We start from the raw sequence: 57671 nt of genomic DNA on the forward strand, positions 1-57671 counted from the left end.
TCTAATTATCGGGTAGTAATACTTATAACCGCTGTATTCATAAGTATCCAAATAACCAAGTTTGTTCAATAAGTACAGTAAACGTGTCACTTTAGATTTATCTTCATCCAAGTTTAGAGACGCAAGTGCTAGCTCTATCTCAGTCAACAATATAGGGTAAGAGAGTCGAACTACTTCTAAGATCAACAGAGCAACATGCCCTGAGTTGTCAGGAGAATATTTAGGGTGTTTAGGAATATTATCTCGCTTTTCTAGTAGAGAAGCGCACAAATCTTGTAGATGTATATCTGGGTATTCAAGTACTGCTGTGGATGGCCAAGGATATATAGCAACTGACGATGGTTCTTTGCTTCGGATGTGATAAAGAGGACCGAGATAAATGAAAGAATCTTCTTCTTCCGTCTCTTTTCTTGGGGCAATGATAAGTAATTTTTTATAAAAATTTGGTTTGGTACAGAACATACCGAGTTCAACTAGAGACCCTGGGCTTTCAAGAAAAATAACAACGACAGAAGCCACTTGTGCTATGTCATCTTCAAAAGTCAATAAATCACGATATGCGTGTTCTTTAAAATAATCCTTAAATGATTCCGCAAGAATAATTTCGCTTTCAATATGTGGGTGTTTTACAGCAAGATCGCTGATGAAACGCTGACGGAAGCTAAGTGGTATGGTTTCTCTGATGTCAATTTGTCCACCACAAACAAAAATTCGATGGTCTGGATAATTAATTTTAAAATTATTTACATCAAATGACTCAAATGCATCAATTACCGCATTTTCAAATTTTTTGCTCACAGTAGTCCTGTTTTATCAAAAAAGATAGACGGTTCCAAATGAAGAACCGTCTATTGCTTTTAACTCTTTACTCAGAGGCTAGCGTTAGAACTTTTCTGACGCTCCTGAGGCACGAAGGATCGTTAGAAAAGTTCTAACGCAACCCTAAATGCACTCAATAAGTTAGTGTCTGGCGAATCGCCCGACAAGGTGTGATATTTATCAACCCAAACGCTAAAGAGTGATTCGATTGTATGTGACCTGATTACTTATAGCAAGAACTAACAATGGGTTAAGAGAAGCAAGGAACAACATCATGGGATGAATTCAGATAATTCTAGCAATAAAAATCTCATTAGTAGCGTGTGAATGAGTATTTTCCATAGCTGATAAATAGGGTAAAACTATTGTAATTTACCTTGCTTCAACTAATTCATATTTTGAATCACAACGTAAACGATGTCGTTTAATCTGATATTATCGAATATTGTTCTTAATACGCTATGCATATACACGTGCAATTCTTGCGTCAAACCATGAGAGCCGTTAACGAAATGAATAAACACCTCAACCTTTTTAGAACCTACGCAAAGAAAGAACGTACCTACCAATTAGAGAACGACTTAACCCGGGCTCTGGCAATTTGTCTTCAAGAAGATGCTTTATTTCTTCATGAAGTTCTCCAGTTTATTTTTGATGGGGATGCACGCTACAACAAACTTTTTCAAGACATAAATAAACAGCCAGAACTTAATATCTCAATTCAAAAAAATGCCCAAAGTATTGAGGGCTATAAGCACATCTATGCAGTTAGTTTGAGTCAAGCGGAGATGGTTAATTTCTGGGATCAATCGCGAGTGGATGAATATGATCCAATATGTGATTTAGTACTTACTATTAACGATGTTTGTATAGTAGTTGAAGCCAAAAGAGACGGTATTGATTGTACGGCTCAGCTGTATAACCAAATCTTTAATATCCTCCGTAAGGACAATTTATCTCTAACTGAATGCAAAGATATGGTTACAGACAGGGATCTAAATTGGAAGAGGTTAATGACAATTGCTGTGAAAGTATCTAGCTTTGAAAAAATGAGTGGCAACAAAAACCGTTTCTTAGCTGATTTTATTCAATTGGTGCGAGATCATAACCCTGAGTGGCTTCCTGCAACGCCAATTGCTTCTCTAAGCCCTAAAAGTTGTAATGCGATATATAGACGAATTCGTATTGCTGTAGAGGATTTTGAAGCAGCTAGGGGGAACTTGAAGCTCTTAACCTACAATGACCGCCTTGGGACAAACTTTTCTAAGGGATGGGCAGATGAAGTACTTTATGAGGCTTGTCCAGAAACAGGTGATTTGGTGGCCTCAATCTATCCTGGAAATACTAAAACACAGGGATGGCATATCTTTCACAAAGATCCCGAATTTAGCACAGATATACTTTTAAATGGTCAATCTTACCCTCTATCTATTGGCTATCACGTTAAATTTTCAGGGCAGGCTTATGTAAGCGGCCTATGGTTTGATGATCGTAAGATGAAAAAGAACCTATACACTCATGAAATTTTCAAAAACAAGACTGGTCGGTACATGAAAGAAATTTGGTCTGATATTGAAGAATTGCTTGATGAGCATTTATCTTACGATTGGAGAAAGCAATGTGAGTGGCAGACGAAGATTCTAGACTCAAATCGCACGGTTATAAATATGGCGATTGGCTACGTAATTACATTAACAATACCTAAAGAAGCTTTGGATAAGCTCGATACACAAATTCATGATACAACGCAGTTAACAAAGATTGTTGGCGATATCTATGATGCCTTTGAAAATGATTTGATAAAAGACTAGTAGATTATTTCGGCAGTATATGACCAGCTTTCAGGTGTGGATAAATACTGCCGAGTATCAGACGATAAAGATGAAAGTATCGTTTTGACTCTTTGAGTAATGCGTCTAACTTTATTACATGGTAGAAAACGCCGAAATAACCCTCTGCCTAAAAGCTCCAAGCCGAAGCTCATCAAACGTCCCTAGAGTCCCATAAAGAGTGCTTGTACTGCCTGTACCACTTCCCCAAGATACTTTTGAACCAGTATGACTTTGAGGCTCAAACAAAGGCTTTTTATCATTCAAGCTATTTCGTTTATTGGGGAGTTCGGTTTCGATTGGTTTTCCCATATACGCATAAAGACATGACTCAGGAATATCGTGTTCAATTCGTTCTGCAAACTGGATAAGGTTTTGCTCCGCAAACGTAAATAACCATGCGTGTTGAGCCGTGGAAGAGTCGACTCGCAAAATACGCCCTAGCACTTGCCTGAAATACAATTCCGTCTTTACAGAGCTCATATGGCAACACACTTGAAGTCTAGGGATGTCTGTCCCTTCACTTATCATACCTACGCTAACGATCCATTGAGCGTCGCTTTGTCGATAACGATCTATTTCTGCAAGCGGTTCTTCATGTCGATAAGTAACAATCGAAACGGTTTGGCCAAACTTTTGAGAGAGTACTTCTTTGATAGCTTGTGCATGCTGAACTGATGCAGCGACAACGAGTCCACCGGCATTTGGAGAGTCTAAGCGCACTCTTGCTAGTCGCTCACACCCTAAACTTAGTAGATATTCCATCGCTTCTTGGTTGTGAATTACACTCTGGTAAGATGCTTTTGTCTGCTTAAGCATCTCTAATATTGATGAAAAAGATTCCACTTTTTCGCTACTACTAACAGACAAGTGTTCATTATCAATTAACACGATTTTAGGCGATCTACAGACACCATCAGTAATCGCTTGTTTAAGAGTATATTGGTAATCGACAAGAAGCTGTCCGTCTGGATCGCTGTATTCACCCATCACAATAGGTAAAGAGTCTGAGCGCCATGGTGTTCCTGAAAGTGCAAGTGTAAAAGTAGCAAGCCCTTGAATCTTAGTTAGAACTTGCTGCCCCCAAATGTTCGCATTTTCAACCTCAGAGCCAGAGCAGTGGTGTATTTCATCAAAAACAACAAAGACTCTGTGATTGCGTAATGTTTGCCAAAACTCATCATTGAGGAACTGGATAGATTGGTAGGTTAAAGATTGCCCGATAGCTCCCATCCCACCATTAAATGTGCAATTAAGGAATGATGAAAAGGTTCTTTTAATACCATCAGAAACCGTCAACGATGGTGAAAAACACAATACAAGATCCACCATGTCGTTTTGTAGCAGTCTTGATGCAATATTAGCAGCAAGTACCGTCTTTCCAGCCCCAGGTGTAGCTTGGCAAAAAAAATGGGAGCAGTTAGATTGGTATTTCCCCAACGCTCTGTCAGAACATTCACTTTGCCACTCTCTTAACATGCTTCATTTCCTTCATAAAGAGTGTTAAGAACCTTTGTTAAAACGTTCACTTTACCGAGTAATAAAGCTGCGCGCTCCTTAGTCTGCTGATGCAAAGGGGCCAGTTTATTTTCTAGCTCAGGAAATCGGGATATGATCGACTGATACTCGTCAACCTCCCCAAGCACTATCTCTAGTTCGCCCTTGTATTCATTGCGCTCATTGTTCAAAACAGAATAGTCTTGAACGAGTACTTGAGATTTTTTAATCACTTGATTATTCGTGGTTACATTTTCATGTAACTCTTTAAATTGATCAGTTTGAAAGTAACGTTTTGCCCGTCCAGAGCCCTCCGTTCGCAACCAACTTTTCTTTTCAAAGTGAAAAATTGCTCGATATACTTTTTTACGAGCTTCAGTAGAACTGGAGTTTACGTTATTAAGTGATAGCCACAAATCCCTAGCTTCTAGTACGGTGAACCCATTTAACCCATTTTCTATTAATAACTTGTGCATCACCGCACCAATTCTTCGAGATTGTTTCATTTTCAAAATCACACCAACTAAAAACTAAGTATTGCTTAGTATACAAGAATCAATAAAACTAAGACAATCTTAGTTATTAGAGTCTACCAAAATGAAATTTAAGTGTTATTTATTAATCCAATCCCAGAGCGACTCAAACAAGCTCGTAAAAAAGCGAAACTCTCTCAAAAAGCATTGGGAGTGTGCATAGGTATGGATGAAAGTTCAGCAAGCCCTCGAATGAATCAATACGAGAAAGGCAAGCACACCCCTGATGTTCAAACCTTAAAACTCATCGCTGATGAACTAGGTGTGCCGCTTAATTATTTCTTTTGTGAAGATGAAAGCGCAGCCGAGTTAGCGTGCTTAATTTCTCAAATGACTAAGAGCGAAAGAAAAAAACTTATTGCATCACTAAATCAAAGTAAAGACTAAAGAAAAAGGGTATATTCCCCCTAATTTCATAATTCAATTTGCTATGGGTTTCTCTGGAGAATATTAAGCCTCCTTCCCATAACTTAGCCGCTATCAGGACATTCAAAACATGTTTGAACAAGTATTCAAGAACGTTGATGACATCTTCCATAAAGATGCAGGTTGCTCTTCTGAGCTAGATTACACAGAACAATCCTCATGGATGCTGTTTTTAAAATACCTTGACGATCTTGAGTTCACCAAATCCCAAGAAGCGGAAATGATGATGGAGACTTATGAGTACATCATCGAAGAGCAATTCCGTTGGAGCAATTGGGCTGCGCCTAAAGATGCTGATGGTAAGTTTGATCACAACAACGCTTTAACGGGTGATGACCTGATGGATTTCGTTGATGGTCAGCTTTTCCCATACCTAAAAGGCTTTAAGCAACGTGCTGATAGCGCAAACACCATTGAGTACAAAATTGGTGAGATTTTTAGCGAGATAAAAAACAAGATTCAAAGTGGTTATTCACTGCGTGATGCACTTGAAAAGATTGACTCATTACGTTTTCGCTCACAGCAAGAAAAACACGAATTAAGTCATTTATATGAAGCTAAAATTAAAAACATGGGTAACGCCGGTCGTAACGGTGGTGAATACTACACTCCGCGTCCATTAATCCGAGCGATGATCGATGTTGTTCAGCCTAAAATCGGTGAAACCATTTACGATGGCGCAGCAGGCTCGGCGGGGTTCTTGTGTGAAGCCTTTGATTATCTACGTCAAGGTGGTCGCGAAAAAGTGAAGCTTAGCACCACTGATTTAACGACACTGCAAAACGATACGTTTTATGCCAAAGAGAAAAAATCTCTGGCGTATGTTATCGCTATCATGAACATGATTTTGCACGGCATTGAAGCGCCTAACGTATTACACACCAATACACTTTCTGAAAAGCTACAAGATATTCAACCAAGCAGCCAACACAGCATCATCCTAGCTAACCCACCGTTTGGTGGTAAAGAACGTAAAGAGGTTCAAGAGAACTTCCCTATCCAAACGGGTGAAACAGCATTTTTGTTCTTGCAACACTTTATCAAAATGCTCAAACCCGGTGGTCGTGCAGCGGTTGTTATTAAAAATACCTTCCTAAGTAATACTGATAAGGCGGCAATTGCACTTCGTAAGGAACTGCTTGAAAACTGTAATTTACACACCGTGCTTGATTGCCCAGGTGGTACGTTCTTAGGTGCGGGTGTAAAAACGGTCGTGCTCTTCTTTACTAAAGGCGAACCAACGCTTAACACTTGGTTCTATGAGCTAAATGTCGGTCGTAATATGGGCAAAACAAACCCACTAAACGACAAAGATTTAGAAGACTTTGTTAAGCTGCAAAAAGCCGCGATGGGTGATTTGAAAAAAGGGGTTTCAGATAAATCATGGTCATTAGCCATTAGTGATATTGATGAAGCCACTTATGACCTATCGGTTAAAAACCCGAATGTTGAAGAAGCGGCACCACTGCGTGAGCCTAAAGTAATTATTGAGGACATTATTAAACTCGACAAAGAATCTGAAGCAATTTTGGCTAAGATTCAGGAGTTGTTGTAATGATTGAAGCTGTTAACGAGTTATCAAATGGCTGGTTGGAGTCTACTTTAGGGGATGTTGGTAAAGTATCGATGTGCAAGAGGATTTTAAAAAAACAAACCTCTGCTACTGGTGATATTCCATTTTTTAAAATAGGTACGTTTGGTAAAGAGGCAAATGCCTTTATTACTGATGAGATCTACCAAGACTTTAAAGAAAAATATTCATTTCCTAAGAAAGGCGATATCTTAATTTCAGCTTCAGGAACGATTGGACGCAGAGTTATTTATGATGGGAAGCCTGCTTATTTTCAAGATTCAAATATCGTTTGGATCGATAATAATGAAAAAGTAGTATTAAACGAATATTTATATATGTTTTATGGCGCTTGCGACTGGAATCCGTCAAAAGGAGCAACTATTGCAAGGTTGTACAATGATGATTTGCGACGGATTAAAATACAATTTCCTGAAAGCCTAGAAGAACAAAAACGCATTGTGGCATTACTCGACACTATATTTGCCGACTTAGAACAAACACGCGCTAAAACCGAACAAAACCTAAAAAATGCCCGTGAGTTGTTTGAAAGCAAAAAGCTTAATTTGTTTGAAAGTCTTGGTGAATCTTCGAATTTAAGTTCTTTACCATTAGTTTGCGATGATATATTTGCAGGTGGCGACGCCCCTAAAAAAGGTTTATTTTCAAAGGAGCAAACCAAAGAATTTAATATCCCTATCTACGCCAATGCAGTGAAGAATAATGGCCTCTATGGATTTACTGATTACTCTAGAGCCGATGAACCGTCAATAACTATTGCAGCCAGGGGAAGTGGTACTGGTCATATCGAATTGAGAAAAGAACCATTTTTTCCAATTGTGCGACTAATTGTATTAACACCAAATAAAGAAATTATTGGTTTAGAGTATTTGAAGCATGCCCTACAAACACTAGATATTTTAAGAAGTGGGTCGGCTATTCCTCAATTAACAGTGCCTATGATCAAAGAATATTCGGTCCCCGTACCAGATATGATTACTCAGGAAAAGATAGTCAGCGAACTACAAAGTTTGAAGCGATATATTGACAAGATAGAGGTTATTTACCGTAAGAAAATCTTAAAGATAGACGAACTTAAAAAATCCATCTTACAAAAAGCCTTTAGCGGCGAGTTAACGCACGACTAATAGTCGGCCTAAACAGTATACACAAGGTAAGTGTCATGAGTAGAAATGAATCTGAAACCCGTGCTGAGTTAATCTCGCCTAAATTAACGGTAGATGGTTGGGGTAAAGCTGATCACAGCATTATTCGCCGTGAGGTGAGTATTACTGCTGGACGTATTTTAGGTGGCGGTAAACGTGGCTCAAAACTCAGTGCAGATTACGTTTTAGAGTTTCAAGGCCGTAAACTTGCTGCCGTTGAAGCTAAACGTGAAAGCCTAAGTTACACCGAAGGTGTGCGCCAAGCCAAAGACTACGCTCAACGTTTACAGTGCCGTTTTGCTTATGCCACAAATGGTCATGACATTTACCAAATAGACATGCTGACGGGTGAAGAACAACTCGTTGAACGCTATTTAAGCCCTGAAGAGATGTGGGCGATTGCCTTTAACGGTGATGATGGTAAAGCCGAGCCAGCATTTACGAGCACTTGGCGTGAAAACTTTGCAAAAATTCCGTTTGAATGTAAAGGCGATTGGCAACCACGTTATTACCAAGAAAACGCCATTAACCAAGCGTTAGAGGCAATAGCAAAAGGCAAAGACCGTATTCTACTCACACTTGCAACAGGCACGGGTAAAACCTGCATTGCCTTTCAACTGTCATGGAAGCTGTTTAAAAGTCGTTGGAGTTTACAAGCAGCTAAGAATCCAAGTAACGCTAAAAAACGCCCACGTATTCTATTTTTAGCCGACCGAAATGTATTAACCAAGCAAGCCTTTAATGATTTTGGCGCTTTTGGTGAAGATGCCGTCGTGCGTATTACCCCAAGTGAAATCAAAAAAGCTAAGGGTGTGCCTAAAAACGCCAGTATATTTATGGCAATTTTCCAAACGCTAATGACCGATTCTGCAAATAAACACAGCTTAAATGCAGAAGAAGTTGAAGATGAAGAGTTTGAACAAGCGGTAATAACAGATACAAGCAACTGTAACTTCAGACAATACCCAGAAGACTTTTTCGATTTTATCATTATTGATGAGTGTCACCGAGGCGGTGCGAATGATGAGAGTTCATGGCGAGATATTCTGGATTATTTCTCTCCTGCGGTGCAGTTAGGTTTAACAGCAACACCAAAACGTACTGACAATGCTGATAGTTATAAATACTTTGGTGAGCCAGTTTACAGCTATACCTTGAAACAAGGCATTAACGATGGTTTTTTAACGCCATTTAAGGTGTATCCGATAGTCGGCACCATGGATGAGTATATCTATACACCGGGCGATGCTGTTACGTTTAAAGGCAAACCAGAAGTAGGCAAAGTTTACAAAGAAGGTGACTTTAACCGCATCATTGTAATGCCGCAGCGTGAGCAAAAGCGTGTGCAGTATTGGATGGACCATATCAATCCACGTGAGAAAACCATCGTGTTTTGTGCCACACAAGAACACGCAGGCATGGTACGTGACTTAATCAATCAATACGCGGTTAAAAAAGGGTGGACGACTAACCCAAGCTATTGTGTGCGTATTACTGCAAATGATGGTGCAGCAGGCGAAAACGATCTTCGTACATTCTGTGATAATGAAAAAACCATTCCGACCATATTAACTACTTCACGCAAGTTATCGACAGGTGTAGATGCCCGTAATGTGCGAAACATTGTGTTAATGCGTGAATGTAAAAACATGATTGAGTTTAAGCAGATCATTGGCCGTGGTACGCGGATGTACGATGGAAAGTCATTCTTCACGGTGTATGATTTTGTCAAAGCGCATCATAACTTTTCTGATCCTGAATGGGACGGAGAGCCGTTACCGCCAGACGAAAAACCAGAGCAAGAGCCATGTGATATCTGTAATAACAATCCATGTAGTTGCGTATGCGAAACCTGTGGATTTAACCCATGTAACTGTGTCATAGAAGATCCTGACGTGCTTTGTGGCAAATGTTTTCACTCTCCTTGTCAATGTGTTGTAGAGCCTTGTAATAACTGCGGAGACTCGCCGTGTAGTTGTCCTATAGGTGATAATGAAGACGATACGGGTAAACCAGAGAAGATATTCATTACGTTAACCGATGGGAAAGTGCGTCAAATACAGCACATGAAAAGTGTGTTGTTTATGGGAGCCGATGGCGCAATGCTGACAGCCAAACAGTTCGTAGAGCAATTGTTTGGGGACTTACCAAGGTTTTTTGCTAATGAAGATCAGTTACGTGAGATATGGAGTAATCCAAATACCCGTGAAAAACTATTAGCTGATTTATATGAAGCTGGGTACGACGATGAAAAACTCGATAGTATGAAAAATATTATCGATGCCAAAGACAGTGACGTATACGACTTATTATCTTTTGTGGCTTACGCTAGAGATACGCATACACGTAAAGAGCGTGTCGCAATTGCAAAACCTGCTATTTCAAGTCATTTTGACGATCACCAAGTCGCGTTTATAGAGTTCATTCTAGATAAGTATGTTGACGAAGGGGTTCAAGAACTAGCCGCACAGAAAATGCTTCCCTTAGTCGAACTTAAATACAACACGATAAGTGATGCAGCAGAAGTGCTTGGATCACCAATGGCGATACGAGATACGTTTATTGGATTTCAACAGTATTTATATGAGTAGGAGCAATTCTGCCCCTATTCAGTATTGAACTTAATACTAGCTATTTAACCGTTGACTCAATGTCTCGTAAGGTCTTATTGAGAATAGTCATAACATTGGAGTCACTTTGTCCTATATGGGCGATTTTCTGGATAAAGGCCTGTAGATATCCGATCTCATCCTTGACGACTTTTTTGAAAATAGTAATCCGAAGGGGACTAGCTACGGAGCCAGCGAAAGGGCACTGGCTCTATTTGACTTTTAAATACTATTTGTTGTTGAGGTAATCTAGAACAACTTCATGATGGTCTTTGGTTTTGAACTTATTAAATACATGCTCAAGATTCCCAGATTCATCGATAAGGAAGCTTGTACGAACCACGCCCATATTCTCACGCCCCATGAACTTCTTAAGTTGCCAAACACCGTACCTCTCACAAACTTCGTGTTCTTCATCGGCTAACAATGTGAAGTTAAGTTCTTGCTTATTGATAAAGTTAGTCAGTTTTTTTGGTGTGTCAGGGCTCAAACCTAGTACAACGACGTTATGAGCCTCTAGTTCCGCTTTTGTGTCACGAAGCCCTTGAGCTTGGACTGTACAGCCAGGCGTTGAAGCGCGTGGGTAGAAATAGAGTAGTACTTTTTTTCCTTTCAGCTCAGAGAGGGTTACTGGGTTGTTGTCTTGGTCGTTTAATGTGAAATCTGGAGCGATTTGTCCTGCTTCGATAGCCATAGGTTATCCTTACTTTCTTTAATTTACTCTGAATCGAGCTTTCTTATTATTTCAGTGTGTAGTTTTATCTATGCTTGGTGGTGTTGTCTAGTGGTAATTCTAAACTAGGTCTAGTTACTTTCTGAAGTAGCCTTCAACGATGTTATCGGGCCTAGTGTTAACGACTTTATCCATGGCTTTCTCACGCTCACTTTCAGGTAGCATTTCTATTAGTTCTTGAATCATCTTGATGTGATTAGCTGCTTGGGTAGCTAATGCTTGCTCATGACTGCGAGCTAGGTCGAGATAGTTTTTTTTCTTTTTAGTTGCTTGAGTCTTCTCTTGCTTTAATTGCTTAACCTCGGCTTGTAATACATTAATAGGTGACTGGCTTAAATCATCTTGTGCGGCACGAAATTCCAGTGACTTATTCTTCACCATATCCTGAACATCTTTATGTCTGCGCAATGCACCAACAGAAAGCCCCGCTTCTTTCTCGACGCTAAGGTTATTGATTTTTAACTTATTTTCTCGGGCTTTTTTCCTTAGCTCTCGATTTTCTGGCTTACCATCTAACAGTCGCTCTAGGGCTTTTACTAGCTTGCTTTTAGTCGCTTGTGTCATTACGCAGTTACTCCGCAAGGTATCAGCAGCTCTTTAACTTCTTGTGGTAGCTCAATAGGCTCATAGCTGATACCTAAGTCATTCATAATACGCTCAGCAGCTGTTATTTTGATATACGCTTCTGACGCTGTTTGAGGTGTCAATTCATCATGCTCAATATCCCACAGCATATTGATCTCAGCTTCTTTGCGTTTAGCCTCTGCAAAAACGGTATCGACAATGTAGTCGTTCTTACAGTCCACACATTCTAAAAGATTGACTTGTGTGCGCAAGCTACAACCTGTTGAAGTACAGTAAATCCCAGGTGCGACGACATGAATATGGCGCTTTTGATCGCGAACTTGTTTTTTCCAGTAATTGAGCGATAGCATGTCGTAGTCGACTTTATCTTTGAACAAGTTGCGCTTAGCCTTCATCATTTTTTTAGCGAACTCTTTACCCTTACCGCCAGCGACACGCTCTTTATTCGCCAGTTTCTTATAGATGTTTAGGTAGATTTGCGCTTTTTGATCAATTCTTTCTTCATCAATGGCGTGAAGCAAGTTTTGTTTTTGCTTTCTGATTTTCTGGAATTTACTGGCATTCTTGGCGTAATGCCTTGTCATCGCCATCGATACATGGCTGAACTGCTGTTTGAGTTGTGGATACGCGCAAAGTTCAAAGCCGATAAGGTAGTAAGCAAACGATCGCCGAAGTTGATGTCCTGAGAATTTATAGTCATCACCCACATTAAACGAAAGGTTAGGGTCGGAAAGCTTCAAATCAATCACATCGTCATTGGTTAGTGCAAGCATATCAATCATCGTGTTTTCGAACCAAGCGGTAGAATGTTTACCTAGTCCTGCCTTCTGAAGAGCACCACAACCCCATTTTACTCTGTGGAAAAACGCTCGGCTGTCAGGGTGACGTTTTCTTAGTGGTTCATGTAAGGCCTGTAGTATTTCGTAAGCCTTTTTTCCAACCTCTGTTGTGACAAATTCATCTTGCTTTGACTGAGATCCTCTTGTTGTCTTTGAGAGGTCAGCATGAATAACAAAGATTGTTTGTTTAGATATGGTTTCTTCTGCCCATCCATTCGCGGTATGAAGGTGAAATATTTCATCAGCACGCATACCTGTTCGAGACATTAATCCCCAGAGACAACCACCGTTAAGTTCTTTAAAAAGTGATTGAGCCTCTACAAGACCCGTCACATTCCTATTTCCTACTCTTAATGCTCTATCGATGTGGAAATTGTTGATATACTCATTCATAATTTCTGGGTTGTGTTTGTTTAGTAGCTCAATGATTTCAACTTCTGTTGGTGATTTTAGTATTAGATAACCTTTTTTAAAGGCGGTAACTTTTTCTCTTCCCTCTTTAGTTCCTTTAGCTAAATACCACTTAATATTACCATTCTTAAGTTTTGACTTAGCACTAACTAGATATTTAGCATACCCTTGATAAGTATTATCACGGTAGGTTGCAATGTAATTTGATAGTTGAATTAATTCATCACGTATAGGGTACAGTTGGTTAATTAACTCCTCTGATTTTTGTAGCCCAAGATAATACAATCGCTGTGGGATAACCGTATATTGCTTGGCTTCCTTTAGGGATAACCCAAAGTCTGATGCGGTTATTTTTTTCGAAAAGGCAACCTTAAAAGGCAGCCCTTTTGCTTCTGTATATAACTTATTGAGTGCTGTGTAAATATACCCTCTTTCAAACTCTAGTTCAGTGATGCCTGTGAGAACCCAAGTCTCAAGAAGATCAAAACTAAGAGACTCAAGACTGTTGTAGCCTTTATTTAAAAGAGGCGTAATGCATTTTTTTAACTCATTGATAGTGATGTAAATGGTTGAAAAAGAGTGGTCTCTAGGCGATAGCCACATCATTTTCAAAATTAGGGATTTTATTTGATTTCTGAGATTGCGCTCAATCACTTTCCCATCAAGCGTGAAGTCTATTGTATTTGCACAGGTAGCGTTTGGCTCAAAGAAATATTGAAGATTTCGCCAAGCATTATTGTCACCAATTTTACCTAATGACTCCCCTGTGACGGTAAAGCCAATATCTAGTGTTTCAAGCACATCCCAATCTCCCGATTCAATCGCAGGCCTTAATACGTCGCTCAGGTAATTTGTGCAGCCGGCAACGTTATTTTGCGCATTTATGATGGCACTTTGTCGGTCAAGGTCATGCTTAGGTAGCTTTATCATGTCAGACTCCTAATTAACGATATAAAGTCAAAATGGCATGGTCAGTGGATACCCGTGGGTGGCGACCGTCTTTGTCAAACAACGCCAAGGCATCGTCGTACACATCTTGACTTGCCCCGTCCAGGGTAAATTCAAAAGCGACGATCTTTTCATGGACTTCCTCTTTTGCATTGGGGTAGTGGTCTAATGCTTCTTTCAGCACATCAATGAAAGAGATAAGTTTATAGATGGCTTGAACGTCATTAATGACCTGAGCTGACTGGCACTTGTGACACATATCATATTCAGCACAAGGTAGTTTCAAGCCCAATGCATTGTTGGTCTCACGTTGAGTACTTTTACCGCTTTTAATGCGCTGTTGCCCGTTACAAATAATGCCATTTGGGTTAGTTTTGGCGTTTTTTTCCTTATGTTTCTTTTGCCACTCATCATGTGTCAGTATTGGAATACCATGTTCTGCAGCAATCGTTTCTTTCGCTTGTTCTAAGCTTGTATCTTCATCTAGTTGTTCCATCACTTGTATTGCTTCTGAGATGATAATTTTATTGAGTCGAGGATCGCCACAGGCATAATGCTTATCAATGGTTTCAAACAGGTTTTGAAGAATGCTTTGAACACCACTTTTACCAGAAGCTGAATACACTTGGTTGCTGGTTGTCTCTCTCCAACGACTTGATTGGAGTGAAATAAAGTAGTCATTTGGATCAATTGACCAAGTTCTCATTTGATTGGATGTTATAGGGATAATCCCTTCCCAATCTTTTGGAGCTTGCTTTGCATAACCTCTTTTGAGCAGCAACCGTTCGTACGTATTAGATATTTGCTTATCCGCTAGTTTTGTGGCGAATTGTTCAATATCTTGAATTATTTCCTTATCCATAGCAGGGATAGAAAAGCAATGGCTAGCACCATTTCGGTATTTGAACGAAACACTGATGTTTCCACTTGAGTCTTTTTCCGAATACGAAAGTGGAAGTAGAATGCCTTTTAGTGGTAAGTCTGTGTAACAAGATAAAATGCAGTAGGCGGCATTGGTTGCACCTTGTGTAGCTTTAGTTTTAGAGCTTGATCGAGCCACTTTGCTTACAAATACTCTACCAAGTCTATTAGTCTTTGTTTTTAATTCGATAACTTGTTGGTTAAGATAGCTATAAAATAACTCTTTTAACCAAGGAATAGTGGATGCTCGATTTGGTGAAATAAGGTTTAACTTTGTGGTTAGGTTCTTGTTTATTTCCATCAAATTGAAGCTCTCATTTTCCTCGCTTTTATTGTTTAGAGTGAATAATAAGGGTGAGCCTTTCTCGTTACTCCCGTACAGCTTTGAGAGTTCTTCAAGCATTTTGATGAACTTCACGCCATCACGCTTATCAACATCAAATTTCTCGTAGTTTTCATTGGTGAGAACTGCATCTATCTTTTTGTCAGCTCGTGCTTTATAGCTCGATACTTTTACAATTTTTAAGCTTTTATCACGCTCATCAGTATGAATTGTGATGGGGTGAGCGGTACCTTTAATATTACTATCATTTAGTGAGGTGAAAAAACACATCAGGTGGTAAGCAGCTCCCATCGCCATGTTAAAAGCAGCGCTGGTTTTAACATGAGTACCATTCTTGCTTCTACTATACGTTTTGGCTTTAAGAGAAGTTTGAATCGGAATGACTTCTTGGTATCTACCCAGCTCAATAGAAACAGGTAATGTCTCGGGTAGTATTAAGCTTTCTTTTTTTGCAGTAATAAGCAGTGGGGCTAATGTAAAAAATAACTCGCTTAAACGAGTGACAAGAAGTTTTTCCTCGGCATCAGAATAGAGTTTGAACTGCGTTGGCTCGTGACTAAAGCCTCGATGCTGGGCAGCCCATGAACCAATAGGTAATCCAGACCATATGAGAGCGGTTCGAAGCATTGAAGCTATATTGGAAGCAGTTGATTCCTTGATGCCTAGCTCATCCTTATGTTGCCTTTCCCATAATCGTTTTGATGGGTCATACTGTTTTATACGATGTCTTAACTCACCATCATTACCCGTGTATTTTAAATAGCCTTTTTCGGGAAAAGGGGAGAACTTTCGCAGAATCGCAAAATATAATGAAAGCTCGTAAGTTGTCATAGATACTCACTACGGTACGTGCTGAGTTGCCGTTATCAACGTACTGCTTAGTTTTTTTACAGAAGCTAAGCAGGTAAGGTGTACGGCTTTTAATTTTATCGTTGTTTTTATTAGCACCGAGGTGCAACAAATGCGAGACATCAAACTCTGTGATCGTTCTGTCTCCATGTCCTTTGTATGGAATAGTCAAGCGTAGTGGAACTACATTTTTACTATTTCTAACATGCTTAACAGTCTTTGAGTTTTTAGCTAGTGGGCTTTTTGCCATGCTACCACCCCCCATTTATTTTGTTGTTTTTACTTATTGCGACTCTCAATTGGTCATCAAGTTTATTTATGAACTTAATGTACTTTTCAGTAATAGAAGTACTTGAGTGCCCCATCAGCTCTTTTAACTCATCCATCAGAAAGTCATAGGCAACCTGTCGCTTTTGAGATTCACTCCAAAGCCAATGAGTGGCAAAAGTTGAACGCAAATCGTGGATGCGGTAGTACCAACCAGGTTCTATTGCTCTGATGCGCTTTTTCAGTACACCAAAATGCACTTCCAGAGTATTTTCTGTGTAAGGTCGTCCTTTGTTGGAAACAAAAAGGTAATCAGTGGTGTCTAGTTCTTCTTGAGAATCAATCTGCTCTTTTCGTCGAGTTAGGTTCTTTTGTCGCTGATTACATTCCTTGTATACCTCTAACTCTTCATAAAGTGCGATAGGGATTTCAACAGTGCGAGGTTTGCTCCCTTTGGTGTGTGTAATGTGAACAGGTACCACGTCTAGCTCACTACAATCAGAGTGACCAATATTGTGTGCAGGGAAGTGCGTAGATTCATCAATTCTAAGCCCAGACTCTTCACATAGTCTAAGCATTAAGCAAACAGCCTTAGGTAATGTCTTTATGTGCCGATAAAATAACTCTTTATGATCGAACGTCATCGGTTTCAGCTTTTGATAAGCAGGCGTTTGATCGTTTTTGGGAAACATCTTCATGATGTTTGATATTTCATAGACTCGCTTTCCGCCACCCTTGGTGTGGGCAAGCATGTCGTGCTGATTAGTGTAGTCTACGTAAGCTTCTACCTTGCTGAAGTGTGTCAATACATGTTCATCATCATTTTTGAGATAGCCGTACTTTTGCATCCACTTATAAAAACCAATCACAGCTCCCATGTAACTTCTAACGGTAGCAAGAGAATAGGCCTCTTCACCTGTTGCATTACCTTTACTTCGGCAATTAGCCAAGAGGCACTCTGCAAACTGCCAAGGTGCACCTTCTTCCTCATATTTTGTTAAAGACTTATAGGTTAAGTGTTGTGGTGGTATTTCGTTACCGTCATTGTCCAGTTGAGAGATGTGAGTTGAATCTAAGAAGCGAGTAAAGGCCAACAAACCCTTTGCAATTGAGTCGGTGTCTTTAACAAATCCTTCGCCACGAAGTTTGGAGACTAGGTAAAATGATTGTGGGTAAACAACAAGTCCATCGGGTGCAATGATAATATTGGTTTTCTTTAGGCGTGACTTTAGATGGGATGGGGAAAGGTAGGGTGAGTAGGTCACCTCGTCAGAGTCAGCATCGTTGATCTCTGATATTTTCAGTTTTGCTAATGTATCTACCTCTACGGAAAGCAATCGGTAGTCATCATAAATATCAGAATGTTTTTCTTCATGCGTTTCTCTCACAAAACAACCCTCAATATGTTACCCATATATCAAAGATAGATTGTCATAAAAATTTATCAAGTTATTTTGTCATTAAAAATAGTCAAGGGTGACGAGTACCAATACTTAAACTCCATTTACTGTTATCTACTTTTCCACTTATCACTAAACTTGGAAAATGATGTTGTAATGCATAGCTTATTACTTCTATAGAATCAATAAACCCAAAAAGCTGTCCTGACTTTACTTTTTCTAAGCCATCCTTCAGTGAATCTACAAATACAAATTCAATTGATGGATGTGCAGATGGGACCATTGTGCTTAATGAATAGCCTCGAATTATCCCAATTTTAACATCTCGTAAATTATTAAAATTAGGGATGAAGCGTTGTTCTGCTGAAGTAGTAATGACAATATCACTTATAAGAAAAGGACGACTAAAATTGAGAGTTGTTAAACGTTCAAGATCAGCTTCAATTGGTGCAATAATATCGCATTCTCTATTATTAATTTTGAATAATGCATTTCTCCAACCTGTGGTCGCGACTAATTCAAATGGAATATTAAGCTTTTGCTGTAATAACTGCATGAAATCACCGGTGATCCCTGTCGCTTTACCATTTTTAATCCCACTAATTGGCATCCAATCAGGATAAGTACAAAATTTTAGGTTATCTTTAGTGAGCAAATATTCAGCTTCGGCCTGGGTGTATTGCAATTCAGTTTGAGACCAATCTGGAATTTGATTGGTTAACCATTTATTTTCTAGTTCAGAAAACTCTTCAGGTGAAATTACAGAGATACCTTTATCAATAATGTTTATTAAAATAGGATTATTACTGCTTACTCCTAAAAAATTTGGTGTATTATTGAAAAAATCTTGTGAGACTAAGCTTCGAGTTTCCAGAGAAGAGAAAAAATACTTTGAAATATAATAGTGGAAGACAGCAGACGATCCTATTGCTGCATCTGCCTTGCCATTTAAAACCAACTCAATTGATTCAAGCGAATCAGAGGCTAAAAGAATATTAATACCAGGATAGTGTTGTGCAAGGATCTCCTGATGAGAATAGCCTTCAACAACAGCAATTACGCGTCCATTTAAATAGTCCTTGAAATCTAACCCAGCATAAGTACTTTTAAATAAAATTGCATCTCGAGTGTTAGATATTGAGCGTTCACTAAAGCTAATATATTTTTCTCGCTGAGCTGTTTTTCGTAAATTTGAGATAATGTCGATTTTATTTTCTTGTAGTTTCGCTAATGATTGTGCCCAAGATAGCCCTACTTCAAATTTAACATCTACCCCAATTTTTGTAGCTAGTAATCGAATAAAATCGTTACTGTAGCCCTTGCCCTCACCATATTCGATATAGTTATATGGAGGCCAATGAGACTCAGTATTGATTACTAGAGTTGGATTATTTGATAAATATTCAAGTTCTTCTTCATTAAATTGGATATTTGACTTTGCTTTAGATGGCAAAGAACAAAATAAGAAGAATAAGAGGAGAAATCGTATTAAAACCATGTCAGAACCTTACTTGAGTGAAGTATAAGTATAGTTCCTTTTGATAACACTGTATATAATTACCGTCACTTGTTCTGTTTGTTTTTAACAAGAAAGATTCCAGTCTCATTTTCATCCTTGAGTTTTCAGTATCACCCTAAAAACAACCAAGCAGCGACACCAATCATTAAACTACCAGAAATTCGATTCATTATTTTAACATTATTAGAATGACCTAATACACGCTTAAGACCTTTACCGCCAACAGCATAAAGTGTCATACATAGAAATTCACAAACTAAAATAATTGAAACTAAGGCGATGAGTTGTGGTGCTATGGCATGGCCTCCATCAATAAAAGGGGGAAGCAAAGACACCATAAAAGCCCAACCTTTAGGATTTGCAATAGCGGTAACAAAGCCTTGTACAACTAAATCCCAATCTTTTCCCTGAGGCATATCCGCTTGATCTGCATTCATGGCCAGCTTACCTTTTGAACGCCACATTTGAATACCTATGTAAGCAAGGTAACTGGCTCCAATGGCTTTAAATATCGTAAATAACCATGGATAGTTTAGCATGATGGCAGCAACCCCTAATACCGCAGCGACAGCCACTAGAGCAACGCCAACTAATTCCCCGATCATCATCCAAAGCGTACGCTTATAGCCAATGCTCATCCCTAGGCTTAGTGCTAATGTCATACACATTCCAGGAGTCACTGAAACAAAGAAAAAGGTAGGAATAAACGCCCATAAAATTGCAGTATTCATAATTAGATATCTAAATTCAAGAACAGAAGAAAAGTAGAGTACGAATATTTAGTTTAAAATCAATATAATTTCGTATTTGTAATGAGAAAATTGTTATTAGTGTTATGTTTGTCAACTTAGTTTACTTTTTAAATATTTAATAAATAGTTGAGTTCGAGTATGTTCGTAATCTAGAGTGGGGTAATAGGCGTTAACAGAGGTGTGGTCGGCTGTTAATTCAGGTAAAACAGCAACTAGATTACCTGAATCAATATCATCAATCAGCATCTGTTTACTGGCTAATAATATCCCCATTCCACGCTTAGCTGCATGAAAGAGAGCTTCAGGGTTCGTAGTTGAAAAATTACCCCGTAAAGTAACTCGTTTATTGTTTTTTAACTTAATCTCCCTAATAGGTCTTTCACCCCAAATAAGCATATTGTGACGCTTTAAATCCTCTAGATCCGTCGGCATTCCATGTTTTTCTATGTATTCTTTGGAAGCAAAAAAACCAGAATGATGTTCAAAAAGAGGCGTTGATTTATAGCTAAAAGTATTAAGCTGTTCTAACTCTCGGCTAATAAAAACATCAATATTATTTTCGGGTACTTGCCCAGGAAGAGTAGTGATAAGTTGAACTTTAATCTTTGGATAAGTAGCTAAAAATTCATCTAAATACTTAATGATAAATTTTGAACCGACCGCTAAGGTTGCACCTATTTTCAAGAGGCCGGTTGGTGTTTGGTTAATTGCACGGGTTTCATCAACTAAATGTTGCCATTGATCTAATTGTAGTCGAGCTCGTTGATAAAAAAGAATACCAGCTTCTGTTTGGTGTACAGAACGAGTTGTTCGTGTGAGTAGTTGAACGCCAACACGATCTTCAAGCCAACTAATACGCTTACTTATGGCTGAGCCTGATGTGTTTAACTGGAAAGCAGCGGCGTTAAAGCTGCCTTCTTCAACAACTTTAATATAGCTTCGAACGCACTCAATCCAATCCATAATTAATTCCTACTGGGATGCAATGTGATTCCTGTAATGGTTATTATCAATAATATTGATTGAATGTAAACTAAAGTCATGAATAAAATTAAAACACAAGATCAACCATCAGGCCGTCTAAACAAAACACCATTATTACTCGCAATGATGATCATAGCAACGGGACAAGTAGGTGTGAGTATTTACTTACCATCTCTACCTTTAATTAGCCAAGATCTGAGTGTTTCTGCCGCGGATGTTCAATTACTAGTGACACTTTTTCTCGTAGGATTCGGTGGTTCTCAGCTTTTTTATGGACCATTATCTGATGCTGTAGGTAGGCGACCTATTTTCATTTTAGGACAAGGGATCTATCTACTAGGCACAGTGTTATGTGTTGTAATGACAGATAATTTTACTGCGTTAGTGTTAGGGCGTCTTCTTCAAGGCTTAGGTGCGGGCAGTGCATCAGTATTAGGGCGAAGTGTATTAAGAGATAGTTACAGTGGACGCAATTTAACCAAAGCCATGTCTTACATCTCTATCACGGCATCAATTTTACCAATATTAGCCCCAGTTATTGGTGGTTGGATTGCTTGGAACTTCAGTTGGGAGTGGGTGTTTGGTTTTGTACTTATTTACTTAATGTGTATCTTAACCATTGGTTATTTGATCTTGCCTGAAACGCTACCTTATGAACCACAAAAATTTAGTTTTAAGCAAACTTTAGCTGACTATGGTTCGCTGTTTTGTAATGCTCAGGTAATCTCTAGTGCTAGTTTAAATTGGGTCAGTTATTTAGGGAGTTTGGTTTCTGTTTCTTTACTCCCATTTTTACTTCAAGATGGATTAGGGCTTACAACCGCAGAGTATGGTGAAGTAATGATTATTCCCTCAGCAGGTTTAATGATCGGTAGCTTTATTCTCAATAGTTTGAATAAACGGTTATCAGTAAATCAATTAATGAGTTTGGCCTTGGTGATCATGACAATATCTGGTATTTGCTTGATTAGTTTTGATACATCACTTTTTTCATTAATATTTTCTTTTACTCTGTTGGCTGTTGCTCAAGGTATATCATTTCCATTATCTATTAATTTATTACTTGCACCTCATACTAAAAAAGTAGGAACTATTTCTGCTTTATCGGGCTCAGTTCAGATGTGTTTAGCTGGTTTATTAGGCGGATATTTAGTGAGGGATTGGGTAATAAATCAACATACATTGGGTTTGTTTTACCTAACAATAACAATAATTATGTTACTTGTTTTGTTATGGAATAAAAAAGCAATCAATTAATATTTATTAAAAATCAGATGGTTACCTTGGTTTTAGTGAAGAACTCTGATTTCGTATTATACAACAAAAGCCAAATGGTTTTTAATTCTATTATTTTATATTATATCGAATTTATATTTCAAACTTTTAAAAGTGTGCGAATGAAACTACTGTTTGATTTGATTTATTAGCATTTCTGCGTAAATAATAATATGTAACTCAAATGTTAACGAGGTATAGGGTTAATATATTTTTGATTAGTATTATGCAGGAGGCTATATGATTCATTCACACGATACAACATTACAGTTAACGCAACTAAGTCACGATGCGGTTCATCAACTTGCACCTTCTTTTTCCGGTTTACCTAAAACTACTCACGCTGATGGAAGCTATCGATTACGACGATATTCGGTTATTAATATGATGAATGAAGAGGTTGTTGAGACGAGTAAGCATAATTTTGTACAGAGTGAAAATATTAATCACTTTCAAGGTGATGTTGTTCGTCAGTTTGAAGGAATAGAGAAATCTATTTTACATAGTGAAGGAATGGCTGAAATGTGTCAGATTTTTATGGATCTTAATCATTTACCCAATGGACAAGAAATTGAGATTCATCAGATGCGTATTGCCGCTATTTATGAAGAGACTCAAATTGCACCAGAAGGTGTTCATCAAGATGGGTTTGATCATATTGCTCTTATTGGGATCGACCGTTCAAATATTGAAGGTGGAGAGCTTCTTGTTTATAAAAATGAAAACGAAGAACCTTTCTTTAGAAAAATTTTAGAAGATGGTGAAGTTGCGATGCTTGATGATGGAAAGCTATGGCATAACGGTAAACCAATTCGATTGATTGATCATGATCATGAAGGGCACATGGATGTATTTGTATTAACGGCAAAGGATAAAGCTAATGATCTTCACTCCTGATAAAGTTCGTCCACAATTTTCAGCATTAGCACAAACAATTAATCATCAACCAGTTCTATTTCTAGATGGCCCAGGAGGTTCTCAAGTTCCAAACTCTGTATTAATAGCCATGACTGATTACCTTGGTTATTCAAATGCGAATCTAGGAGGACACTTTTTCTCAAGTCAGAAAACTAATCTAGTGATGGATAATGCTCGCTCTTCTTGTGCTGCGTTATTAAATGCACCAAGCAGTAATAACATTGTGTTTGGGGCCAATATGACCTCCCTGACGTTTCAATTAAGCCGAGCGATTAGTCGAGATTGGAAAGCGGGTGACGAGATCATCGTTACTGCATTGGATCATTATTCGAACGTATCGAGTTGGAAGCAGGCAGCTGAAGATAAAGGTGTGATTGTCCATCAAGTTAGAGTGAATACTGACGACTGTACGTTAGATATGGAGCATTTTTATTCATTGTTATCAACTAAAACAAAGTTAGTAGCAACAACTTATGCTTCCAATACCACAGGATCTTTAGTTGATGTTCAATCAATTATTAGAGCATCTCATGAAATAGGTGCGATGGTTTATGTTGATGCTGTTCATTATGCTCCGCATCATTTAATTGATGTACAGACACTTGATTGTGATTTTTTAGTTTGTTCTGCATATAAATTTTTTGGTCCACATGTTGGTATTGCTTATATTTCTCCAAAATACCTTCAATCTCTTTCTCCATATAAAGTTGAACCCGCTACAAATATAGGCCCAGGTCGATTTGAAACAGGAACTCAAAGTTTTGAGGGGCTAGCTGGGGTTATTGCAGCTATTGAATATTTGGCTCAATGGGGAGCGAAAGAGGGAAGTTTAAGAGAGCGGCTGGTAAGTAGTTTTACTCAATATCAACAGCACGAACTTGCATTGACGCATTACTTTTTGAATAAGATAGAAAGACGTCCTTGGATTTCTTTATTCGGGATTAATGAGCCGAATAATTGTGGTAATAGGACGCCTACCTTTGCTATTCGTCTTCAAGGGCATACTCCTGAAGAGGTAGCGAAAGAGTTAGGAAGAAATAATGTTTGCGTGTGGAGTGGGCACTTTTATGCGCTTGGGTTGATTAGGCAACTTGGACTAGAAGAAGATGGTGGTGTAGTTCGCATCGGATTAATGCATTACAACAGCATAGATGAAATTGACTATTTATTTTCACTATTAGATGCATTGGCATAAGAAGCCGGAATATCTTTTAAATCTTAGCCATTGATTCGCTGTAGCTGGGCCTTCATTATTTGTGCAAGAGGGCCCGTTTATTTATCATATTGATACAATTTTATCGAAGAACATTTACTAATAGCTACTTTACTATTATTAAATGTTCTTATTACATATATCGATAATTTAGTTGGAGGAATAGTATAATTACAACACACATAAAAAGATGATTTAATAGCTTTATTTCTTTTATGTTTACGCGTTAGATCGCAATTTACAGAAAGTTATTATTTTGTAAAAAACAAGTGATTATTTACGGCGTATGGTTTAATATACTAAGATATACGGTTTATTATTCTGGAAGGAAGAATCATGTTTAGTTACATAATGAAGCAGTTACCGGCAAACCGGTATATAGCAGGGGTTAGTAATGTCTTTATTATGCTATTACCTGTTTCATTGATCTCTTCATTTTGCCTTTTGATATCAAACGGTGCAAGTTTACTTGAGTTAACGGAAATGAGTAACAAGTTATCTCAGACGAGTACACTAATTGCTCAATTGTTCCCTGTATTGTTAGTTGTCTTTTTTTCCCAATATTTAGCTTCTTTAAGAAAACAAGCTGAAATCGCGGTTGTATCAACCTCTGTCATTGTTTATTTTGTGATTTGTTTTCAGTGGGGATTTGTACGAGCGAATACCTTCATACCAATCAACTTTCCATTAGCGATTATTATTCCAATAAGTGTGAGTTTTTTAACTCATTATTTTAAGTTTTGGTCTGTATTAACTGATGCCGATGTGCCAAACATTGTCGAGCGCTCTATTAATCTTGTTGTATCAGTTTGTATTGTTAGTATCGTACTTGTCTGTATTAGTTTGCCAATTAAAGTGTTCATTTCTTATGGAATAGGTTTAACACAATTAATGCCAAGTTTGGATCCTGCTTCGCTGCTTGATGGTGTTATTTATGAAACCATTCGTGGCTTTCTTTGGTCTATAGGGATTAATGGCCATGTAATTCTAGCTTCTTATAAAACAGAGTTATACCGTTTAACTATTGAAAATATGGCTCTTTATGAGCAAGGCTTAGCAGCGATGCCAATCTTAACCAGTAATTTCTATGACTTCTATACTGGAATGGGAGGCGCTGGAAATACCATTAGTTTGGTTATTTGTATTTTAATTTTTGCTAAAAATAAAGGCTATCGTTCATTAGCAAAAGCGGCATTAATATTAAGTATTTTTAATATTAATGAGCCAATTATTTATGGCTTACCGATTATGTTCAATCCAATTATGATTATCCCTTTCTTGTTGGCGCCTATAGCTGGTTTATTAATTGCTTTTTTTGCAACCTCAACAGGTGTGGTTCCACCGTTAACAGAGGTTATAAGTTGGATGACACCGCCGATTATAGGTGGATATATAGGTACTGGTGGATCCATACGTGCAGCAATCCTACAAGGACTAATTATCGTTATAGGGATAGCGATTTATTATCCTTTCTTTAAACGAATGGATACGTTTAGTTTAGGGAAAACGACCATGGATTCTTTATCTGAACGTTTTTTTAGTTCAGAAAAAATTGATACGACGAAAGCGCTCGGTAGTTATATTCCACATCTATCCACTAATATAGCTGCTCAAAAAGAGGTAGAGAGATTACATAAAACAGGCGAATTTATTCTTTTTTATCAGCCTCAATATGATATAGAAACAAAAAGTGTCAGTTCTTTAGAGGTATTGATTCGTCATCGCTCATACAATGGGGATATTACTCCACCTTATTTTATTGAATCATTTTCTCAACTTGGCTTAATGCCAGAGTTAGATTTTTGGGTCATTGAAAAGGCCATTGCATCAGCGAGTACTTATGCTCATGATCCTGAGTTTAAAGTCTCTATAAATGTGTCTCCAGAGACGGTACTTGTACCAAATTTCCTCTCTACTGTTGCTCGCTTAGTAACAAGCAGTGCATTGAGCTTCTCTCAATTAGAATTAGAAATTACAGAAGAATTACTGATTAAAGATGAACTTAAGACTAAGACAACTCTAAATAAATTAAGGGGGCTAGGTGTCACTATTGCCCTTGATGATTTTGGTTCAGGTTATTCATCTATTGCTTATTTATCTCGCTTTGATTTTGATAAAGTGAAATTAGATCGCTCTTTATTGTTAAATATAGAAACAGACAGAGGGCGGAAATTATTTTCTTTAGCCGTTGATTTAGGTCGAATTACAGGGGCTTCGATTGTTGTCGAAGGTGTTGAGACGCAAGATGAAATTGATTTTGTCAAATCACTTGGTATCAATTGCATACAGGGCTTTTTCTTTTACAAACCAATGCCTATTGAAGATATTATTGAACTAGGAATAGTTACTTGTCCTGAGGTCAGCTAGTGTAATCCTTCTTTCCTTCTCCTTAATTGTATGCAAAGGCCATTCGTTATTTCGAGTGGCCTTTTATCTTTTATTAGTATTAATTGGTATAGTAATTAATATCGATGTAATAATGATCCTTTTCTTATCTCTCTTCGTATTAGTTATAAACTATCTCGGAGGTGACTATGCAAAATCAGCACATAGAGGTTGGTAATAGAATGAACTCAACGTATAAGTTAGTGCAGAGTGAAGAAGAGATTGCACAGTTGGATCTCTGGCTGAATTTAGTCTCTGAAAGTCAAGATAAGCAAGCGTTTTCAGAGCTATTTACCTGGTTTGCACCTAAAATTCGTGCCTATGGATTAAAGAAATTCAATGATCCAACGTTAGCAATGGATTTAGTCCAAGAGACGATGACGCTTGTTTGGCGAAAAGCGACGTTATTCAATCAAAGCAAAGGTAATGCGTCTGGTTGGATATTTACGGTAATGCGTAATCATAGCTTTGATATGTTACGCAAAATGCAATCAAATAGAGAAGATACGGTCAGTGACGAGTTGTGGCCATTATTTGATAAGCAAGTAGAGGCCGTAGAGCTAGATTGGTTGGAAACGAAAAAATTGAAGAAGGCAGTGAGCATATTACCTAATAACCAACGAGTGGTTGTGGAAGGGATTTATGAACAAGGCTTGACTCAACAAGAGCTCTCAGAACAATTAAGTGAACCAATAGGAACGATTAAATCACGGCTGCGTTTAGCATTAACCAAATTAAGACAGGAGTATGAGCATGAATAAAATTACCCACCATCCTAGCGATGCATTATTACGTTCTCATGTCGACGGTGATTTACCTGAATCTCTTGCTGTTGGTATGACGCTGCATTGTGATTTGTGTGAACATTGTAAGCGAAAGTCTGAACAATTAACTCAAGAATTTGCAGCAAAAGCGTGGAAAGAGCCAGCAGAAGCTGAGTCGGTTGATTTTTCTCAAATGCTTAACGGTATATTAAATACCGAGGTTGAAACTAGCTATTTGGAAGAGCCATCGGTAGAACATATTTTTATTGATTCTTTTCATTATGAATTACCTCGTGTACTGACTCGTTATGTCGATATGAAATGGAATCAAATGGGAGCGGTAAGTCGTGCTCGTTTGATAGAAGAAGGGGTGACACGGTCTAACTTATTGTATATCAATGCCGGTGGCGTGATCCCTACACATACTCATAAAGGTTTTGAGTTAACCTTATTGTTAGATGGCAGCTTTGAAGATGAATCAGGACATTATCATAAAGGTGATTTTATTTGGTTAGACTCTTCGCATGCACATAGCCCTAAAACCACTGATGGATGTTTATGTTACACTGTACAAAATGCGCCACTGCATTTTACTCAGGGAATAAGCAAATTATTTAATCCGATAGGTAACTTATTGTACTAATATATAAATATAAGTAAGCAAGCTGAGTTAAAGCTAATTTTCTTTTATTAAAAAGATCACAGGATGTGATCTTTTTTGAATGCTGCCACGTAGTATTTCATAAGTTTAATAAGGACATATCATCATGAAGCACTCTAATTTTGTTACTACATTTATATCACTTTATGGTGAATTAGATCGCTCAACTCTTCATCGTCTTCCTGAAATCTATTCCAATGATATTCAATTTATTGATGCCGTACATCAAATAGATGGGCTTCCTATGCTTGCCGAATATTTTCAACACTTATACGAAAATATTTTGAATTGTCAGTTTCATATCCATCATGTTATTGAGAATGATGGTGAAGCCAGCCTTTTTTGGACTATGGAATACAGCCATCCTAAAATAGGTAAAGGGAAATGTATTTCTGTTGATGGCACCTCACATATTAAATTCAATGAAAGAGTGTATTACCACAGAGATTACTTAGACATGGGGCAGATGCTGTATGAGCATTTACCAGTTCTTGGTTCAGCGGTAAAGCTGATTAAAAAGAGAATGCAGTCATGAAAACAATATTAATCACAGGTGCAACGTCGGGCATAGGCCTCTCTTTAACAAACAAATACCTTAAACAAGGTTATCGGGTTTATGCGTGTGGTCGTAATTTTTCTGGATATGTTGATTCAGATTATTTAACGACCGCAAAAGGCAACGGTAGTTTAATTGAGATCGTTTTTGACCTTGATGACAGTCATTCAATTCTTGAAGCACTTTCTAGTATTGAAATGCTAGATACCGTAATTCTTAATGCGGGAACGTGTGAATACATCGATGACGCGACTCAGTTTGATGCTGCATTATTTGAGCGAGTGATCACAACCAACGTCATTTCAATTGGGTATTGTTTACAAGCACTAATACCAAAAATGAAGCGGGGTGGTCACTTAGCGTTAATGGGTTCAAGTGCTTCCTACGTACCATTTCAACGGGCAGAAGCGTATGGCTCAAGTAAAGCGGCAATTCATTATTTGGCAAAATCGCTTCAATTAGATATACCACCGGAACAATTTACTATTAGTGTGATTGCCCCTGGGTTTGTTAAAACGCCGCTTACAAATAAAAATGATTTTCCTATGCCAATGTTAATCGACGTTGATAAAGCAGCAGAGCATATAATTGAAGGTATAGATAAAAATAAAAAACACATTCATTTTCCATTTCCATTTACGAGTTTTTTAATTTTAATGGGAAGTCTCCCAGATCGTATATGGCACTGGCTCGCTTTAAGGATGAAACGATAATGAAAAAAATTGCAGTGGTTGGGACAGGTATTTCAGGATTGGTATGTGCGCATTTATTATCACGAGAGCACGATGTGACAGTATTTGAAGCTAATGATTATATTGGTGGGCATACCGCAACAAAACGAGTAAAAGCAGAAGGAAAAGAGTGGGATATTGATACTGGTTTTATTGTGTTTAATGATCGAACCTATCCAAACTTTATTGAATTATTAACTCAACTTGGTTTATCAGGACAAGAAACAGAAATGAGTTTTAGTGTAAAAAATGTCATTTCTGGTCTTGAGTATAATGGCCATAATTTAAATACACTTTTTGCTCAACGCGCAAACTTATTTAATACTAAGTTTTTATCTTTAATTAGTGAGATTTTACGCTTTAACAAACAGTGTAAAGAGCTGTGGAGTGTAGAGCACAGTGATGATCATATCGATCTTGATATTGATGGAACACTAGGTGATTTCTTATACAGTAATGAATACAGCAGCTATTTTTCTGAGCACTATATTTTACCGATGGGTGCGGCTATTTGGTCATCCAGCTTACAAGATATGAAAGCGTTTCCGTTGCATTTCTTTATTCGCTTTTTCCATAATCATGGCTTGTTAGATATTGCTAATAGACCTCAATGGTATGTGGTTCCTAATGGTTCTCATTCATACATAAAGCCTCTTATTGCGACGTTTAAAGATAAAATACATTTAAATAGCCCAGTAACCAGTGTGACTCGAAACCCTAGAGGAGTAACGTTAGAGATAAATGGAGAGGATAAGCATGACTTTGATGAAGTGGTATTGGCTTGTCATAGCGACCAGTCATTAGCAATGTTAAGTGATATTACAACAGCAGAAAAGATGGTGCTTAGCAAACTCACTTATCAAGAGAATGAAGTTGTTATGCATACTGATGAGAGCTTATTACCAATACAAAAACGTGCATGGGCGGCTTGGAATTATCATCTGGATACGGGAAATAAAAATAATCCATCCAGTGTTACTTATAATATGAATATTCTCCAAGGATTAGAAACCAAAGAAACAACGTTTTGTGTCACTTTAAACAATTCGCCATTGATTCATAAAGATAAAATATTAGGCTCATATAAATACGATCATCCTGTATTTAATACAGACACTATAGAAGCACAAGCTCGTCGAGAAGAAATTTGTGGTCGACACCATACCCATTTTGCAGGTGCTTATTGGTATAACGGATTCCATGAAGATGGCGTGAAAAGTGCTCTTGATGTGTGCCAACGTTTTGGAATTAGCCTATGATCAATTCCTGCCTCTATCACGGTGACGTAAGGCACAGACGATTTCAAACTAAGACGCATAGTTTTAGTTATCAGATGTTCTTTGTCGCCTTAGATTTGGATGAATTAGAAAAAACCGAACAGGTGGGGTGGTTCAAAAAAGGACGTTTTGCTCCTCTAAGTTTTCGACGTTCTGATTATCTTGGCAATCAAGAAGAGCCTCTAAAGCAATCTGTTTGGAATAAAGTGAGTGAGTTGGGTGGAAATAACAACCAAGGTCGAGTGCTCTTTGTTGGGCAGGTTCGTTGTTTTGGGATCTATTTTAGCCCGATTAATCTTTATTATTGTTATAACCAACAAGGTGAATTGACAGATTTATTGGCAGAAGTGAGTAATACGCCATGGAATCAAACTCACTATTACTTAATAAAAATTGGTTCTGAGCAAATCATAGATAAAACCTTTCATGTATCGCCTTTTTTGGATCTGAATATGAAATATCATTGGTTTATTAAAGCGCCAAGCAAGCGATTATCGTTACATTTAGAAAACCGTGGCTTAGATGAAGAGCAAGAAAAAATCTTTGATGCAACGATAGCCATGACACGAAAAGAATTTAATTCAAAAAATATACGTGAACAAGTGATCTCTATTCCCATGATGACCGTAAAAATAGTATGGGGCATTTATTGGCAAGCATTGAAATTATTCATAAAACGAATCCCGTTTGTGCCACACCCAGAGCAATAAGGAGAGAGCAATGGCTAGTAATCAAATAGAGAGAACAGTATTGAAAGAGTCAGTATTAAGCAATGATAAAAACAATAAGCCAATGAGTTGGATTGATGGGATGGCACGTAAAGTGTTGTTGGATTATTTAGGTAAGATGACTCAAGCCTCACTGACGATAAATGACGAATCAGGACAAGTTGTTTTAGGAGATCCATTAGCCTCTTTGCAAGCAGTGGTAGAGATCAATAACACAGAAGCGTATCGAAAAATTTTATTCGGTGGTGGCATTGGTGCGAGTGAGGCGTATGTCGCTGGTTGGTGGACAAGTCCGAACTTAACGAAGGTTATTCAAGTGCTAGGCCGTGAAGAAGGTGTGCTTGACAGAGTAGAAAATAGCTTTAGTAAACTGGTTCAATTTTTTGATTTAATCAACCACAAGCGCAATAAAAATACCAAAGAAGGGTCTAAAAAGAATATTTTAGCGCACTATGACCTAGGCAATGAAATGTACAAAATGTTTCTGGATAAAGAAATGTTGTATTCAAGTGCTATCTATCCTAATGCCGATGCAAATTTGGAAGAAGCTCAGTTATTTAAATTACACACTATCTGTGAGCGACTTGAGCTAAAAGAAGGTGAAACTTTACTTGAAATAGGCACGGGCTGGGGAGCGTTAGCTATTTATGCAGCACAACATTATGGTGTAAATGTTACCACAACGACGATTTCTGATGCTCAATATGACTTTGCAGAGCAGCGAGTTAACGCATTAGGGCTGCAAGATAAAATTACGCTTCTAAAGCAAGATTATCGAACGCTTGAAGGTCAGTATGACAAATTAGTTTCGATTGAAATGATAGAAGCAGTAGGACACGAATATCTAAGCACTTTTTTTGATGTGTGTAGTCGACACCTTAAACCTGAAGGTAAAATGTTAATTCAAGCAATTACCATTGCAGACCAACGTTATGACCAATACCGTAAAAGCGTCGATTTTATTCAGCGTTATATATTCCCTGGGGGTTGTTTACCATCAGTTAGTGTCATGGCAAATAAAGTGGCACAAAACACAGATATGGTGATTACTTCACTACATGACATAGGCTTAGATTACGCCAAAACATTACGTCATTGGTATGAACGTTTTGATGATGCTAACAGTGATTTAAAGCAAATGGGTTATGGCGATGACTTTATTCGTTTATGGCAGTTCTATCTTTGTTACTGCGAAGGTGGCTTTTTAGAACGCAAGATAAGTACTGTGCATTTAGTGGCTGCTAAACCACAACATGGGGTGTGTTAGTTGAGCATTACTTATATTTATGCCAATCTGGATAAGTAACCTAGTAACAAATTTATTTAGATTGGTAGTGTAGGAGGCTCCAATGTTACGTTATTTTCCTATAATCAATGCGATCTGGTTTCAATTGGTTTGGTTTGCTGTGATCCTTTATCAACAGCAAGCTATTCCTTTCTTACTTGTTTCAATATTGCTTCATCTTTTAGTATCACCAACTCGAAAAGTAGACTTTTATTTACTCATTTTTATTTCGATGTTAGGTGTTCTTGGGGATGTGTTACTGTCATTTACCGGCGTATATCAATTCCCTAATGATGTACTGATACCTGTGTGGCTTATTTTACTATGGTGTCATTTCGGTTTTGCAATTAACCATAGTTTAGGCTGGTTATCCCGTTTCAATCTTGGATTAATTGCCTTACTTGGTGCGATTGCTGGGCCACTAAACTATTTAGCTGGTCATCGATTAGGTGCTGTTGATTTCTCATATTCATATCAAATCACTTTATTTTCAATTGGAGTGATCTGGGCGGTAAATCTCCCCGTATTTATTATTATTCAAAAGCGTTTAAGAGCAAGAATAAATAATGAGGGGAAGGGTCATGAAAAGATTGATGAATATATTTGCCATAGTAATAAGCCTATTAACAATAAATAGTGCTGCCGCGGCTCCATTAAAAGGTCTACAAAGCAGCGGAAAATCAGAGCTGTCATGGTTCTTAATCTGCAGTGTATGAAGCGCAACTATTTACCACATCAGGTCAGTTTGTATATGGCCAATACCCACAAGCACTTGAGATTGAATATTATCGTAATATAACAAAAGAAAACTTAATTAAAGCGACCAAAGAACAATGGGAAGAGCAATCAATTAAGCATCCTGATTTAGATTTTTGGCTAGTTGAGTTAGAACAAGTATTTCCTGATGTTAAGCCTGAAGACAAGCTAGTTTTTAGTATTGATGAGATAGGGAATAATCAGTTTTTTCTAAATGATAAACCCATTGGAAAAATCGCAAGTAAAGACTTCTCTCAGCTTTTCCTCGATATTTGGGTATCGGAAAAAACGACTTACCCAGATCTACGTCTTGAATTAATAGGGGAATAATAATGGAAAAGATAATCCTATTCGTTTTCAGCATTCTATTAATAGGTTGTTCTTCTCAAGATATTAATGATTATGCAGGTACAACCCCTGAATTCTCAATGAAAGCTTTTTTTCAAGATGATTTAAAAGCAGAAGGGATAGTAAAGGACTTTAATGGCACTGTGATAAGAACATTCACTGTCGATCTTCAAGCCCAGTGGAGCGGAGATATATTAACATTAGACGAACAATTTCTATTTAATGACGGTGAAGAACAAGAGCGAACTTGGGTTATTCAAGATTTAGGTGATAGTTCATACACAGGAGTCGCCAGTGATATTCTTGATACGGCTTATGGAAAAAGCGTAGGGAATGCTCTTAATTGGAAATACTCAATGATACTAAAGGTAGATGATTCACACTATGAAGTCGAGTTTGATGATTGGATTTATCAAGTCTCAGATAGCGTTGTTATTAACCAAACTGAAATTTATAAATGGGGTGTACAAGTAGGTGAAGTTGTACTTGTTATCCGAAAATAAACCAAAACCACTCACTTTATTCCCTCGTCGAAGTGAGTGGTTTTTTATTTCTTATTAGTTAATCATTTACATACAAGATCATTGTTACGGTTTTTAATCTCTTTGTATGCTTTCATCATGTTCTCTTGTTTAACAAAGCGTTTTGGTGGCGTTAAAACCTCTAACTGATAGTCAGAGCCTTCATTAGAGGCTTTTTCTAGTGGAGAGATAACCACGACATTAAGATTTGGGTTTAATTTTACTATCTGTGCTGCTGTCCCTAGGCCATTTTCAATATGAAACTTTCCTGCAATATGCATTACTTGCGCTTTAGGGTGTAGCGCTAAGTAATTAACAATGCTTTCTGCCATCGTGGCATCCCACGTCATTTGAGCTGCAAATTGTTTCTGAGTTTGTTCTTCATCGCCGTGGTGCATAGAAGATAAGAACTTTGACTTATAAGGTGAGTCAGAAAGATCGATGTGTTTAGCCAACCATGATTTTTCATCAATATCGAGTTTATCTAAATAACTAATGCCTTGTTGACCAATACATTTTACGATTGGTTTTGGGGCATTTGCAGCGATAACATCACGTTCTTCTGCTTTTGCAAGTTCAATTAATGGACGATAGTTACTTTCATAATTAGGCCAAGCGTTAGCGTCAGACATTAATGTTTTCTCACCAATTTTACCGGTTAAGTACTCATCGATAATCATCTGTTTATCACGACTGAACTGCTCCATAGATAGAGCTAATTCAGGGTTTGTCGCAGAGAGCTGTTTAAATAAGTCGGTTTGAAAACGGTGAACTGCTGCGTGAGTGTGCCATTCACCAATCAGAATAACATCAGCGTCAATTATCTCTTGAGGTAAAGCAGTAAGAGATAAAGTAGAGCCTGTTGGTGATAGTAATTGGTAATCATAGAAACTAGTGATAGCTTGAGAAGCTGTTGATGTTGATTTAATTTGTTGGCTGCAACCTGATAACAAAAGAACAGCAGTAAGAGAAAATAAAAACGTGGATTTCATAATAGAGATTCAGTAGAGAACAGTTCTATAGAGTAGGATAAAACGAGAGAAAATTCAATCTTAATAATAATCATTACCATTTGTGGTGGTGCGATTTGAATAGGATTTTGTATCTCTGTCACAGTATTGCAATTTAAGAGTCGTATAATCGGGCTCTTGGAACTCACATAAGGATATTAATATGAGTGCAAACTACCTTGAGAAAACTAGGTGCCATGAAGAAGTGGAATTAGAGTGGCTAGACGCAATTGAAGCGGGCCTATACTTCCATAATTCAATAGAGGTTGAGAGCGGTTCTGACACCACCCTCAACGATTAATGTTTTCAATTCTCACTATTTTTAATAGTACAAAGTGATTTAATCACTTGATTTAGGCAAGAAGGAAATAGATTCTCCTTCCGCGGTTAAAATCGAAATCTGTTCCGGCTTGCCTTTTTCATCCAACCTTAATTCCCCAATTGAACTTTTATTAATTAACTTATCGTTATTTGTGACCGATGGATCTCGTTTGGTGACTAATAAATTCTTACGCTTTGTAAACCAGTTTAACGGAGAGTGTGGGCTATAGAGCACCCTGTCCATAAAATCACAACAACGAAGTAAGACATTAGGAAACTCGTTTTTAAACCCACTACAAGTAATTTGGTAGATATCAGGGCTTGATTTACTGTGACGCAATTTAATGTCATAGGCGAAAGAGTAATGCACATCACCAGATAGAATGACAAAGTTTTGTGGTGTTTTAGGGTGAGTAAGAATACTCAATAGTGTATTTGCCGAGCCTGGGTGAGCCATCCAGTTTTCTGCATCAATAACTAAAGGTTGACCTAGTAGCGTCATTGTTTTTTGCAGGGCTTCAATAAATTTAACCCCAAAAATAGGCGCAGCAGAGATAATGATAATGGCCTCTTGTCCAATAAGCTCATGCTGAAAATCAAGCATTGCCTCCCAATCCATCAAACCTGAAGGCTTATTAGTATTGGATTCAGAACGCCAACGACGAGTTCGAGTGTCTAATACCACAACTTTAGGCGTTGTATGGATAGAGTAATGCCATTGCTCGAATCGAGTTAACTGTCTGATAAGTTGTGTATGCTGCTCATGCTTATAATGGCGAAAGAGTTGACGGAAACTCTCTAAAAATTCGTCATCAAATTGTTCAGGGTTATTTCCCCAACCTTGACACAGAAAGTAGCCCATTAAGCCATTACCAATCACTTGCGTTGCTAGCGGATGCCCATTAACGGCATTTTCCCATCCAATAGTTAAGTTCCAATCATCAGTGATGTCATGATCATCAAAGATCATGTAAGTCGGTATATGAGCAAACAGTTGCTGGACGTCATTGAGTCCTTGCACAAATTGTTCAATAACGGCTTTTTCTGTTTTCCAGCAAGCGTGCCATTTCTTATCCAATTTACCTTCTGGATCAGGAAGAGAGGCGGGCAGATCTACACATTCCCACAAGGTTGGTGACCAAACTAATAGATACATGACGAAGAATTCGGCACAGGTCATTAGATGGTTCTCATGCTCACTGGAGCTAAAAATAGGGCGTGATTTATAGACATTCCATCGAGAAAGGAAATTAGTATTATCAATGTAGTGTGGCAAAATTTTATCGCGCAGGTAAAGATTATGTTGATGGGTATAGAGCGCGCTGCTTGTTGGGATCTCGGTATCAGGAAGCGACTCTTCAAATAATCCTAGTTGAGGAATTATTTGCTGAATTGCCATTAGCATTGGTCCTGCGACATCATCTGCATAGATCTGATCACCGCTCATCATCAATAAAGAGGCCCTGTCTTTCAGTGCTTGCGTTTTCAATTGTTGATTAGCAATAACTAGGCTGTCTTTACTTGGATAGTGAGGATTACGGCATGAACCATGTAAGACATAATCGGCTTTGTCTTTAATTATGAATGAGAATAGAGACTCATTAGGATAAAGTGCATTAGGCAATAAAGTAGATAATGCGCCATGTTGAGTCATGATATCGTATTCGAGAGCTTGATTTGCCGGAAAGTCCGCTTGGCATCGCAGTAGATAAACCCAGGCATGGTGACCGATTTGGATGCATTGCTGCTCGGTTATCATAAACTCAAGTGCATTATCTGCCCATTGAATTAGAGTACGACCTTCGAGGCGTTCTGAAGTCGTTAACCATAAGTTGACTTCAGTCGCACTCGATTTTCTAATAATAGGCCCAGCAAGAACTAACGGTAGTGATTTAAACATCAATTAATACAACTCTTAATAACAGATGAGACCATCATAATACTTGCTATGGTTAATTAGCAACATCCTGAGCTTTGGCGTGCTTATAGATATCTAATGTCTTTAATCGTTGTACTGCATGCTCAATAATAGGATCTACGTAATTATCCGGTTTCAATAGGGGGTTGCTATCGGGTTGATGCAGTAGCTTTCCTGTTAGTTCCGATAAATCTGGTAGCCAATGTTTAATAAAAACACCATTACTATCAAATCGTTCGCTTTGTGTTGTGGGATTAAAAACACGGAAATAAGGCGTACTGTCACAGCCCACTGATGCACACCATTGCCATCCTCCATTATTCGATGCAAAGTCACCATCAATAAGTTTTGACATAAAGTACTGCTCGCCCCAGCGCCAATCAATGTGCAAGTCTTTGACTAAAAAACTGGCAGTGATCATTCGTAACCGATTATGCATCCAACCGATATTGTTGAGTTGCTTCATTGCGGCATCAACAATAGGAAACCCTGTTTCACCTTTACACCATTGCTCAAATTTATCTCTGTCGTTATTCCATTGAATGTACTTATCAAAACTCAAAAATGCGTGGTTTTTAGATAGCAATGGATAAAAGTGAAGGAGATGAGTGTAGAACTCTCGCCATATTAATTCATCAAGCCAGATCTCTTGTCCCTGAGTTAATTGGTTATTTGCTTCCAAATGCAAACGTAAAATGCACTGTTTTGCTGAAATCGCACCAATAGCCAAATAAGGAGAGAGTTGACTGGTCCCCTCTATGGCTGGGTAATCTCGTTGGTCATGATATTGTTGCGATTTTTCACGACAAAACTTACGCATAGCATTAACTATCGTTTTATTTGAAACTGACCACGCCTTGCTTTCATTACTGATAGAGCCAGTAAATGTATGGTTATGATAGCGTTGAAGTGAGTTTAACTGCGTTGCCGATAACTCAACTGAAGCGGTCACTTTTTCAATGGTTGGAAAGTGTTGATAAAAGTACTCTCTCCACGCTTTTTTAAAGGGTGTAAAAACCTTATAGGGCTGGTGGGTTTTATTCAGCACTTTTCCAACTTCTACGGCACATTTGGCATCATAAAAAGCACAATGAACATCAGACAGTTGTGCAGCAACATTAGCATCTCTGCGTAATTCATCTGCCTCATATTCTTTATTGGCAAATAGATGTGATATACCAAGATCGTTACACAATGTGTGAAGCTGTAGTGGTACATCTTTAAACCAAGGACAGGATAACACCAGTAGTGGAATATTTAGTGCGTGCAGCTCTTTTTTAAGTTCAAGCAAACGCCTCTTTATCAGATCGATTTGAATTGACGCTTTATTGTGTTGTTGCCATTGAGATTCACTGGCAACAAAGATGGCGACAGTAGGCGCTTGATTAGCAAGAGCTGCGGATAACGCTGGGTTATCCGCCAATCTTAAATCAGTACGAAACCAAACGCATTGCATGGTTGGTTTATAATCCATAGCGTAATCTCAATTCTTGAGGGTATGGATTAAGGAAAGATTGTTTTGCTAAATATTCATTAGAATGAATGCCTAAATGATGTTTAATTAAGGTAATAGGCGACAATAAAGGCAGTAAACCTTGATTGTAGTCTTGGATGATTTGAGCTAATTCTATCTTTTGTTGAGATTCTAGTTCTTTCTTGAAATAGCCTTGAAGATGCATCAACACATTCGTATTGTTCTTACGAGAAGCGCGGATCGCCATTGTCTGCATTAACTGTGTACGATAAATAGCAAAGAACTCATTTATGTCATATTCCGCTACTTTCGCAACCAATTTACCTAAGTTTTTGTATCCAACGGTGGAGTGTGACATCAGGGTGTATTTGTAGCGAGAGTGGAAAGCAATGATTTTACCTGACGTTGGCTCTCCATCCATTGATTTGTACAGGTCATGTAAACAGAAAACACGAGTAATGAAGTTTTCTTTAAGTACAGGATCACTCAATCGGCCGTCTTCTTCTACTGGCAACCAAGGCATCTCTTTCATTAGGATTTGAGTGTAAAGCCCAACCCCATTTTTTGTCGCACTGTTTTTGCTGTATACCTTAACTCGTTCCATGCCACAGCTTGGTGAATTCGCACAAACAATATAGCCGCACATTTCTGTTTCTTTCAGTCTATCAACCGTTTTTTGAGAAAACTCTACCATTGAATCGGTGTAGTCCAAAGACGCATCTTTTGAGTCAACTAGTGCTATTCTTTCTTCGTTTGTAATTAAACGTATTGTAGGTCTTGGTACCGACATACCACTGCCAACCTCTGGACAAATAGGTACATAAGTAAAGTAGGGTGCAAGTACTTTAGAGGCAAATTTATTGCTTTTGTGTCCACCGTCAAAACGAACACTTTCACCATTAACGCATGAACTAATACCAACTTTAATATCCATGATTGACACTCCATTGCTTATTTTTATTATCAGTAGCTAATTAAACGAATTAACTCTCTATTTAGATCACTTCAGCTTGACTCTTTTTTTGTACTCGCGCAAACTGCCTGTAAACATATTGTGACAGTTATCTTAGTTAAGGAAACTTTTGTGCGTCTTGAAGTGCAATGTAAAGATCGATTAGGGTTAACCCGTGAATTACTTGATATTTTAGCTTCTCAAAACATCGATTTGAGAGATATTGAGATTGAAAAAACAGGGTTAATCTATCTTAATTTTCCAGAAGTAGAATTTGATGAATTTAGTCAATTAATGGCTAGAATTCGTCGAATTGAGGGAGTGATAGATGTTCGTAAAATTCCATTCCTACCAAGTGAACGTCGCAATACCGAGTTATTAGCGGTCTTAAGTACACTTCCTGATCCTGTTTTCTCTATTAGCTTGAAAGGTAAGATCGACAATGTAAATCAGGCGGTGGCCTCGTTATTTAATGTAGATAAAGAAACGCTTATTGGCCAGTTTGCAAGTGTATTACTGCCTGATTTCAATATCACTCATTGGTTAGAAGAGTCTCGTATTCGTCAGCGAGAATCAATGGAAATCGAGGGGATAAATTATGTCATGGAAATCATGCCTGTTTATATTACCGATGATGATAACGCCTCTATTTTAGCCAGTGCAGTCGTCATTATTAAGCCTTCGATTGATGCTCAACAAGCTCGTCCATTCTTACCTGAATCGTCTAATCTTGGATTTGAGCATTTTGTTGGGTCATCCGCTAAATATAAAAAACTGATCTCTCAAGCAAAGAAACTGTCAGATATTGATCAGTCTTTACTTATCCAAGGTGAAACTGGCACAGGCAAAGAAATGCTAGCTCGCGCGTGTCATAATGCCTCTATTCGTTCTGGCAAAGCCTTTATGGTGGTCAATTGTGCGGCGATGCCAGACGATGTCGCTGAAACGGAATTATTCGGTTATGCCCCAGGTGCATTTCCTAATATGCCAGAAGGTAAAAGAGGGATCATTGAACAAGCAGACGGCGGAACGGTTTTCTTTGATGAAATCAGTGAAATGAGCCCGTTGCTACAAATTAAATTATTGCGCTTTATTCAAGATGGTAACTTCCGCCGTGTGGGTGAAGAGAAAGAGATCCATGTGGATGTTGGGATTATTGGCGCAAGTAAAAAGGAACTACTAGAATTAGTGGAGCAAGGCGTATTCCGAGAGGATCTTTATTACCGTTTAAACGTATTATTTTTAGAAATTCCACCACTGCGTGAACGTGCATCAGATGTAGCGACGTTATTTGAGTTTTTTGTTGCTCAACTATGTAAAGAGTTAAGTATCGTAAAGCCGTCGATTTCTGAAGATGTGTATGATTATTTGTGCAGTTATTCGTGGCCGGGTAATGTACGTCAGCTTAGAAGTGCGACGTTAAAAGCATTGACACAGATGGACAGGAACCAATTAAGTACTTCTCATTTTATGCTGCCAATTACTGATAACAATACGAATGTTATTAATATTAATGTTGATGGCTCATTAGATGAGATCATGAAGTCGTATGAGTCGAGCATTTTATCTGGACTATATAGTGAATTTCCTTCAAGCCGTAAATTAGCTAAGCGTTTAGGGGTTTCACATACCGCCATTGCGAATAAATTGCGCGATTACGGTATTGGTAAGAAGTAAGGAGAAACAACATGGATGTACATTTTGATTTTGATCACTACCAGGTTCGCTTAATTAAAAGCGCCGATGCTGTGATGATCGCTAATTATTTCATGCGCAATCGTCACCATTTAGCACCTTGGGAACCAAAGCGTGCTAATGCTTTCTTTACTGCTGATGGTTGGAAGCAGCGCTTGTTGCAGCTTGTTGAGTTACATAAGCATAATCTAGCTTTTTATTTTGTGGTGATAGATACTTTAGAGAAAAAAATAATAGGCACGGTTAGTTATAGTAATATTACTCGTTTTCCTTTTTATGCTAGTCATCTTGGCTATTCACTGGATGAGTATTATCAAGGTAATGGGATAATGCAGCGCTCAGTGAAAAATACAGTCAATTGGATGTTTTCCATTCAAAATATGCATCGAATTATGGCAGCGTATATTCCTCATAACTTAAAAAGTGGGAAAGTGTTGGAAGCTCTTGGTTTTGTTAAAGAGGGGCTAGCAAAAGACTACCTCTATATTAATGGTGCTTGGGAAGATCATATATTAACTTCAAAGCTAAATGACAAGTGGATACCAGAATAGCTCTTATTTTCATTCTAAAATTAAGAAAAATAAGTAAATTTGACTAGTTAGTCATAGAGATGAACTCAATTTGGTGTACTCTATACAGGTTGATTTCAATTAATTTTAAGATAGTTATAAATAAGAAAGAAGGGATTTGAATGCTGAAGTTCATTAAGTTTTTACAGTTGTTTATTTTAGTTGCGGTTGGCGGTTTGATTATTCAATCAACCGTTCTTCACGGTATTGGTATTTTTAGTGAGCGCTACGTGATCATGAGCTTGGTGCTGACGGCATTCTTAGAGCTGGCTATTTTTATTATTTATAAGTTAGTAGAAGATGATTTTACTAATGAACCGAAAGTAAAAAAATAATACGTATTTAGCAAATAGTTAATGAAAAAAACCGATACACTCTTTCAAAGGTATCGGTTTTTTTGTGCCTATTATTGAACAATTAGGTTGGGTTAGAAGAGCTCACTTAACGCACTATCAATGGCATTAACCAATTTAGTAATGTGTTCAGGCTGTGAAATAAACGGCGGCATCATATAAATCAACTTACCAAATGGACGTATCCAAACCCCTTGTTCAACGAAGTGCGCTTGGATCTTTTCCATTTCTACTGGAGTAGTTAGTTCTACTACACCTATCGCTCCAAGCCATCGAACATCTGCAACTACATCGTGTTTTTTTAGTGCCGGTAATAATTCTGAAAAGCAGGTTTCAATTTGCTTAGTTTGGGTCTGCCAATGATTTTGTTGGATCAATTCTAAGCTAGCATTAGCGACAGCGCAGGCCAATGGATTTCCCATAAAGGTTGGGCCGTGCATGAAGCATCCAGCGTCTCCACCGCAAACGGTATCGGCAACAACTTTACTAGTGAGGGTTGCAGATAACGTCATGTAACCGCCAGTGAGCGCTTTACCAATACACATTATATCAGGCTCAATATCGGCATGTTCACAGGCAAACAGTTTTCCTGTTCGACCAAAACCTGTCGCAATCTCATCTAGAATTAGCAGTAAGCCGTATTGATCACATAGACGACGAACCTCTTTTAAATATTGAGGGTGATAAAGACGCATCCCACCAGCGCCTTGAACAATAGGCTCAAGGATCATTGCTGCAATTTCTTCGTGGCGCTCTGCTAGCATCTTTTCTAAAGGAAGAATATCTTTAGGGTTCCATTCACCACCAAATTTACTAGTCGGAGATTCAACAAACAGGTGCTCCGGTAAAAACCCCTTATATAAACCGTGCATGGAATTATCAGGGTCAGTCACTGACATTGCAGCAAAGGTATCACCATGGTAACCGTGACGAGCAGTAATGAACTTTGATCGAGGTTGGCCTTTGGCGTGCCAATATTGCAGCGCCATTTTCAAGCTTACTTCAACGGCTACTGAGCCTGAATCAGCTAAAAAGACTTGCTCTAATCGTGAGGGACTAAGTTCTACCAGTTTTTTACAAAGATCGACCGCAGGTTGATGAGTAATACCACCAAACATCACATGTGCCATTTTATCGGTTTGATCTTTAAGCGCTTGATTAAGGTGAGGGTGACAGTAACCATGAATGGTTGACCACCAAGAAGACATACCATCCACCAACTCTTGGCCATCTTCTAAATAGAGATGTACGCCATTAGCATGGGTAACAGGGTAGCAAGAAAGTGGGTTTATAGTAGAAGTATAGGGATGCCAAATGTGCTGACGGTCAAAATCCAAATCGACGTTATTGTTCATTAATTCACCAGTTGTAAACTTAATCTTTCCTTTAAGGTTGACAGTGTATCGTTTAACCGTAGACTAGCCAAGTATAAATATAAGCCAAAAACCACAAAAAAGAGTGGTCGGATCTTAGTAATAGCAATGGTTATAGCAAGTTAACGAAAGGAATTTACACGTGGAAGTGAGACATAACTGGACAGTCGCAGAAGTACAAGAATTGATGGATAAGCCATTCATGGATTTAGTTTTTGAAGCACAATTAGTGCATCGAAAATACCAACAAGCGAATTACGTACAAGTAAGTACTTTGCTATCAATTAAAACAGGCGCTTGCCCTGAAGATTGCAAATACTGCCCTCAAAGTGCTCATTACCGTACTGATGTTGATCGTGAACGCTTGATGGAAGTAGAAAGCGTATTAGATGCAGCAAAAAAAGCGAAAAACTCAGGTTCAACTCGTTTCTGTATGGGCGCCGCTTGGAAAAATCCAAAAGAGCGTGATATGCCTTATCTTCTTGATATGATCAAAGGCGTGAAAGAGATGGGCCTTGAGACGTGCATGACGCTAGGCATGATCACCTCAGATCAAGCGGATGAATTATCCGGCGCAGGTTTAGATTATTACAACCATAACTTAGATACTTCACCAGAGTTTTACGGCAATATTATTACTACTCGAACGTATCAAGATCGTCTAGACACGCTATCTCATGTGCGTGATGCAGGAATGAAAATTTGTTCTGGCGGTATCATTGGTATGGGCGAAAGTGACAGTGATCGCGCAGGTCTGTTTGTTGAATTAGCGAACCTTCCTCAGCATCCTGAGTCTGTTCCTGTCAATATGCTGGTAAAAGTAAAAGGCACGCCATTAGAAGATGCAGAAGATGTTGACCCATTTGATTTCATTCGTTTGATTGCAGTTGCTCGTATCATGATGCCTGAATCAGCAGTTCGCTTATCAGCAGGTCGTGAAAGCATGAATGAGCAGATGCAAACGTTATGCTTTATGGCTGGTGCTAACTCGGTCTTTTATGGCTGTAAGCTGCTGACTACACCAAACCCAGATGAAGACAGTGACATGCAACTGTTTAAAAAATTGGGTGTAAATAGTCAACAAGTTGCGCAGAAGCCAGATGTGGTTCAAGAGCACGAATTATTAGACCGTGTTGCTGAGCGTGTCGCTTCTCGTCCTGAAAAAGACGATCTATTTTATGAAGCAAGCGTTTAATCAACGTATTAGCTCCGCGCTTACTCAACGTAAGCAAGCGGGGCTAAATCGCTCTCGAAGAGTAATAGATCAAGGTAATCAATCTCGATTAGTGGTGGATGGTCAATCTTACATTAACTTTTCAGGTAACGATTATCTTGGTCTCGCTGGCAGTAAAGAGTTAACTCAAGCGTGGCAGCAAGGGCTTTCTTTGTATGGCAGTGGCAGTGGCGCATCTCCATTGGTTACCGGTTATTCTAAACCTCATGCTGATCTAGAATCTCAATTGGCAGAATGGCTGGGGTTTGATTGCGCATTACTGTTTAATTCAGGCTTTAGTGCCAATCAAGCGGTGCTTTTTTCATTATTAGAAAAAGGCGACACCTTACTGCAAGATAAACTTAATCATGCCTCGTTAATGGAAGCGGGTATATTGTCACCTGCAACGATGAAACGCTTTAAGCATAATGATATTAACCACTTAACTAAATTATTAAACGCTTGTGATGATTCACCTTCTTTAGTGGTGACTGAAGGCGTATTTAGTATGGATGGCGATCTTTCCCCATTATTAGATATTGCCACTGTAGCCAAAGATAACAACGCATGGCTAATGGTGGATGATGCCCACGGATGTGGAGTGTTAGGTAGTAATGGTCGAGGTTGTTGTGATTTTTATCAAGCCACACCTGATATTTTAGTGGTTACTTTTGGTAAAGGCTTTGGTTTATCTGGCGCTGCGGTTTTATGCAATCAAGAATGTGGTGATTACTTAGCACAATTTGCTCGTCATCATGTTTATTCTACGGCAATGCCACCAGCTCAAGCCCACGCCTTGTCTCATGCTTTATCTATGATCCAGCAACAAGAATGGCGACGTGAAAAACTCAAAGAATTAAATCAACAATTTGAATCAGAATTGACTGGCTTTTCAGGAGCGGTGAAAACGATAACACCAATTAAACCTATTATTATCGGTGAAGCAAACGCTGCAATTGATATGTCAGATAAACTAAAAGCACAAGGTTTATGGACAACCGCCATTCGTCCACCGACTGTACCAACAGGAACAGCGCGATTAAGAGTGACACTCAGTACCAATCACTCGCCACAAGACATTAAGCAGCTGACGCAAGCAATAACAAAATTAGGATGATGAGTTATGGTTAATCAAGCAGTCGCCATAGAAACCTCAAATTGGACACCAAACCAAGAAAAAAAAGCGATTCAAGCCGCCTTTAGTAAAGCGGCTAACACGTACGATCGCTCTGCTGAATTTCAACGTCAAGTGGCAGATACCCTGTTATCTTATTTACCAAGTGATCTAATAGGGCTGCGTATTTTAGATGTAGGTTGCGGAACGGGTTATTGTAGTGAGCAGCTGTTGAAACGTGGTGCAATAGTAGTTGCGTTTGATCTGTCTCAATCGATGTTAGATAAAGCCAAAGATCGCTGTGGTGAAATAAACATTAGTTATGTTCAGGGGGATGCTGAGCATTTACCCTTTATCAATAATGAATTTGATGTGGTTGTTTCTAGCTTAGCATTGCAATGGTGTCAGGATTTATCCGTTCCTTTAACTGAAATGAACCGAGTTACCCATGATAAAAGCAAGGTTATATTCTCAACTTTGTTAAATGGCTCACTGTTTGAGTTAAAAAAATCGTGGTCAAAGGTTGATTCATATCAACATGTTAACGATTTTATTACGCCATCTATGGTAAACCTTGCGTTAGCGCAATCTGACAGTAAGAATTTTACACTAGACTGCACACCAGTCGAGATGACGTATTCTTCTGCTCTTGCTTTAATGAAAGATTTAAAAGGAATTGGAGCAACGCATTTACCTAATGGTCGCCACTCAGGTTTATTGAGTAAAGAAAAGCTATTAGCAGTAGAAGAAGCGTATCAAATTTTTAAGAATGAATTTAATAAGCTACCTGCTACTTATCAGGTAGGCTTTGGAGTTATAAGTAATGATTGATGCATTTTTTGTTGCAGGTACAGATACCGATGTGGGTAAAACCGTTTCTTCTAAAGCGATTTTAGATGCATTAAATATGAAAGGGCTAAATACAGCCGCATATAAACCTGTAGCAGCAGGATCTGAAGACCAAGGTGAAGGCGTTCAAAATTCTGATGCAATCCATTTACGCTCTGTTGCCAATGTTGAATTAAGTTACGAAGAAGTAAACCCGTACGCATTATTATTGCCAGCTTCACCACACATTGCAGCAGCCGCTGAAAATGTAGTGATTGATTATTCTGTTCTTTCACAAGGTTTATCTGCACTAAAAGCTAAATCAGACGTAGTATTAGTGGAGGGCGCTGGCGGTTGGCGTGTTCCTGTCTCTAAAGACGATTGTTTGTCTACTTGGGTTAAACAAGAAAAACTTCCAGTTGTATTAGTTGTTGGTATTAAATTAGGTTGTTTGAGCCACGCGATGTTAACGGCAGAAGCCATTCAGCATGATGGTTTAGAGATCATTGGCTGGGTAGCAAACCGAGTAAATCCAGGTACTGAAAATTACGCTGAAATTATCACGATGTTAGAAGATAAAATGTCAGCACCAAAATTAGGTGAAATTCCATATATGCCAAGTGTTAAGCGTAAAAATATGGGTAAATACATAAATTTAGATGTATTAGAAGCGTAATTTCTATTGCTATAAAAATATTCAAGAGAAAAAATAAGCCAATATCTTTCATGATGTTGGCTTTTTTGTTGGTGTTAATTTGAAAACGTTTCTCTAAATAAAGTCACCATCGCCCGTGTTTTCTCAGGCAAATAACTTGGGGTTGGGTAAACCAAAGTAATGGTCAAATCAGTAAAAGAGGTTCTGGGTAACACTTCAATGAGTTGGCCATTTTTGATTTTATCTTCAATTAAGATTGATGGTAGAAGAGCAATACCTTTACCTGAAAGTGCTAATCGTTGAAGTAGATTTAGATCATCACTAAATAATTGATAATCTAGTCCTTGAGGGAGCAAGCTTTTGTTATAACGGCTAGCTAGTAGATGAAAATTATTGAGTTGGGCCACATTATCAGGGCATCCGTTAAGCGCTAAATATTCAGAAGAAGCAACCATACTATAAGGGATTTGAAGGAGCCTTTGTTGAATATAGTCATCATGCAAAGGTTCAATGTAGCTCGGTAGAATTTGTAGATCAACATTTTCACGACGAAGATCCAACGATTGAACATGATGCTCAATTTCTAATTTAACCTCTGCATACTCTTTCATATACTGTTCAATTAGCTGGGAGAAAATCTCCGTCATCCCAAGTGCGGGTGGGATAGCAACCTTTAATCTTCCTCTTGGCGTTAAGTGATGCTCTTTCATTAGTTTACTTGCATCAATGAGAGTATTTATTGGATTAGATACTTGCTCATATAGCCATTTCCCTTGCTGAGTTAATTCAATAGCTCTTGTCGTTCTGATGAGTAATTGATGGCCAAGTGCTTTTTCTAATTCTTGTAGACGACGGCTGACTTTTGATCGTTGTAACCCTGCAAATTGTGCTGCAGAACTTATACCTTGATGTCTAACAATAAGAACAAATAGATAAATATCATCAAATGAAATGTTAATGTCGTAATCTTTATTCACATCATTGTCCTATTTTTAGGTCGTATAAGTGATATTTTGCCATCTATTCGAAATAAAATCACGCACTATAATGAGAGCCTGATCACAGCAATTTTGACTTTATCGAGAACTTCTATGCAAGCGGCAGAACAAAAATTCAAACAATGGATGCGTATTTTAATTGTACTATTTCTCCTCGTAACTACGTATTTAGTGATGGCAGATAGATTAACGCCACTGACAACGCAGAGCAAAGTACAGGGCTTTGTTGTTCAAATATCACCCGAAGTGTCTGGTCGAGTAGTTGCAGTTAATCACACAAATAATCAATTAGTAAAGAGGGGAGAATTACTATTTAAGATTGATGATGAAAAATATCAATTGGCCGTTCAAAAAGCCGAAATTGGATTAGCTCAAGCAAGAGAACAAGAAGCGTCATTAGTGGCGGATATCGAAGCGGCACGTTCAAATGTTAAAACGACTCAAGTAACTGCAGATAATGCTAACCGAGAATATCATCGTATAAAACGACTGGCTAAATCCGGTGCGGTCTCAGTATCAGGACTCGACTCTGCTGTGACAAAGCGGGACCAAGCTGCTGCAAATTTTATGGCTTCAAAGCAAAAGCTACACGCACTAGAAGTTAAGTTGGGTAAGGGCAACGGTCAAAGCAGTGCCGTACTTTCTGCAAGAAATGCTTTAAAACAAGCACAACTGAATTTAGAACATACTGAAGTTATCGCGCAAAGCGAAGGGATAATTACAAATATGCAGTTGCATGTTGGTTTGTTTGCTAATGCCAATCAACCGCTTTTAACTTTTATTCCAACTGACTCATTGTGGATTTCTGCCGATTACCGTGAAAAAGCAACAGCAGGAATGAAAAAAGGGATGAGAGCAGAGGTTGCCTATGATGCGATACCTGGTGAGGTGTTCCCGTTATTAGTTGAGAGCCGAGACTATGGCGTTTCTTCAGCACAACAGACAGCAAATGGGCAACTGAGTACGGTAGAAGTGAGTAACCGGTGGGTACGAGACGCACAACGAGTTCGTGTAAACCTTATCAGTGAAGACTCTATTTCGCCTCGTTTGTTTGTGGGCTCACGAGCGACAGTGATTATCTATACATCAGGAAATACCGTGATTGATTATATTGGCCATAGCTTAATTACCATGATCAGTTATCTGCATTATATTTATTAATTGGGTGTTGGTATGAAAGCATTACGGATATGGTTTGGGTGTGTACTAGGCTTTGCCATGTGTACCTTGTTTGGTTGGTCTAATGGGATGTTTGGTACATTATTACCTCTGTTTATATTATCGAACCTAAATCGATGGAACTGGGGGATGTTTATTCAACTGTTTATTAGTGTTGTTTGGGTGAGTATTCAAGTGGCGTTAATTGTTGGCTTTCTACAACCTTATCCACTTCTCATGACGGTTGCTGTTGGTATTTTGTTGTTGTTTAAGTGCCATGCAATGCATTATAAAGCGAGCTACTTATTTGGCTATACTGGCTTATTAGTCGGTTCAATACTATTGAATTTTGCTTCGTATGCGACATTTGATTTAGAAAACTTCATTGTTGGAGTATGGATTGCCGCGATTATGGTTGTACCAATTTGTGCTTTAGCTTTTTATTTATTTCCTGATCCAATAGAAGAGTATGCCCCAGTTTTAAAGGTAGAAGGCCAAAGTAAAGATCCAAGAGAGATGCTAGAACAAACGGCCTTAGGTTGGATGGTTGCCATGATTGTGTTTTTGATCTTTGAAATCGGAACATTAAATGACTCTTTATCTGCTCAAGCATCGATGTTGATTATGCTTTCGCCAATGACGCTTGTTGGATCGTTGATGATGGCTAGAATTCGTATCGTAGGGACTATCTTAGGCTGTTTAGCCGCGATGGCGATGCAGCTGATACTGTATAATCTGTATGACAATCCTATTTTGTATATTTTAAGTTTCGCTATTGCTTCTGGCTATTTTTGTAAATGGTTAGCCAGTGAAAATCCAGCAATGAAAGGAATTGGCTTCTCGGCTATGGCGGCGTTAACGATCCCAATTACAGGCGTGATCCCCGGCCAAAAAGATGCATTTTTTTCTATTTTATATCGAGTATCTTCTATTATTATTGCTGTTATTATCCACCAGTTTATTAATTTGGCTTTGCTATCGACTTATAAAAAAATATTTTAGTTACCCTCAAAGCATGGAGTAAGGGCAATTGCTATAATGTCTGAGCAGTCTATAGATTAAATTATGTAATTACTGCGCCACATCTCTATCATCAAATAGACGGTAGAGGTGCAGTTACTATCAGTTAAAGACAACGCGTTAATTTTCTGTGCGAATTAATGTAAAATCCTTCTAGTTGATGAGTAATTTAAACGCCTTCCTAGATGAATTTACAATACTTTCATATAACATCTCTGGTCTTACCTCTATCACATTCTAAATTATTAATTTCAATATGTTTTATAAACATTTACTATGCGCCCTCAAAAAATAAATGGAAAAATGATCCGTTCATTCTTTGACAATTCGCCATACATTAGATTAACATTTCATTTACATTGATGGTATTTTATCCAAATGCAAAGAAATATAGTGTTTATTTAATAATAATAATGTTTGATACCCAAGGAGGGTCAAGGATGAGAATAATACAACGCTCGCTGTTAACGGTTTCGATTCTGTTTGCATGTAATATCCAAGCCGCAGGTTTTCAAGTTGCAGAACATTCAGCTTCAGGATTAGGACGTTCCTTTTCTGGTGAAGGTGCTGTAGCTGATAACGCCAGTGTTCTTGCTAGAAACCCAGCAGCAATGGCATTATTTGATACAGCCCAGTTCTCCGGTGTTGTTTCTATTGTTGATCCTGAGGTGAATGTTACTCAGCATAATGTTCCTGGCTCTGGTGGGCAGAGTCAATCATCTAATGATGTTGCGCCAATGCAAGTTGTACCGGCAGCTTATTATATTAGCCCAATTAATGATAAATGGAGTTGGGGCATTGGTATGTTTACGACCTACGGTGTTGCTACTGACTACCCTGATGATATTTATGCTGGAGATTTAGCTGGAGATACTTCTCTTGTTTCAGTAAATATTAATCCTAATATAGCTTACCGCATTAATGATAAATTTAGCATTGGTGGTGGGATTAACCTTGTTTATGCTGAGGCTGAGCTGACTCGACATGAAGGGGGTTTAAGCCAGTTTATATCAGCAAACCCAAATCCATCCAATAAATTAATTGGGATGACAGGAGAAACGATTTCATACGGTTGGAATATTGGTGCACTCTACGAGCTTGATGAAAATAACCGTTTTGGTTTTGGTTATCGCTCAGAAGTCGATCTTGATTTTGATGAAGGTAAATTTAAAAGTTATAACTCAGGAATTGCAAATGCTCCAACTGTAGATGGCCGTTTGCAAATTACCTTACCTTCAATTATTGAGCTGTCTGCTTTTCACCAATTGAATGATGAATGGGCCGTTCATTATGGTTGGCAGCGCACAGGATGGGATTCTTTTACAGAATTGAAAGCAACTAGTAATGATTGTACTGGCGGCGTTTGTTTATATAAACCTGAGCATTATGAAGATAATAATCGTTATTCTTTTGGTGCAACTTATCAAGTTAATAGTGAGTGGACATTAAGAGCTGGCCTTGCCTATGACGAGCAAGCTGGTGAAGCAACATTAAGTATTCCTGATAGTGACCGCTACTGGTATAGCGCAGGTTTAACCTATTTAATTTCTCCTGACTTAAGTCTTGATGCTGGTTTTGCCATTGTACAAAGTAAAGATGGTTCGTTTACAGAAACTAACGCTTTAGCTGAAGACCTCGAATTCACTTCTGATGCGATTGCTTATATTTCTGCTATTCAATTGAACTATACCTTTAATTAAGCTGGGAGCTAACAATGAACAATATTTTTAAAATATCACTAATCACTTCAGCTATTCTGCTTGCAGGGTGTGGTGACGATACAAACAGCTCAGGTGCATCAACAACACCTCAATACGAAGATTACATTCAAGATTCTTTGGCGCAAGATACAAACATAAAGTTTAATTTAAGTGGAAAAAACATCTCTGTTCCTATCCCTAGTTTTGCTTTAATGGATGCTACGGATGGTACATTAGGCTTACCAACGGATGGAAATAATGATTTAACAAACCCTTATGCAGCAATGAATACTGTCGATGGTTGGTCAACAAGTATGCCAATCATTATGGAATTTGAAGGGGTTGGTTTGGCTGATGGGAATCCACAGTCAGGTGTTTATATTATTAAAATAGATAAATCATTAACATCAGCAGAGGCTCCGGGAATTGAGAAAATTCTGGTAGCAGGAACTGATTTTGATATCTATTCAAGTGCAATGACTGATTCATTTACTATCTCATTTAGAGACTCTTTAGATTCGGGAAGTGAATATATTTTAGCATTATCAAATGAGTTAACAGATGTCGATAATGATCCTGTAGGTATGTCATCAAGCTACGCCGCATTAAAATCAAAAACGACGACATATACTAAAGGAAGTCTTGCACAAGCTCAGCAAGTTACTCAAGGTGTAGAGCAAATATTTGCAGGTGCAAATGCAGTGGGTGCTATTAATTTAAATCATGAAAGTATTATTTACTCGACGTGGTTTTCTACTCAGTCTGTAGGGGCAAGTATTTATAGCACTAAAGCTGCCTCAGCGGCTGGTATTGGTGCTAAAGATCTGTCTCTTGTATGGAAAGGCAGTGCAAATCCAAATAATGTAGATTTAACTGCTGCATACACTATGTCATTTGAAACTGCGAAAGATTATGTTGTTGCTTTAACAGAAGATGATGATTACACCACTTTCTTTGGTCAATCTAATAAAGACTTTCTATTAACCCAATATCAATCAAGTCCATATAATGGAACAGTGAATGTTACTCAAGGTTTTGTACAGCTGCCTTATTATTTAGAGACAAGTCAAGCAGAGTGGAATTCACAACCTTTTGAATCTGCTATGCCAAGTTTGGCAAAGGTTTCGTCAGCGTTAAGCAGTGAGGCAGATGCGGCGACTATAGTGCAACAACTTATGGCTGCAAACATTGATCCAAGCTTATTAGCAACAGATCCAGCAGAGCAATTGAAATTAGTTGGCGTTGATTTAACTAAGGCTGATGGTACTGTTTTAGATGAAGAAAGAGTGATAACTCGTTACGCTCCAGTCCCGAAAGTTAAAGATCTACATGCTGTTGAATTCTTGTTATTTACACCAAAAACATTACCAACGGCAGGTACTATGCCAATTGTGATTTATCAACATGGGATTACAAGTGCGAAAGAAAATGCTTATCACTTTGCTGCTAATTTAGTGAATCAAGGTGTTGCTGTTATTGGTATTGATTTACCATTACACGGTACTCGTAGCTTGGATGGTATTTTGAATGAACGTTCAGCAAATGTAAATTTATTAGCTTATTTAAACCTATCAAATTTACCTGTCGCTCGTGATAATGTGAGACAAAGTATCCTTGATATTATGGGGTTACGTGCGTCATTATCTGTCTCTCAAGGTTTAGGTATTTTTAATCATACAGAGCTAGCGACTGCTGCGAATACAACAGTAACAAATCCTAGATTTGTAGGACACTCATTAGGTGGGATCACAGGGGTTTCAGCTGTCGCACAAGCGAATAAAACCATTGGTGATGTTGCTGGCGATGCAATCTATAAATTCTCATCAGCTGCATTTGAAAATGCTGGTGGACAAATCGCTACCTTGTTATTAGGTTCTGAGTCTTTTGGTTCGACTATTAAACATACTGTTGCAATTAGTGGTGATGCTAAATACGCCGCTTATGCATCAGATGTATGTCAAACTAATAACTATGATGCGGCAATGTGTTTAGGAAGTTATTTAACGACAAACCCTGATCAAGGAATGGTATTAGCTACCTTGTTTAATCAGTTTGCCTATGCAGGACAAACAGTATTAGATACGATTGATCCATTTACTAATGCTTCAGATTTATTAAATGATAGCGGTTTAGTGTTACCTGTTTATATGAGTCAAGCAAACAGTGATGCTACGGTTCCTAATGATGTTATTAATGACCCAATGATTGGAACTGCTCCTTTTTCAGGAACTGGAACCTCTTGCTAAAAAGCTTGGTTTGAATGCACTGACAGCATCATCAAATACTCCAACAGGCGTATCTGATTTTGCTAAATTTAATGATGTAGCACAGCATTCAACATTCATTGCTCCACAAAGTACTGCAAATCCACAGGAAGACTACAATCATCATATGGAAATGCAAATGCAATTGGGAGACTTCCTTATTGATAATAAATTAGATAGCGTAACTAATAGTACTGTTCTTGAGTAATATTAATACGCTAGAACTTTAACCTATCGTTATGATAAACGCAGAGTGGGCTCGAAATCCCTCTGCGTTTTGTGCTTTAATGGTATGAATTAAAGTATTAAGAATAAGTTATTAAGGACAGTCATGAGCTCAATTATTGAATGTATTAAAACCGTCGGCCGTGGTGAGCGCAGTCGTAAGCCACTTAGTTTTGATCAAGCTTATCAAGTAATGAAAGAATATCTTGCCGGTGACGTATCTAGTGACAAAATGGCGATGTTAATGATGCTCATTCGAGTTCAAAATGAAACCGTTGATGAGATCAGTGGTTTTACTACCGCCATTCGTGAATTTATTCGTAACGAACAAACGCCGGAGCTAAAAGATCTTAATGTAGATATTGATTGGGCATGTTTTGCAGGTAAGCGTCAGGTTCAAGGTCCGTCATGGCAGTTGTATGCAGCTCAAATTCTTGCAAACAAAGGCTTTAGAGTATTAATTCATGGTCACCTGCAACTTGGTAGTACTCGTGAGCACGTATCTCAAGTGATTGAGAAATTAAATATTCCAAGTTGTTCAAGCATTGCTGAAGCACAAAAAAAGCTTGATGAAGGTAATATCGCTTATTTGCCTTTATCGGTTTATGCCCCTCAAGTAGAAACCATGCTGTTATGGCAACATGAATATGGTCTTAGAACGCCAGTTAATACCTGTGCTCGTATGTTAAACCCAGCTTCTGCACCTATTTCATTACGTGGAAGCTTTCATCCAGGATTGCCACAACTGCACGGCGAAGCAGAGTCTCGTTTGCAACAAGCAACAGAAGATTGCTCTGAATTAGCACTGTGCTTTAAAGGCATGGGAGGTGAATCTGAGTTTAATCCTAAAGTGAGTCAATCACTGTGGTGTGCATCAAAAGGGGTGTGCGAAGAGTTGTACTGGGAAGAAGAATTAATAGAAGACTTGCCTATTCTAGATAATTGTTTGTTAGGTACTAAACCTGAGCAGTTACAACTAATGGCGAACACCGTAATTTTTAATGTTGCTAACGTACTGTGGGCAAATAAACGAGAAGAAAATTACCCAAGAGAAGAGGCAATTCAACTTGCTACTCAGTATTGGGCGGAGTTCGTAAAAACATTCATTTAGTTTTCGTTATTAAGCATTATAAATGTAGTGAGCCGTATCTTATTGATACGGCTTTTTTATTATCTGAATAATTCTTTTTATTACATAAACGTAATAGTAATTCACATTTAGCTCTATTATCAAAACACAGTTAATAATCGATAATGTTCTCCTAGTCAATCATTACCTTTGGAGATCATTATGGCTAATGGATTTACAAGAGATGGTGGCGTACAAGACCAAATTGATGCCACTGTTACTGATGCAATTAACCGTGCTAGAGCACATCTTAACCACGAACATAACGAGACTGATTATTGTCTAGAGTCTGGTGAGTTGATCCCTGAAGGTCGACGTAAAATCATCCCAGGTGTTGAGCTGTGTGTTGAGTGCCAGGCAAAAGAAGATGCAAGAGAAAAAGCCTTTAGTGCCTATAACCGAAGAGCAAGTAAAGACAGCCAACTAAGATAATTATTTATAAAAATGGCGGAGCGCAAAGGTCCGCCATGATATTCATCGTTAATGCTTTACATAAAAGCTACTTACGATTAATACGTGCTAAAAAGTAGGTATTAATAAATTCACCATTTCTAAATGCAGAATCAATTGCTTCCCCTTCAATCATAAATCCATATTTCTTATACAGTGAAAGTGCGGCGTGATTATCTACAAAAGCGTCAATCTCAATACGTCGAACATTAAGCCAATTATCAGCAAGTTCTAAAACAGTTTCGATTAGCTTACTGCCAACACCACGTCCATGATAATCATCATGAACGCCCATTCCAAAATGAGCCACATGACGAGTTCTAGGCCGCGTGACTTGTTCAAAGCCAATATTACCGACAACCTTACCGTCAATAAGTGCAACATAACTGTAGACATTATCAGGCATGGTTGAAATTCGTTTTTCCCAGAGAGCAGACGATGGAATAGGCAGTTGGAGAGTTTGTGCTTGAGCGAGTGGTTGATTATATAAATCACATAAACCATCGATATCTTTTAATTCTGTTGGACGAATCACTATTTCCATTACCTACATCCTTTGCCTAATAAACATACACTTAACTTAACTTAACTAGAATAAGCTTCGATGACAAGCACTGATACCATTTGAATCTAATAATTACCGTTTATACCTGTTATTTACCATTCGTCGCATTCATCAGTTTTTCTTATTTGTCTTAGTTAACCTGTGATCATTGAAAATAAGATCACCGACTAAGGATTAGAAGATGAAAATGACGCTACCAACCTTGTTATTGAGCGTATGCATGGGAATAACTGCTTTTACTGCTCATGCCGCATTAACCGCTGCAGATA

General features: G+C 38.2%; 49 protein-coding genes and 3 pseudogenes (1 of these 52 running past the window's edge). 34 read left to right on the forward strand and 18 right to left on the reverse strand.

What is annotated here, in order from left to right; genetic code table 11:
- Positions 1–798 (reverse strand): retron St85 family effector protein (locus ACU5DF_RS00005; protein ID WP_446711288.1); only part of this gene is annotated, 798 nt, incomplete at its 3' end.
- A gap of 533 nt (positions 799–1331) precedes the next feature.
- Here ACU5DF_RS00005 and ACU5DF_RS00010 point away from each other — a divergent pair.
- Positions 1332–2630, forward strand: a complete 1299-nt coding sequence (locus ACU5DF_RS00010; RefSeq protein ID WP_446711289.1) for a hypothetical protein — start codon at positions 1332–1334, stop codon at positions 2628–2630.
- A 114-nt stretch (positions 2631–2744) separates the two neighbouring features.
- Here the strand turns inward: ACU5DF_RS00010 and ACU5DF_RS00015 are convergent, their stop codons facing one another.
- Together ACU5DF_RS00015 and ACU5DF_RS00020 are read right to left on the reverse strand one after the other, a co-directional pair.
- Complete coding sequence (locus tag ACU5DF_RS00015; RefSeq protein WP_446711290.1) at positions 2745–4127, reverse strand: DEAD/DEAH box helicase; 1383 nt, start codon at positions 4125–4127, stop codon at positions 2745–2747.
- Positions 4121–4651, reverse strand: a complete 531-nt coding sequence (locus ACU5DF_RS00020; RefSeq protein WP_446712450.1) for a VspR family transcription factor — start codon at positions 4649–4651, stop codon at positions 4121–4123. Before ACU5DF_RS00020 ends, ACU5DF_RS00015 begins: the two co-directional genes overlap by 7 nt.
- Positions 4652–4753: 102 nt before the next feature.
- On the opposite strand from ACU5DF_RS00020, the gene ACU5DF_RS00025 reads away from it, so the two are divergent.
- The 4 genes from ACU5DF_RS00025 to hsdR all read left to right on the forward strand — a co-directional run bounded on the left by ACU5DF_RS00025 (position 4754) and on the right by hsdR (position 10431).
- Complete coding sequence (locus ACU5DF_RS00025; protein WP_446711291.1) at positions 4754–5065, forward strand: helix-turn-helix domain-containing protein; 312 nt, start codon at positions 4754–4756, stop codon at positions 5063–5065.
- Positions 5066–5174: 109 nt separating this feature from the next.
- Positions 5175–6659 (forward strand): class I SAM-dependent DNA methyltransferase, encoded by a 1485-nt coding sequence (locus tag ACU5DF_RS00030; RefSeq protein ID WP_446711292.1) that lies wholly within the window; start codon positions 5175–5177, stop codon positions 6657–6659.
- Positions 6659–7822 carry a restriction endonuclease subunit S gene (locus ACU5DF_RS00035; protein WP_446711293.1) on the forward strand — a complete coding sequence of 388 codons (1164 nt, stop codon included), beginning with the start codon at positions 6659–6661 and terminating at the stop codon, positions 7820–7822. Before ACU5DF_RS00030 ends, ACU5DF_RS00035 begins: the two co-directional genes overlap by 1 nt.
- A gap of 35 nt (positions 7823–7857) precedes the next feature.
- On the forward strand, positions 7858–10431 hold the full coding sequence (gene hsdR, locus ACU5DF_RS00040) for an EcoAI/FtnUII family type I restriction enzme subunit R (RefSeq protein ID WP_446711294.1): 2574 nt from the start codon (positions 7858–7860) through the stop codon (positions 10429–10431).
- A gap of 247 nt (positions 10432–10678) precedes the next feature.
- Here the strand turns inward: hsdR and bcp are convergent, their stop codons facing one another.
- From bcp to ACU5DF_RS00080, 8 genes and pseudogenes are all read right to left on the reverse strand, one after another.
- Positions 10679–11143 carry a thioredoxin-dependent thiol peroxidase gene (gene bcp, locus ACU5DF_RS00045; protein ID WP_446711295.1) on the reverse strand — a complete coding sequence of 155 codons (465 nt, stop codon included), beginning with the start codon at positions 11141–11143 and terminating at the stop codon, positions 10679–10681.
- Between the two features lie 114 nt (positions 11144–11257).
- Entirely contained in the window at positions 11258–11746 is a 489-nt protein-coding gene (locus ACU5DF_RS00050; protein WP_446711296.1) for a bacterioferritin comigratory protein, read from the reverse strand.
- A complete protein-coding gene (locus tag ACU5DF_RS00055; RefSeq protein WP_446711297.1) occupies positions 11746–13947 on the reverse strand; it encodes a site-specific integrase in 2202 nt (733 codons plus the stop codon). Before ACU5DF_RS00055 ends, ACU5DF_RS00050 begins: the two co-directional genes overlap by 1 nt.
- A gap of 13 nt (positions 13948–13960) precedes the next feature.
- A pseudogene (locus tag ACU5DF_RS00060) lies at positions 13961–16328 on the reverse strand (hypothetical protein).
- 1 nt (position 16329) lies between these two features.
- On the reverse strand, positions 16330–17733 hold the full coding sequence (locus ACU5DF_RS00065) for a tyrosine-type recombinase/integrase (RefSeq protein WP_446711298.1): 1404 nt from the start codon (positions 17731–17733) through the stop codon (positions 16330–16332).
- An 82-nt stretch (positions 17734–17815) separates the two neighbouring features.
- A complete protein-coding gene (locus ACU5DF_RS00070) occupies positions 17816–19243 on the reverse strand; it encodes a transporter substrate-binding domain-containing protein (RefSeq protein ID WP_446711299.1) in 1428 nt (475 codons plus the stop codon).
- A 131-nt stretch (positions 19244–19374) separates the two neighbouring features.
- A complete protein-coding gene (locus tag ACU5DF_RS00075; RefSeq protein ID WP_045104099.1) occupies positions 19375–19995 on the reverse strand; it encodes a LysE family translocator in 621 nt (206 codons plus the stop codon).
- A gap of 111 nt (positions 19996–20106) precedes the next feature.
- Complete coding sequence (locus ACU5DF_RS00080) at positions 20107–20979, reverse strand: LysR family transcriptional regulator (protein ID WP_045104098.1); 873 nt, start codon at positions 20977–20979, stop codon at positions 20107–20109.
- 78 nt (positions 20980–21057) lie between these two features.
- Here ACU5DF_RS00080 and ACU5DF_RS00085 point away from each other — a divergent pair, with 78 nt between their 5' ends.
- The 14 genes from ACU5DF_RS00085 to ACU5DF_RS00150 all read left to right on the forward strand — a co-directional run bounded on the left by ACU5DF_RS00085 (position 21058) and on the right by ACU5DF_RS00150 (position 34400).
- Positions 21058–22257, forward strand: coding sequence for a multidrug effflux MFS transporter (locus ACU5DF_RS00085; RefSeq protein ID WP_446711300.1), 1200 nt, complete (start codon positions 21058–21060; stop codon positions 22255–22257).
- Positions 22258–22515: 258 nt separating this feature from the next.
- On the forward strand, positions 22516–23172 hold the full coding sequence (locus ACU5DF_RS00090) for a 2OG-Fe dioxygenase family protein (RefSeq protein WP_446711301.1): 657 nt from the start codon (positions 22516–22518) through the stop codon (positions 23170–23172).
- Entirely contained in the window at positions 23156–24388 is a 1233-nt protein-coding gene (locus ACU5DF_RS00095) for a cysteine desulfurase-like protein (protein WP_446711302.1), read from the forward strand. The genes ACU5DF_RS00090 and ACU5DF_RS00095 overlap by 17 nt, the downstream gene beginning before the upstream one ends.
- A gap of 354 nt (positions 24389–24742) precedes the next feature.
- Positions 24743–26773, forward strand: a complete 2031-nt coding sequence (locus ACU5DF_RS00100; RefSeq protein ID WP_446711303.1) for an EAL domain-containing protein — start codon at positions 24743–24745, stop codon at positions 26771–26773.
- A 167-nt stretch (positions 26774–26940) separates the two neighbouring features.
- Positions 26941–27552: a sigma-70 family RNA polymerase sigma factor gene (locus ACU5DF_RS00105; RefSeq protein WP_446711304.1), complete on the forward strand. Its 612-nt coding sequence runs from the start codon at positions 26941–26943 to the stop codon at positions 27550–27552.
- The gene (locus ACU5DF_RS00110; protein ID WP_446711305.1) at positions 27545–28198 is read left to right on the forward strand and encodes a ChrR family anti-sigma-E factor; all 654 of its coding nucleotides are present in this window, start codon (positions 27545–27547) and stop codon (positions 28196–28198) included. Before ACU5DF_RS00105 ends, ACU5DF_RS00110 begins: the two co-directional genes overlap by 8 nt.
- A 124-nt stretch (positions 28199–28322) precedes the next feature.
- Positions 28323–28751, forward strand: a complete 429-nt coding sequence (locus ACU5DF_RS00115; RefSeq protein ID WP_446711306.1) for a nuclear transport factor 2 family protein — start codon at positions 28323–28325, stop codon at positions 28749–28751.
- Positions 28748–29485: an SDR family NAD(P)-dependent oxidoreductase gene (locus ACU5DF_RS00120; protein ID WP_446711307.1), complete on the forward strand. Its 738-nt coding sequence runs from the start codon at positions 28748–28750 to the stop codon at positions 29483–29485. The genes ACU5DF_RS00115 and ACU5DF_RS00120 overlap by 4 nt, the downstream gene beginning before the upstream one ends.
- The gene (locus ACU5DF_RS00125) at positions 29485–30762 is read left to right on the forward strand and encodes an NAD(P)/FAD-dependent oxidoreductase (RefSeq protein WP_446711308.1); all 1278 of its coding nucleotides are present in this window, start codon (positions 29485–29487) and stop codon (positions 30760–30762) included. Before ACU5DF_RS00120 ends, ACU5DF_RS00125 begins: the two co-directional genes overlap by 1 nt.
- Complete coding sequence (locus ACU5DF_RS00130; protein WP_446711309.1) at positions 30759–31490, forward strand: DUF1365 domain-containing protein; 732 nt, start codon at positions 30759–30761, stop codon at positions 31488–31490. Before ACU5DF_RS00125 ends, ACU5DF_RS00130 begins: the two co-directional genes overlap by 4 nt.
- Before the next feature lie 10 nt (positions 31491–31500).
- A complete protein-coding gene (locus tag ACU5DF_RS00135; protein ID WP_446711310.1) occupies positions 31501–32775 on the forward strand; it encodes a class I SAM-dependent methyltransferase in 1275 nt (424 codons plus the stop codon).
- A gap of 82 nt (positions 32776–32857) precedes the next feature.
- Positions 32858–33430, forward strand: a complete 573-nt coding sequence (locus tag ACU5DF_RS00140; protein WP_446711311.1) for a DUF2878 domain-containing protein — start codon at positions 32858–32860, stop codon at positions 33428–33430.
- A 71-nt stretch (positions 33431–33501) separates the two neighbouring features.
- Entirely contained in the window at positions 33502–33879 is a 378-nt protein-coding gene (locus ACU5DF_RS00145; RefSeq protein ID WP_446711312.1) for a chalcone isomerase family protein, read from the forward strand.
- 2 nt (positions 33880–33881) lie between these two features.
- Positions 33882–34400 carry a DUF3833 domain-containing protein gene (locus ACU5DF_RS00150; protein ID WP_446711313.1) on the forward strand — a complete coding sequence of 173 codons (519 nt, stop codon included), beginning with the start codon at positions 33882–33884 and terminating at the stop codon, positions 34398–34400.
- A 62-nt stretch (positions 34401–34462) separates the two neighbouring features.
- On the opposite strand, the gene ACU5DF_RS00155 is transcribed toward ACU5DF_RS00150, so the two are convergent.
- On the reverse strand, positions 34463–35410 hold the full coding sequence (locus tag ACU5DF_RS00155) for a ChaN family lipoprotein (protein WP_446711314.1): 948 nt from the start codon (positions 35408–35410) through the stop codon (positions 34463–34465).
- Positions 35411–35591: 181 nt separating this feature from the next.
- Between ACU5DF_RS00155 and ACU5DF_RS00160 the strand changes: the two genes are divergently transcribed.
- A complete protein-coding gene (locus ACU5DF_RS00160) occupies positions 35592–35729 on the forward strand; it encodes a hypothetical protein (RefSeq protein WP_446711315.1) in 138 nt (45 codons plus the stop codon).
- 39 nt (positions 35730–35768) lie between these two features.
- Here ACU5DF_RS00160 and ACU5DF_RS00165 read toward each other — a convergent pair whose 3' ends face one another.
- The 3 genes from ACU5DF_RS00165 to ACU5DF_RS00175 are packed head-to-tail and all read right to left on the reverse strand — an operon-like array spanning position 35769 to position 40075.
- The gene (locus ACU5DF_RS00165; protein ID WP_446711316.1) at positions 35769–37649 is read right to left on the reverse strand and encodes a metallophosphoesterase family protein; all 1881 of its coding nucleotides are present in this window, start codon (positions 37647–37649) and stop codon (positions 35769–35771) included.
- 52 nt (positions 37650–37701) lie between these two features.
- Positions 37702–39141: a deoxyribodipyrimidine photo-lyase gene (gene phrB, locus ACU5DF_RS00170; RefSeq protein ID WP_446711317.1), complete on the reverse strand. Its 1440-nt coding sequence runs from the start codon at positions 39139–39141 to the stop codon at positions 37702–37704.
- Entirely contained in the window at positions 39131–40075 is a 945-nt protein-coding gene (locus ACU5DF_RS00175) for a YbgA family protein (RefSeq protein ID WP_446711318.1), read from the reverse strand. The genes phrB and ACU5DF_RS00175 overlap by 11 nt, the downstream gene beginning before the upstream one ends.
- Positions 40076–40225: 150 nt before the next feature.
- Between ACU5DF_RS00175 and tyrR the strand changes: the two genes are divergently transcribed.
- From tyrR to ACU5DF_RS00190, 3 genes are all read left to right on the forward strand, one after another.
- Entirely contained in the window at positions 40226–41770 is a 1545-nt protein-coding gene (gene tyrR, locus ACU5DF_RS00180) for a transcriptional regulator TyrR (RefSeq protein WP_446711319.1), read from the forward strand.
- An 11-nt stretch (positions 41771–41781) separates the two neighbouring features.
- Entirely contained in the window at positions 41782–42339 is a 558-nt protein-coding gene (gene rimJ, locus ACU5DF_RS00185) for a ribosomal protein S5-alanine N-acetyltransferase (RefSeq protein WP_446711320.1), read from the forward strand.
- 140 nt (positions 42340–42479) lie between these two features.
- On the forward strand, positions 42480–42692 hold the full coding sequence (locus tag ACU5DF_RS00190; protein ID WP_446711321.1) for a hypothetical protein: 213 nt from the start codon (positions 42480–42482) through the stop codon (positions 42690–42692).
- Positions 42693–42784: 92 nt separating this feature from the next.
- Here the strand turns inward: ACU5DF_RS00190 and bioA are convergent, their stop codons facing one another.
- Positions 42785–44065 (reverse strand): adenosylmethionine--8-amino-7-oxononanoate transaminase, encoded by a 1281-nt coding sequence (gene bioA / locus ACU5DF_RS00195; RefSeq protein WP_446711322.1) that lies wholly within the window; start codon positions 44063–44065, stop codon positions 42785–42787.
- 160 nt (positions 44066–44225) lie between these two features.
- Between bioA and bioB the strand changes: the two genes are divergently transcribed.
- From bioB to bioD, 4 genes are read left to right on the forward strand one after another with little or no spacing between them, the layout of a single operon-like run.
- Positions 44226–45278 (forward strand): biotin synthase BioB, encoded by a 1053-nt coding sequence (gene bioB, locus ACU5DF_RS00200; RefSeq protein WP_446711323.1) that lies wholly within the window; start codon positions 44226–44228, stop codon positions 45276–45278.
- Positions 45262–46413 carry an 8-amino-7-oxononanoate synthase gene (gene bioF, locus ACU5DF_RS00205; RefSeq protein WP_446711324.1) on the forward strand — a complete coding sequence of 384 codons (1152 nt, stop codon included), beginning with the start codon at positions 45262–45264 and terminating at the stop codon, positions 46411–46413. Before bioB ends, bioF begins: the two co-directional genes overlap by 17 nt.
- A gap of 6 nt (positions 46414–46419) precedes the next feature.
- Positions 46420–47241, forward strand: a complete 822-nt coding sequence (gene bioC, locus ACU5DF_RS00210) for a malonyl-ACP O-methyltransferase BioC (RefSeq protein WP_446711325.1) — start codon at positions 46420–46422, stop codon at positions 47239–47241.
- Positions 47234–47914 (forward strand): dethiobiotin synthase, encoded by a 681-nt coding sequence (bioD, locus tag ACU5DF_RS00215; protein ID WP_446711326.1) that lies wholly within the window; start codon positions 47234–47236, stop codon positions 47912–47914. Before bioC ends, bioD begins: the two co-directional genes overlap by 8 nt.
- 74 nt (positions 47915–47988) lie before the next feature.
- Here bioD and ACU5DF_RS00220 read toward each other — a convergent pair whose 3' ends face one another.
- Positions 47989–48870 carry a LysR family transcriptional regulator gene (locus ACU5DF_RS00220; protein ID WP_446711327.1) on the reverse strand — a complete coding sequence of 294 codons (882 nt, stop codon included), beginning with the start codon at positions 48868–48870 and terminating at the stop codon, positions 47989–47991.
- 114 nt (positions 48871–48984) lie between these two features.
- Between ACU5DF_RS00220 and ACU5DF_RS00225 the strand changes: the two genes are divergently transcribed.
- The 6 genes and pseudogenes from ACU5DF_RS00225 (at position 48985) to ACU5DF_RS00250 (ending at position 56819) form a co-directional block, all read left to right on the forward strand.
- Positions 48985–50052, forward strand: coding sequence for an HlyD family secretion protein (locus tag ACU5DF_RS00225; protein ID WP_446712451.1), 1068 nt, complete (start codon positions 48985–48987; stop codon positions 50050–50052).
- A 12-nt stretch (positions 50053–50064) separates the two neighbouring features.
- Positions 50065–51073 (forward strand): annotated as a pseudogene (locus tag ACU5DF_RS00230) (DUF2955 domain-containing protein).
- A gap of 436 nt (positions 51074–51509) precedes the next feature.
- Positions 51510–52769: an outer membrane protein transport protein gene (locus tag ACU5DF_RS00235; protein ID WP_446711328.1), complete on the forward strand. Its 1260-nt coding sequence runs from the start codon at positions 51510–51512 to the stop codon at positions 52767–52769.
- Between the two features lie 14 nt (positions 52770–52783).
- Positions 52784–55241 (forward strand): annotated as a pseudogene (locus ACU5DF_RS00240) (VolA/Pla-1 family phospholipase).
- 123 nt (positions 55242–55364) lie between these two features.
- Positions 55365–56369: a glycosyl transferase family protein gene (locus ACU5DF_RS00245; protein ID WP_446711329.1), complete on the forward strand. Its 1005-nt coding sequence runs from the start codon at positions 55365–55367 to the stop codon at positions 56367–56369.
- 180 nt (positions 56370–56549) lie between these two features.
- Positions 56550–56819 (forward strand): DksA/TraR family C4-type zinc finger protein, encoded by a 270-nt coding sequence (locus ACU5DF_RS00250; protein WP_446711330.1) that lies wholly within the window; start codon positions 56550–56552, stop codon positions 56817–56819.
- Between the two features lie 67 nt (positions 56820–56886).
- Here ACU5DF_RS00250 and ACU5DF_RS00255 read toward each other — a convergent pair whose 3' ends face one another.
- Complete coding sequence (locus ACU5DF_RS00255; RefSeq protein ID WP_446711331.1) at positions 56887–57381, reverse strand: GNAT family N-acetyltransferase; 495 nt, start codon at positions 57379–57381, stop codon at positions 56887–56889.
- A 208-nt stretch (positions 57382–57589) separates the two neighbouring features.
- Between ACU5DF_RS00255 and ACU5DF_RS00260 the strand changes: the two genes are divergently transcribed.
- A protein-coding gene (locus tag ACU5DF_RS00260) for a hypothetical protein (RefSeq protein ID WP_446712452.1) crosses the window boundary here: on the forward strand, positions 57590–57671 show its 5' portion. The gene runs 560 nt beyond the window's last position; the window shows 82 of its 642 coding nt (coding positions 1–82); its start codon is at positions 57590–57592; the stop codon falls past the right edge of the window.

The sequence above is a fragment of the Aliivibrio wodanis genome (genome assembly GCF_052920805.1).

Excerpts from the sequence above, each read along its gene's own strand:
- ACU5DF_RS00245 (WP_446711329.1), top strand. The coding sequence starts at position 55,365 with ATGAGCTCAATTATTGAATGTATTAAAACCGTCGGCCGTGGTGAGCGC.
- ACU5DF_RS00190 (WP_446711321.1), top strand. The coding sequence starts at position 42,480 with ATGCTGAAGTTCATTAAGTTTTTACAGTTGTTTATTTTAGTTGCGGTT.
- ACU5DF_RS00160 (WP_446711315.1), top strand. The coding sequence starts at position 35,592 with ATGAGTGCAAACTACCTTGAGAAAACTAGGTGCCATGAAGAAGTGGAA.
- ACU5DF_RS00030 (WP_446711292.1), top strand. The coding sequence starts at position 5,175 with ATGTTTGAACAAGTATTCAAGAACGTTGATGACATCTTCCATAAAGAT.
- ACU5DF_RS00035 (WP_446711293.1), top strand. The coding sequence starts at position 6,659 with ATGATTGAAGCTGTTAACGAGTTATCAAATGGCTGGTTGGAGTCTACT.
- bcp (WP_446711295.1), bottom strand. The coding sequence starts at position 11,143 with ATGGCTATCGAAGCAGGACAAATCGCTCCAGATTTCACATTAAACGAC.
- bioC (WP_446711325.1), top strand. The coding sequence starts at position 46,420 with ATGGTTAATCAAGCAGTCGCCATAGAAACCTCAAATTGGACACCAAAC.
- ACU5DF_RS00165 (WP_446711316.1), bottom strand. The coding sequence starts at position 37,649 with ATGTTTAAATCACTACCGTTAGTTCTTGCTGGGCCTATTATTAGAAAA.
- phrB (WP_446711317.1), bottom strand. The coding sequence starts at position 39,141 with ATGGATTATAAACCAACCATGCAATGCGTTTGGTTTCGTACTGATTTA.
- ACU5DF_RS00225 (WP_446712451.1), top strand. The coding sequence starts at position 48,985 with ATGCAAGCGGCAGAACAAAAATTCAAACAATGGATGCGTATTTTAATT.
- ACU5DF_RS00125 (WP_446711308.1), top strand. The coding sequence starts at position 29,485 with ATGAAAAAAATTGCAGTGGTTGGGACAGGTATTTCAGGATTGGTATGT.
- ACU5DF_RS00255 (WP_446711331.1), bottom strand. The coding sequence starts at position 57,381 with ATGGAAATAGTGATTCGTCCAACAGAATTAAAAGATATCGATGGTTTA.
- ACU5DF_RS00015 (WP_446711290.1), bottom strand. The coding sequence starts at position 4,127 with ATGTTAAGAGAGTGGCAAAGTGAATGTTCTGACAGAGCGTTGGGGAAA.
- ACU5DF_RS00080 (WP_045104098.1), bottom strand. The coding sequence starts at position 20,979 with ATGGATTGGATTGAGTGCGTTCGAAGCTATATTAAAGTTGTTGAAGAA.
- ACU5DF_RS00155 (WP_446711314.1), bottom strand. The coding sequence starts at position 35,410 with ATGAAATCCACGTTTTTATTTTCTCTTACTGCTGTTCTTTTGTTATCA.
- ACU5DF_RS00130 (WP_446711309.1), top strand. The coding sequence starts at position 30,759 with ATGATCAATTCCTGCCTCTATCACGGTGACGTAAGGCACAGACGATTT.
- ACU5DF_RS00140 (WP_446711311.1), top strand. The coding sequence starts at position 32,858 with ATGTTACGTTATTTTCCTATAATCAATGCGATCTGGTTTCAATTGGTT.
- ACU5DF_RS00090 (WP_446711301.1), top strand. The coding sequence starts at position 22,516 with ATGATTCATTCACACGATACAACATTACAGTTAACGCAACTAAGTCAC.
- ACU5DF_RS00110 (WP_446711305.1), top strand. The coding sequence starts at position 27,545 with ATGAATAAAATTACCCACCATCCTAGCGATGCATTATTACGTTCTCAT.
- ACU5DF_RS00100 (WP_446711303.1), top strand. The coding sequence starts at position 24,743 with ATGTTTAGTTACATAATGAAGCAGTTACCGGCAAACCGGTATATAGCA.
- ACU5DF_RS00055 (WP_446711297.1), bottom strand. The coding sequence starts at position 13,947 with ATGATAAAGCTACCTAAGCATGACCTTGACCGACAAAGTGCCATCATA.
- ACU5DF_RS00070 (WP_446711299.1), bottom strand. The coding sequence starts at position 19,243 with ATGGTTTTAATACGATTTCTCCTCTTATTCTTCTTATTTTGTTCTTTG.
- ACU5DF_RS00115 (WP_446711306.1), top strand. The coding sequence starts at position 28,323 with ATGAAGCACTCTAATTTTGTTACTACATTTATATCACTTTATGGTGAA.
- bioD (WP_446711326.1), top strand. The coding sequence starts at position 47,234 with ATGATTGATGCATTTTTTGTTGCAGGTACAGATACCGATGTGGGTAAA.
- ACU5DF_RS00075 (WP_045104099.1), bottom strand. The coding sequence starts at position 19,995 with ATGAATACTGCAATTTTATGGGCGTTTATTCCTACCTTTTTCTTTGTT.
- ACU5DF_RS00050 (WP_446711296.1), bottom strand. The coding sequence starts at position 11,746 with ATGACACAAGCGACTAAAAGCAAGCTAGTAAAAGCCCTAGAGCGACTG.
- ACU5DF_RS00105 (WP_446711304.1), top strand. The coding sequence starts at position 26,941 with ATGCAAAATCAGCACATAGAGGTTGGTAATAGAATGAACTCAACGTAT.
- bioF (WP_446711324.1), top strand. The coding sequence starts at position 45,262 with ATGAAGCAAGCGTTTAATCAACGTATTAGCTCCGCGCTTACTCAACGT.
- ACU5DF_RS00010 (WP_446711289.1), top strand. The coding sequence starts at position 1,332 with ATGAATAAACACCTCAACCTTTTTAGAACCTACGCAAAGAAAGAACGT.
- hsdR (WP_446711294.1), top strand. The coding sequence starts at position 7,858 with ATGAGTAGAAATGAATCTGAAACCCGTGCTGAGTTAATCTCGCCTAAA.
- ACU5DF_RS00120 (WP_446711307.1), top strand. The coding sequence starts at position 28,748 with ATGAAAACAATATTAATCACAGGTGCAACGTCGGGCATAGGCCTCTCT.
- ACU5DF_RS00135 (WP_446711310.1), top strand. The coding sequence starts at position 31,501 with ATGGCTAGTAATCAAATAGAGAGAACAGTATTGAAAGAGTCAGTATTA.
- bioA (WP_446711322.1), bottom strand. The coding sequence starts at position 44,065 with ATGAACAATAACGTCGATTTGGATTTTGACCGTCAGCACATTTGGCAT.
- ACU5DF_RS00150 (WP_446711313.1), top strand. The coding sequence starts at position 33,882 with ATGGAAAAGATAATCCTATTCGTTTTCAGCATTCTATTAATAGGTTGT.
- ACU5DF_RS00235 (WP_446711328.1), top strand. The coding sequence starts at position 51,510 with ATGAGAATAATACAACGCTCGCTGTTAACGGTTTCGATTCTGTTTGCA.
- ACU5DF_RS00175 (WP_446711318.1), bottom strand. The coding sequence starts at position 40,075 with ATGGATATTAAAGTTGGTATTAGTTCATGCGTTAATGGTGAAAGTGTT.
- ACU5DF_RS00085 (WP_446711300.1), top strand. The coding sequence starts at position 21,058 with ATGAATAAAATTAAAACACAAGATCAACCATCAGGCCGTCTAAACAAA.
- rimJ (WP_446711320.1), top strand. The coding sequence starts at position 41,782 with ATGGATGTACATTTTGATTTTGATCACTACCAGGTTCGCTTAATTAAA.
- ACU5DF_RS00020 (WP_446712450.1), bottom strand. The coding sequence starts at position 4,651 with ATGAAACAATCTCGAAGAATTGGTGCGGTGATGCACAAGTTATTAATA.
- ACU5DF_RS00250 (WP_446711330.1), top strand. The coding sequence starts at position 56,550 with ATGGCTAATGGATTTACAAGAGATGGTGGCGTACAAGACCAAATTGAT.
- ACU5DF_RS00095 (WP_446711302.1), top strand. The coding sequence starts at position 23,156 with ATGATCTTCACTCCTGATAAAGTTCGTCCACAATTTTCAGCATTAGCA.